At 64.2% G+C, this 56,218-nt stretch carries 42 protein-coding genes; 30 read left to right on the forward strand and 12 right to left on the reverse strand.

What is annotated here, in order from left to right; translation table 11 throughout:
* The first annotated feature begins 212 nt into the window (after positions 1–212).
* The 6 genes from BN2476_RS01740 to BN2476_RS01765 all read left to right on the forward strand — a co-directional run bounded on the left by BN2476_RS01740 (position 213) and on the right by BN2476_RS01765 (position 4,779).
* A complete protein-coding gene (locus BN2476_RS01740) occupies positions 213–518 on the forward strand; it encodes an acylphosphatase (RefSeq protein ID WP_087732446.1) in 306 nt (101 codons plus the stop codon).
* A gap of 132 nt (positions 519–650) precedes the next feature.
* Complete coding sequence (locus tag BN2476_RS01745) at positions 651–1,661, forward strand: hypothetical protein (protein WP_087732447.1); 1,011 nt, start codon at positions 651–653, stop codon at positions 1,659–1,661.
* 33 nt (positions 1,662–1,694) lie between these two features.
* Entirely contained in the window at positions 1,695–1,928 is a 234-nt protein-coding gene (locus BN2476_RS01750) for a hypothetical protein (protein WP_087732448.1), read from the forward strand.
* 201 nt (positions 1,929–2,129) lie between these two features.
* Positions 2,130–2,387, forward strand: a complete 258-nt coding sequence (locus BN2476_RS01755) for a hypothetical protein (RefSeq protein WP_087732449.1) — start codon at positions 2,130–2,132, stop codon at positions 2,385–2,387.
* Positions 2,388–2,559: 172 nt separating this feature from the next.
* On the forward strand, positions 2,560–3,417 hold the full coding sequence (gene ppk2 / locus BN2476_RS01760) for a polyphosphate kinase 2 (protein ID WP_438942851.1): 858 nt from the start codon (positions 2,560–2,562) through the stop codon (positions 3,415–3,417).
* A 15-nt stretch (positions 3,418–3,432) separates the two neighbouring features.
* Complete coding sequence (locus BN2476_RS01765) at positions 3,433–4,779, forward strand: TAXI family TRAP transporter solute-binding subunit (RefSeq protein ID WP_087732451.1); 1,347 nt, start codon at positions 3,433–3,435, stop codon at positions 4,777–4,779.
* Position 4,780: 1 nt separating this feature from the next.
* On the opposite strand, the gene BN2476_RS01770 is transcribed toward BN2476_RS01765, so the two are convergent.
* The 4 genes from BN2476_RS01770 to BN2476_RS01785 all read right to left on the reverse strand — a co-directional run bounded on the left by BN2476_RS01770 (position 4,781) and on the right by BN2476_RS01785 (position 11,108).
* Entirely contained in the window at positions 4,781–5,380 is a 600-nt protein-coding gene (locus tag BN2476_RS01770) for a recombinase family protein (RefSeq protein WP_235850664.1), read from the reverse strand.
* Positions 5,381–5,423: 43 nt separating this feature from the next.
* Positions 5,424–5,993: a response regulator transcription factor gene (locus BN2476_RS01775; RefSeq protein WP_143810881.1), complete on the reverse strand. Its 570-nt coding sequence runs from the start codon at positions 5,991–5,993 to the stop codon at positions 5,424–5,426.
* Positions 5,994–6,093: 100 nt separating this feature from the next.
* Positions 6,094–10,176, reverse strand: a complete 4,083-nt coding sequence (locus BN2476_RS01780) for a CheR family methyltransferase (protein WP_087732454.1) — start codon at positions 10,174–10,176, stop codon at positions 6,094–6,096.
* 254 nt (positions 10,177–10,430) lie between these two features.
* On the reverse strand, positions 10,431–11,108 hold the full coding sequence (locus tag BN2476_RS01785) for a chemotaxis protein CheB (protein WP_087732455.1): 678 nt from the start codon (positions 11,106–11,108) through the stop codon (positions 10,431–10,433).
* A 179-nt stretch (positions 11,109–11,287) separates the two neighbouring features.
* Between BN2476_RS01785 and BN2476_RS01790 the strand changes: the two genes are divergently transcribed.
* On the forward strand, positions 11,288–11,743 hold the full coding sequence (locus BN2476_RS01790; RefSeq protein WP_087732456.1) for a lipoprotein: 456 nt from the start codon (positions 11,288–11,290) through the stop codon (positions 11,741–11,743).
* A gap of 933 nt (positions 11,744–12,676) precedes the next feature.
* On the opposite strand, the gene BN2476_RS01795 is transcribed toward BN2476_RS01790, so the two are convergent.
* The 5 genes from BN2476_RS01795 to BN2476_RS01810 form a co-directional block, all read right to left on the reverse strand.
* Positions 12,677–12,988, reverse strand: coding sequence for a hypothetical protein (locus tag BN2476_RS01795; RefSeq protein WP_087732457.1), 312 nt, complete (start codon positions 12,986–12,988; stop codon positions 12,677–12,679).
* A 540-nt stretch (positions 12,989–13,528) separates the two neighbouring features.
* Entirely contained in the window at positions 13,529–14,725 is a 1,197-nt protein-coding gene (locus BN2476_RS01800) for an amidohydrolase family protein (RefSeq protein WP_087732481.1), read from the reverse strand.
* 5 nt (positions 14,726–14,730) lie between these two features.
* Positions 14,731–14,898 (reverse strand): hypothetical protein, encoded by a 168-nt coding sequence (locus tag BN2476_RS46335; protein ID WP_160111660.1) that lies wholly within the window; start codon positions 14,896–14,898, stop codon positions 14,731–14,733.
* Positions 14,888–16,729, reverse strand: coding sequence for a murein transglycosylase A (gene mltA / locus BN2476_RS01805; RefSeq protein ID WP_087732458.1), 1,842 nt, complete (start codon positions 16,727–16,729; stop codon positions 14,888–14,890). The genes BN2476_RS46335 and mltA overlap by 11 nt, the downstream gene beginning before the upstream one ends.
* A gap of 42 nt (positions 16,730–16,771) precedes the next feature.
* Positions 16,772–18,823, reverse strand: a complete 2,052-nt coding sequence (locus tag BN2476_RS01810; RefSeq protein ID WP_087732459.1) for a serine/threonine-protein kinase — start codon at positions 18,821–18,823, stop codon at positions 16,772–16,774.
* A 477-nt stretch (positions 18,824–19,300) separates the two neighbouring features.
* Between BN2476_RS01810 and BN2476_RS01815 the strand changes: the two genes are divergently transcribed.
* The 3 genes from BN2476_RS01815 to BN2476_RS01825 are packed head-to-tail and all read left to right on the forward strand — an operon-like array spanning position 19,301 to position 28,107.
* Positions 19,301–21,400 (forward strand): CHAT domain-containing protein, encoded by a 2,100-nt coding sequence (locus tag BN2476_RS01815; protein ID WP_235850665.1) that lies wholly within the window; start codon positions 19,301–19,303, stop codon positions 21,398–21,400.
* Between the two features lie 8 nt (positions 21,401–21,408).
* The gene (locus BN2476_RS01820; protein WP_087732460.1) at positions 21,409–23,088 is read left to right on the forward strand and encodes a ShlB/FhaC/HecB family hemolysin secretion/activation protein; all 1,680 of its coding nucleotides are present in this window, start codon (positions 21,409–21,411) and stop codon (positions 23,086–23,088) included.
* Between the two features lie 24 nt (positions 23,089–23,112).
* Positions 23,113–28,107, forward strand: coding sequence for a beta strand repeat-containing protein (locus tag BN2476_RS01825; protein ID WP_235850666.1), 4,995 nt, complete (start codon positions 23,113–23,115; stop codon positions 28,105–28,107).
* A gap of 50 nt (positions 28,108–28,157) precedes the next feature.
* Here the strand turns inward: BN2476_RS01825 and BN2476_RS01830 are convergent, their stop codons facing one another.
* A complete protein-coding gene (locus BN2476_RS01830) occupies positions 28,158–28,958 on the reverse strand; it encodes a PP2C family protein-serine/threonine phosphatase (protein WP_087732462.1) in 801 nt (266 codons plus the stop codon).
* Entirely contained in the window at positions 28,934–29,665 is a 732-nt protein-coding gene (locus BN2476_RS01835) for a hypothetical protein (protein WP_087732463.1), read from the reverse strand. The genes BN2476_RS01830 and BN2476_RS01835 overlap by 25 nt, the downstream gene beginning before the upstream one ends.
* A 737-nt stretch (positions 29,666–30,402) precedes the next feature.
* Between BN2476_RS01835 and tssA the strand changes: the two genes are divergently transcribed.
* The 20 genes from tssA to BN2476_RS01935 all read left to right on the forward strand — a co-directional run bounded on the left by tssA (position 30,403) and on the right by BN2476_RS01935 (position 55,305).
* A complete protein-coding gene (tssA, locus tag BN2476_RS01840; protein ID WP_087732464.1) occupies positions 30,403–31,446 on the forward strand; it encodes a type VI secretion system protein TssA in 1,044 nt (347 codons plus the stop codon).
* Positions 31,447–31,523: 77 nt separating this feature from the next.
* A complete protein-coding gene (gene tssB, locus BN2476_RS01845; RefSeq protein WP_087732465.1) occupies positions 31,524–32,024 on the forward strand; it encodes a type VI secretion system contractile sheath small subunit in 501 nt (166 codons plus the stop codon).
* A gap of 25 nt (positions 32,025–32,049) precedes the next feature.
* The gene (tssC, locus tag BN2476_RS01850; RefSeq protein ID WP_087732466.1) at positions 32,050–33,546 is read left to right on the forward strand and encodes a type VI secretion system contractile sheath large subunit; all 1,497 of its coding nucleotides are present in this window, start codon (positions 32,050–32,052) and stop codon (positions 33,544–33,546) included.
* 46 nt (positions 33,547–33,592) lie between these two features.
* Complete coding sequence (locus BN2476_RS01855) at positions 33,593–34,084, forward strand: Hcp family type VI secretion system effector (RefSeq protein WP_087732467.1); 492 nt, start codon at positions 33,593–33,595, stop codon at positions 34,082–34,084.
* 142 nt (positions 34,085–34,226) lie between these two features.
* On the forward strand, positions 34,227–35,066 hold the full coding sequence (locus BN2476_RS01860; protein WP_087732468.1) for a type VI secretion system accessory protein TagJ: 840 nt from the start codon (positions 34,227–34,229) through the stop codon (positions 35,064–35,066).
* Positions 35,059–35,571: a type VI secretion system baseplate subunit TssE gene (gene tssE, locus BN2476_RS01865; protein WP_087732469.1), complete on the forward strand. Its 513-nt coding sequence runs from the start codon at positions 35,059–35,061 to the stop codon at positions 35,569–35,571. Before BN2476_RS01860 ends, tssE begins: the two co-directional genes overlap by 8 nt.
* Before the next feature lie 4 nt (positions 35,572–35,575).
* Positions 35,576–37,453: a type VI secretion system baseplate subunit TssF gene (gene tssF / locus BN2476_RS01870; RefSeq protein WP_087732470.1), complete on the forward strand. Its 1,878-nt coding sequence runs from the start codon at positions 35,576–35,578 to the stop codon at positions 37,451–37,453.
* Positions 37,438–38,529: a type VI secretion system baseplate subunit TssG gene (gene tssG, locus BN2476_RS01875; RefSeq protein WP_087732471.1), complete on the forward strand. Its 1,092-nt coding sequence runs from the start codon at positions 37,438–37,440 to the stop codon at positions 38,527–38,529. The genes tssF and tssG overlap by 16 nt, the downstream gene beginning before the upstream one ends.
* 4 nt (positions 38,530–38,533) lie before the next feature.
* On the forward strand, positions 38,534–41,260 hold the full coding sequence (gene tssH, locus BN2476_RS01880) for a type VI secretion system ATPase TssH (protein WP_087732472.1): 2,727 nt from the start codon (positions 38,534–38,536) through the stop codon (positions 41,258–41,260).
* A gap of 27 nt (positions 41,261–41,287) precedes the next feature.
* The gene (locus BN2476_RS01885) at positions 41,288–41,677 is read left to right on the forward strand and encodes a DUF4280 domain-containing protein (RefSeq protein ID WP_087732473.1); all 390 of its coding nucleotides are present in this window, start codon (positions 41,288–41,290) and stop codon (positions 41,675–41,677) included.
* Between the two features lies 1 nt (position 41,678).
* Positions 41,679–43,703 (forward strand): type VI secretion system Vgr family protein, encoded by a 2,025-nt coding sequence (locus BN2476_RS01890; RefSeq protein WP_087732474.1) that lies wholly within the window; start codon positions 41,679–41,681, stop codon positions 43,701–43,703.
* A gap of 112 nt (positions 43,704–43,815) precedes the next feature.
* Positions 43,816–45,585: a type VI secretion system-associated FHA domain protein TagH gene (gene tagH / locus BN2476_RS01895; protein ID WP_438942849.1), complete on the forward strand. Its 1,770-nt coding sequence runs from the start codon at positions 43,816–43,818 to the stop codon at positions 45,583–45,585.
* Positions 45,586–45,627: 42 nt separating this feature from the next.
* Positions 45,628–46,962 carry a type VI secretion system baseplate subunit TssK gene (tssK, locus tag BN2476_RS01900; RefSeq protein ID WP_087732475.1) on the forward strand — a complete coding sequence of 445 codons (1,335 nt, stop codon included), beginning with the start codon at positions 45,628–45,630 and terminating at the stop codon, positions 46,960–46,962.
* A gap of 14 nt (positions 46,963–46,976) precedes the next feature.
* A complete protein-coding gene (locus BN2476_RS01905) occupies positions 46,977–48,266 on the forward strand; it encodes a DotU family type VI secretion system protein (RefSeq protein ID WP_087732483.1) in 1,290 nt (429 codons plus the stop codon).
* A 52-nt stretch (positions 48,267–48,318) separates the two neighbouring features.
* Positions 48,319–51,852, forward strand: a complete 3,534-nt coding sequence (gene tssM, locus BN2476_RS01910; protein WP_087732476.1) for a type VI secretion system membrane subunit TssM — start codon at positions 48,319–48,321, stop codon at positions 51,850–51,852.
* Positions 51,849–52,565, forward strand: coding sequence for a type VI secretion system-associated protein TagF (gene tagF / locus BN2476_RS01915; RefSeq protein WP_087732477.1), 717 nt, complete (start codon positions 51,849–51,851; stop codon positions 52,563–52,565). Before tssM ends, tagF begins: the two co-directional genes overlap by 4 nt.
* 68 nt (positions 52,566–52,633) lie before the next feature.
* The gene (locus BN2476_RS01920; protein WP_087732478.1) at positions 52,634–53,230 is read left to right on the forward strand and encodes an OmpA family protein; all 597 of its coding nucleotides are present in this window, start codon (positions 52,634–52,636) and stop codon (positions 53,228–53,230) included.
* A 24-nt stretch (positions 53,231–53,254) separates the two neighbouring features.
* Complete coding sequence (locus tag BN2476_RS01925) at positions 53,255–54,175, forward strand: hypothetical protein (RefSeq protein WP_087732484.1); 921 nt, start codon at positions 53,255–53,257, stop codon at positions 54,173–54,175.
* Between the two features lie 29 nt (positions 54,176–54,204).
* Positions 54,205–54,588 carry a hypothetical protein gene (locus BN2476_RS01930; protein ID WP_087732479.1) on the forward strand — a complete coding sequence of 128 codons (384 nt, stop codon included), beginning with the start codon at positions 54,205–54,207 and terminating at the stop codon, positions 54,586–54,588.
* Positions 54,589–54,687: 99 nt separating this feature from the next.
* A complete protein-coding gene (locus tag BN2476_RS01935; RefSeq protein WP_143810882.1) occupies positions 54,688–55,305 on the forward strand; it encodes a hypothetical protein in 618 nt (205 codons plus the stop codon).
* 424 nt (positions 55,306–55,729) lie between these two features.
* Here the strand turns inward: BN2476_RS01935 and BN2476_RS01940 are convergent, their stop codons facing one another.
* Positions 55,730–56,005 (reverse strand): helix-turn-helix domain-containing protein, encoded by a 276-nt coding sequence (locus BN2476_RS01940; protein WP_438942850.1) that lies wholly within the window; start codon positions 56,003–56,005, stop codon positions 55,730–55,732.
* Positions 56,006–56,218 lie beyond the last annotated feature (213 nt).

A 56,218-nucleotide genomic window follows, 5' to 3' on the forward strand; every position in this document is an offset into this window, starting at 1 on the left:
CGTCCGAGGAAAACCCTGAACTATGAAACGCCAGCCGAGCGATTCCAGCAAACTATTGCATCGACCGGTTGAATCCGCAATGCCTTCCCTGTAACTCCACAGCCACGGGGTTGCCCGGTGCATCCTGGCGGTAGCGCGACGACGTGACATACGATCGACACATCGGTACGAGTGCGATATTTTCGAGGCGGTTTTGTCGGTGGAGCGCGCGGATGGCAGGCGATTTCGATGGCGGGGTGACGACGCTGCTCGTGAGAGTGACGGGCACGGTTCAGGGCGTGGGGTACAGGGCGGCGTGCGTGCAACAGGCGGCCGCGCTCGGTGTCGCGGGCTGGGTGCGCAACCGGATGGACGGTTCGGTCGAGGCACTGCTCCAGGGCGCACCGGAGCAGGTACGCGAGATGTGCGACTGGATGATCGACGGCATGCCCGCCGCGCTCGTCGACAGGATGGAAGTCGAAGAGCTTGCGCCGCCTTTTGCGCGGTTCGATGCGTTCAGGCAGATTCCCGATGCGTAGTCGCTGAAAGCCGCGCGCCCCACCTTTGCGAGCGGCAAATGTATGTCGCACCGTTGACCATGGGCGCCCGCTGCGCATTTCCGTGCGCCTTAGACTATGTTTGATGATGCCTGGCCTTCGGAGAATACGACAATGGGTCTATTGCGCTGGCTGTTCCGTCGCGAGCGAGTCCACGTTCCAGCGGTCGACGCCGCGCGTATCGATGAAGCGGTCGGGCGCATTCTCGCCATTCATCCGCGACTGAAAATGGCGAGCCATTACCGGCGTCGTCTGAAACGGCCCGTCGCAGCAACGCTCCAGTACGTAGACGAGTTGATCGCCTCGCTGCCCGCCACGCTCGAGGCCAATGCCGCTGCGTGGTCCAGCAATCCCTGCCTGCGCGCGTTCTTTGCGACGCCGGACGATATTGCGCGCGCGTTCGGCCGCTCCGAAGCGGTGCGCACCTTTTTCGAGCAGCACCCCGGCGCAGCGGATGTCCACGGAACGCTCGGGATGGCCTTGACCGAGCGCCACGTGCTCGGCGTTGCACTGGAGGGCGACACGCTGCGCCATGACGTCGTGCAAACGACGTTGTCCTTCAGCGATCATCGCGTGAGGATTTGCGGGCGGACGGAATCGGAGTTGCGCGAGGAACTCGTGCGGCGGCTGATCGACCAGATGGCGCTGGAAGGGCTTTCCCGTTTGGCGACCGATCGCGCGGATCGCCTCGCGCGAGGACGCGAACTGATGCAGGAGCGCGTCGCTCTGCTGCATCGGCAGGGCACGGGTATTCGGTCCGTCGTCGGCGGCGACGGTACGACCTCGGAAGAACTCGCGCATGTGCAGGCGCAGATTGCGGAGAACGCGGACAGCCTGGCGGCGCTCAGAGTGCCGACAGATACCATCGAACTCGACCTCAAGGGCGTGTGTGAAGTGTTGAGCAAGCCATCGGAGCATGTCTACATCAAGATCCGGCGCATTCGCATCGACATGATGAACGTGATCCAGAAGGCCAACGTGCAAGGCGCGCGCGAAATCGAATTTCACTTCGCGCGCATTCCCGGTCCCAGGCCGGAGACGCGGGCCTTCGCGCTGGTCCGCTTTAGCCGTTCGGATTTGCCGCCAGGTGGATTGAATATCGACGCGGCGATGCGCGCCTTATAAGATTCAATTCGAAAGCAGGCAGCGGAGAAGACCATGAACAGATTCGATCTGGCTGTACTGGCAGTCGCGGCAGGTGCCACCGTTTCGTTTGCCATTTTGATTACCGCGGCGCCCGTCGCCGTCGCGCAGCCGGCCGCAACGAAGCAGATGCAGGACGCGCAGCGCAAGGCAGAGCAAAAGGCTCGCGAAGCAAGAAAGCAAGCTGAGCAACAGCAAGCAGAACCTCAGAAGCAAGAGAAAGATAATAAGCCGGCTTCCGCGCCTTGAAAAATAGCACGTTGCAATTTTCGAATTGATCACTGTCGTCATTTCGTATTTCGCAGCGTCGATTCATCTTTCTGAACGGACGCAATGCGTTTTCGGGCAGGTATTTGCCACACGCGAGCGCACAATGAATATATTGAGTGTGTCGGGGCGTGCGATGCAGGGGTGAAGTGATCAGCGGACTTCCATGAGGAGAAATGCGCTATGGCTGAACTATGGGTAGGCAACGTCGAAGACAGCACGACGGATGAGGAAATCAAGACCTTTCTTTGCCACTATGGGTTTCCGCCTTTCGATACGATCCAGCGCGTCGAAGGAACGGGCGAACGTCCCGCCGTCGTGCTCGGTTTCAACGATATAGCGTCGCACGTGCTGCAAACGCTGCAGCCGCGCGTGCACAACATGTTCTGGAAAAGCCGCACGCTGGTCGTGCAGGTCGTGCCTGAACGCGACGAAAGCTGAGGCGTTTCGGCCGCACGGCATCGCGTAGGGTCGCGCCTGGGGCAACATCGCGTCTGCCTCGCGGACGGCTGTGCAAACGGCTCCGATGCCGCGGCGCCTTCGTCAACAACCAGTCAGCAACCAGTCAGCAACCATTTTGCGTGGCGGTCACGGGAGATCAACGATGGCTGAGATGATGAATGACAAGACCAGGAATGACAGGAACGGCGCGAATGGCAAGCACGCGGAAAAAGCACAGGAAGCAGTAGCGGCGCACGGGCGCCTGAAGAACAAGCAATATGAAAAAGAACTCGCGTTGCTTCACGTCGAACTGGTGAAGCTTCAGGAATGGGTTGTGCAAACGGGCGCGAAAGTGTGCGTGATCTTCGAAGGGCGCGACAGCGCAGGCAAGGGCGGAACGATCAAGGCGATCACCGAACGCGTCAGTCCGCGCGTTTTCCGGGTCATCGCGCTGCCCGCGCCGACCGACCGCGAGAAGACGCAGATGTATATCCAGCGCTATCTTCCGCATTTGCCTGCTGCCGGCGAGATCGTTCTGTTCGATCGAAGCTGGTACAACCGCGCAGGCGTCGAGCGCGTAATGGGCTTTTGCACGGAAGAGCAGGTGCAGCACTTCTTCAAGGCCGTGCCGCTCATCGAGCATGCGATCATCGGCTCGGGCATCATTCTTCTGAAGTACTGGCTCGAAGTCAGCGAGGACGAACAGACGCGACGGCTCCAGGCGCGTATCACCGACGAGCGGAAGACATGGAAACTCACGCCGATGGATTTGCGCTCATATAGCCGCTGGTATGACTATTCGCGCGCGCGGGACGACATGTTCGCCGCCACCGATACCGAGCAGGCTCCCTGGCACGTCGTGCGCTCGGACGACAAGAAACGCGCGCGGCTGAATCTGATCACGCATCTGCTCAACAGCATTCCGTATAAGACGATGCCACGCGAAAAGGTGAAGCTGCCGAAACGGCAAAAGCCCGAAGGTTATCGGGAATTGAACCGGCCACTTCGATACGTTCCGGAAAAGTACTGAATACCAGTAGGGACGATGCGAAGGGACAACCCAGCGCTCCATCGCAGCCAGAAGACGCCCGTCACGCCACGACGCCGGCGTCTTCTGATCCTCGGCGCGATCGTCGTGCTGACCGCGCTGGGCTGGGTGCTGTTCACGATCATCGAGCCGGCATTTCAGACGCGAATCGTCATCACGACAGGCGCGGACAAAGGCATCTATCGCGGCTTTGCAGACCGGTATGCGCCCGTCCTCAAACGCGACGGCGTCACGCTCGATATACGCAGTTCTTCAGGTTCCGTCGAAAACTATCAGCGGCTGAGAGATCCCAATAGCGAGTACCAGGTGGGCTTCATTCAATCGGGCACCACCACGCCGCAGGAAACGGACGGGTTGCAGACGATCGCAGCAGTTTCGTACGAACCGATCTGGGTGTTCTATCGCGGCGACGCCGTCGTCAACCGCCTCGTGCAACTGCGCGGCAAGCGGATCGGCATCGGCGTGCCCGGCAGCGGGTTGCTGCACGTGTCGCTCGTGCTCCTCGGCTATAGCGGGATCGATCGCGACAATACGCACCTGATCGAAACCGATGCGGAGAAAGCATATCGCTGCCTCGAAGACGGCTGTCTCGATGCCGCATTCTTTATCGGCAGACCGGATGCGCCGATGCAGAAAGCGCTGTTGAACAGCGACCTGAAGCTAATGAGTTTTGCTCAGGCGGACGCACTCGTGCAGAAGTTCCCATCGCTTTCGAAGGTGACGTTTCCGCGCGGCTCGACCAGCATCGTGAATGACCGCCCGCAAAACGATGTCACGCTGCTGGCCGCGACGGCGCTGCTCGTCGCAAAAGACACGTTGCATCCGGCACTCGTCTATCTGCTGCTGGATGCCGCCCGGACCGTTCACTCGGGCGAAGACTACTTCACGCCACTCGGCGCATTTCCGAATCTGAATACCGACGAGTTTCCTCTTTCCGGTGAAAGCGAGCGTTATTTCAAATCGGGGCGTCCCTTTCTTCAGCGCTATCTTCCATTCTGGCTGGCGAGCTTTATCGAAAGACGCCTGCTTATTCTATTGCCGTTCATGGCGGTGCTCATCGGCGTCGTGCAGGCTTTGCCGCGAATGGTCGAGACGCGGATAAAGAACCGCTTTATCGTCTGGTATTGCGAACTGAAATCGCTGGAAGATGAAATATGGAGAACTGCGCGGCCGTCGAATGATCTCGTTGACCAATGGCGCAATGAAATCGAGAACATCGACGCGCAGGCAAGCCAGATACGCGTGCCAACGCGTTATCTACATGACGTCTATGCGCTCAAGCAGGCCATCAGCGTCGTACGTCAACGCATTGCGATGGCGGCGGCGAAGCTGAATGAGCGATAGTTCAGCGCTGCGCAGTCGCCTGAACGGAAGACGCGTCCCGTATTCGCATGATGGTTTGACGCGAGGTGCCGAACTTGCGCGCGACTTCGCTGACGGACAGCCCTTTGTCGAGCGAGCGCATGACGCGTGCCCTGTCGGTGCGCGAGAGCGACGCGGGGCGGCCAGTGTGCCGTCCGCTTTCCTGCGCGGATTGCAAGCTCTTCCTGCTTCGCTGGCTTCGCGTCGCGATCTCCATCTGCACGACGGCGCGCAGCGTTCTGACGGCTTGCGGTTCAGGATTGCCCGTCAGATCCACGCTGCCGAGCTCGACGCATCGCACGGACACCTTTGCGCCGCGGCATCGCGTCAATGTCGCGAGTACATCTCGTGCACTGCATCCGAGCGCGGAGAGCTTCAGTACGACGAGCAAGTCATCGCGAGCGATGCGTCTAAGCAGAACATTCAGTTGTGGGCGATCCGCTGCGGGAAGGTACTGCGGCACGTCGTCGATTGCGACGCGATTGAGCGCGACGGTATAGCCGGCCTTGTCAATCTGGATCAGCTCGCGTTCCGGAGTGTGGCTGTCGCTCGCGCCGTTGATGTAGAAGTACGTTTGTCGCAAGTGTTGTCTCCGGGAAAGCATTGAAGGGCGATGCGTGCCGCTGTCAGGTCTCGAACAGGATGGCCTGAACGATCGTATCGATCGAAGCCGGCTTCACGAGGACGGCGTCGAAGCCGACGTACTCGTCGTGTTCCAGCCCCTCCGGAACCATCGCGATGATGCGGATCGACGGCTCCGTTTTGAGTTCGCAGATCGCCAGCACGGAGGCCTCATCGAGCCTCCTTTCCACGTCGACGAGAATGGCCGTAGCAGGTCCGTGCGAAACCGCATCCGGGAGACGCTCCGTCGGCAGCACGGTTGTCTTGAATCCTCGCAGGCGCAATAGCAGCGCAAGCGACTCGCCGACATGCGCATTGGCGTGAACGATAGCAATGCTCTTGCCCGCGTACTGCGTCGGGTTCTCGACGATTGCGGCGCTACGCAACACCGCTTCGCAGCTCAGCCACAACAGCCGCGCTTCCTTATAGGCCTGCAGCGCAGTTTGCTTCGCCGTTTCGTCCGCGAGCGGATTGGCGGAAAGAGCCCGGACGCGCGCATCCGCTGCCTCCAGTCGCCTGACGGCTTCGTCGAATTGCGCTTTCGCGTTGTTGCCGAGATTGTCGAAACTGTCCATGATTTCCCGCTTCGCTCCCATCGCCCGATGCTTCTCCGAAGCTCGCGGCATTCGCGTCGGTCGTCGAGCATGCATCACGACGGTCGTGCAGATGCACGCTCTATTTGCGCAGACGCGAGAAAACCGTGAGCAGATCTTCCAGCAGCACAGGCTTCTTCATGTGAGCATCGAAGCCGGCATTTTGTGCCTCGCTGACATCGTCCTCCTCGCCAAAGCCGCTGAGCGCAATGCAGAGCACGGATTTCATCGACGGTTCCTGCCGTAGCTTGCCGACGAATTCGAGTCCGCTCATGCCAGGCATGCCGATATCGGACAGCACGACGTCGGGCGCCTGGCCGTCGAGCATCGTCAATGCTTCTTCGCCGCTCGTGGCCGTCCGAACGACGGCGCCCTCGCTTTCCAGAAGCAGCTTGAACGTTTCCACCGTTGCCGCGTCGTCGTCGACCATCAGAATCTGCAAGCCGTGCAACGACTGTAGCGCGCCGCCGCTGTCCGCGTTCACGTGCGCGAGCGATCCGTGCGTCGGAAGCGTGACCGTGAACGTCGCGCCCTTGCCGACGCCGTCCGATTCCGCCTGCACGGCGCCGCCATGCAGGTTCACGAGATCCCTGACGAGCGCGAGGCCGATGCCGAGTCCGGCGCGGCGTGTGGTGGGGTCGCGGCTCTGCTGGAACATGTCGAAGATGTGCGGCAGCAGCGCGGGCTCGATGCCGCTGCCCGTATCGGACACCCGCAGCACCGCCTCCGCATGTTCGTTGACCTTCAGCGACACATTCACTGACCCTCGACTGGTGAACTTCAGCGCATTGCTGATCAGGTTCCAGACGATCTGCTCGATGCGCGTGAGATCCGCATGGATGATGACGGGCGTATCGGTCATCGAGACATTGAGCGCGAGCCCGCGGTGTTTCGCATCGTCCTGCACGGCGTAGCTCACGCGCTGCACGATCTCGCGCATGTCGACGGCCGTGCGCACCACGGACAGCTTGCCCGTGCGCACGCGCGAAATGTCGAGCAGATCGTCGATGATCTGCGCCTGGCCGATCACCGTGCGCCGGATCGTATCGGTAGCTCGCGAGATGTTGAGGCTTTGCCGCGTTTCCGGCGCGCGCGCAATCAGCTCCGCGCTCGCCGAGATCAGGTTGAGGGGATGCTTGAGTTCGTGCGAGACCACCGCAAGAAATTCATCGCGCCGCCGTTGCGCGTCTCGCTCGCTGGCTTCGCGAACCGTCTGGACCTGTGCGCCGCGGCCGGCCGTTTCCGCGTCGACGGACTCGCCGAGATCGCGGGCGATCTTCGCAAAGCCGCTCACGCCGGGTTCGTCCAGACGCGACAGCACGCCGCTCGTAAAGAAACGCGTGCCGTCCTTGCGCAGGTGCCAGCGCTCTTCGTCGGTGCGCCCATGCAGACGCGCTTCCGCAAATTCGCGCTGGGCAACGTGATTGGCGCGGTCTTCGTCGGTCGAAAGCATGTCGGCGGACTGGCCGATCATCTCCGCTTCCGTGTATCCGAAGATCCGTTCCGCGCCCGCGTTCCAGCTGGTGACGATGCCGTCGTCGTCGAACGTGATGATCGCGTAGTCCTTGGTGCCGTCGGCCACGATCCGCATCCGGCGTTCGCCTTCGCGCAGCCGGTCTTCCGCCTCGCGGCGGCCCGTGATGTCGATGAACGACAGCACGGCGCCGTCGATGCGGTCCTCCGTCGTGCGATACGGCACGAAGCGCGCGAGATACCAGCGGCCATCGTTGCTCTTCAGTTCGCGCTCGATGAGGCGCAATGAATCGAATGCTTCGGCGGCATCGTCGGCGAGCTTGTCGTATTCGAGCCGGTGCGTGATGTCGAGCAGCGAGCGGCCGATGTCCGAGGGGATGATGCTGAACACGTCCGTCGCGCGCGGCGTATAGCGCTTGATGCAGATATTGCGGTCGACGAAGATCGTGCCGATGTCGTTCGCCGCGATCAGGTTTTGCAAGTCATCGTTGATCTTGCCGGTTTCCTCGACCTTCGATTTCAGCTCGGCGTTCACAGTCGTCAGCTCTTCGTTGATCGACTGCAGTTCTTCCTTGCTGGTCTCGAGTTCTTCCGTCGCCGAACGCAGCTCTTCGTTGATCGCCTGCAACTCCTCGTTGGAGGCTTTCAGTTCTTCCGTCGATGTTTCCGATTGCTCGATGGTCGACTGAAGCTGTTCTTTCGTGCGCAGCAATTCACGTTCGAGCTGGGTGATGATCGGGTCTTTCTGCGCATCGGCCGACGGAGTCTCCGCGCCAGCCATGCTGTCTTCGACTTCATCGAACAGCACCAGCACGAAGTCCGCATTCGCTTCGGCATCGTGCACGGGGCGTGCCGTCATGTTGACGAAATACGAACGCCCGTCGCGCACGATCCGCACGCGCCGCGCTTCGACGCTTCGATTCGTGTGCAAGGCCTGATAGATCGCGGTGCGCAGTTCGAGCCGCAGTTCGGGACGCACGACGGCGACGATGTTGTGCGACGGCTCGCCGCCCGAGTATTGCAAGAAGCGGCCCGCGCGATCGGACAGATGCACGATCTCCGAATCGCGGCTGACGAGCACGCTAGGCGGCGCATATTGCTCGACGAGCCGCTGATGCAGGTCGCCGAACGAAAAGCGGCGGCGTCCCGGCGGCTGCACCGTGGCGACGACAGGGCGCGTGCTCATCGTGCCGGAGATCGCGACGGGCACGGGCGTGTCGCCGCGCACGGCCATGTTCGCGCGGTAGATGCGGTTGCGCTTGTCGACGACGCTGAACATCGAGGTGACGCTGTCGGCGGACTCGGAGCTTCCGAGAAAGAGCACGCCGCCTGGACGCAGCGCGAAGTGGAACATCCTGAGGATTTCCATTTGCGCTTCGCGATCCAGATAGATGAGCAGATTGCGGCAGCAGATCAGATCGAGCCGCGAGAAAGGCGGATCGCTCAGCACGTTGTGATGCGCGAACAGCATATGCTCGCGCAATTCCTTCTTCACACGATAATGCGCAGCGTCTTTCGAAAGGAACTGGCGCACGCGGGCGGGCGTCACGTCGGCGAGAATCGAGTCGGGATAGAGGCCGGCGCGCGCGAAGGAGATCGCGCGCTCGTCGATGTCGGTCGCGAACACCTGGAACGAGATGCCCTCCGACGACTTCAACGATCGCTCCTGCAGCAGCATCGCGAGCGAATACGCTTCTTCGCCCGTCGCGCAGCCGACCGACCACACGCGGATGCGGTCCTGCTCGCCTCGTCCTTCGAAAAGCTGCGGCAGCACTTCGCGCTCCAGCACGTCGAACGCTTCCTTGTCTCGGAAGAAGTTCGTGACGCTGATCAGCATGTCTTGCAACAGCGCCTGCGTTTCTTCGGGATGCAAATGCAGATGGTCGCGATAGGCCTGCAGATCGACGATGCCGTTGACCTGCAGCCGTCGTTCGATCCGGCGCAATACAGTCGCCCGCTTGTAATGGCGGAAATCGTGCGCGGTGCGCGTGCGCAGGATGATCATGATCTCGCGCAATGCGCGCTCGGCCGTCTCGTTCGAGGGGTCGTCGACGCGCGCTTCGCTTTCGACGACGGGAAGATGAATTTCCCGCGCAGTCGACCACAGATCCATCAGCCGTTGCGGCATCTCCGCGGCCGTCAGCACGAAGTCGACCATGCCCGTGGCAATGGCGCTTCGCGGCATGCTGTCGTACTCCGCTTCCGACGGGTCTTGCGCGAGCGTGATGCCGCCCATTTCCTTGACTCTCGACAGCCCGACGGAACCATCCGAACCCGCGCCGGACAGCACGATGCCGATCGCGCGTTCGCGATGGGCTTCCGCGAGCGTGCGGAAGAACAGATCGATTGCGGCCCTGCGGCCATCCTGCGGCTGATTGGGCGCGACGCGCAGGAAGTCGTCGACCATGGTCAGTTCGAGCGAAGGCGCGATCAGATACACATGGTCGGGCTGAATGGGTGTCGCGCTCGTCACCTCCGCCACGGGCATCCCCGTCGCCTTCTGAAGCAACGACGGCAGGTTGCTTTCGTGATCGGGCGCCAGATGGACGACCACCACGAACGCCATGGAGGTATGCGCCGGCAACGCTTCGAAAAATTCCAGCAGTGCACCCAATCCACCCGCCGACGCGCCGATACCGACGATCGGATAGTTTGCCTGGCTCGGTATGGTCTGTGCCCGTCTCTTAGGCATGGCTGCGCGTCCTGTTCGAAGAATGATAGTGTCGCCCGAGACCCGGTCCGGGCGGGCAATGCGGACCGCTCCCGCATTGCGCCTACGCAAATCACTATTATCCCCTCACAAACATAGACTGCAAAAGTCCTGCCGCTTTCTGCGCCGCCCTTTGCATCTTCCTTTCCCGCCTTTGCGCGCCGTATCGCCGATGTCTGCCGAAACGCCCCAGAAATGCCCCCGAAATGCCCGGTGCGCACCTCATCGCGATGACGTCATCCTCCGCCCCGCGCGCCAGAGGGCGGCGTGTCGGGAACGCGCACGCGCGGTGCGGTCGCGTCGCGTTCGACGGCGTCGCAAGGCGGCGCGGCCTCGTCCGTCGTGCGCGCGTCGCTTCTGCCGTCGATGAGTTCGATCAGCCGGCCCGCCAGGCCGGCCAAGGGCAGGATGTCGTCCGCGAAGGGCGAAGCGTGCAACGGCATGCCTCTCGCGAACGCATCTGCTGGGTCCTGGACAATTGTCGCGCCGCCGCATGTCTGGATTGCCTCGAGGCCGGCCGCGCCGTCGTCCAGCAGGCCAGTCAGGATCACGCCGATCACACGCGGGCCCATCTCGGCGGCAGCGCTGCGAAAGAGGGGATCGATGGCGGGCCGTGCAAAATTTTCCTTCGCACCGTGTACGAGCCGCAACCGGCTGCCTTCGACAATCAGATGCTGATCGGGCGGCGCCACGTAGATTCTGCCGCACGAGTAGGTTTCGCCGTCTTCGGCATGGACGGCGCGCAGCGGTCCGGCCGTGTTCAGAAGCGAGGGCAGGATGCTGCCGTGGGCGCCTACGTGCAGCACGATTGCGATGGCCGCCCGCAAGTCGTGCGGAAGCCCGGACACCACGGCGCGAAGAGCATCGACACCGCCCGATGATGTGCCTATCGCAATGAAGTCCCGGCGGGTCAAGGTCGCTCCCGTATGTCCAATTAATTCTTCGTAGCAATTGCTGTGCCGCGCGGTGCGCGCGGTTGTGCTGGAAGCGTGCCGTTACGGGAGCGCCACATTGGCTGTGCGAATACGGCTGTGCGAATACTTTTGATGCCCGGCTATAATCCCGCTCGAATGTGACCTGAGAAGACTTACACGTGAAAAAGATCACCGCCTTCGCGCTCATTGCGCTTGCACTCGCTGGTTGCTCGTCCCCGGAAAAGCAGGAGAAGCAGGCCCAGGAGTTCATCCATAACGAAACCAGCCTCGCCGATGCCCAGCGCAATGCGGTGGTCGATTGCGTGCCGGCGCAGTGCGACGCGGCCTGGGCAGCGACGAAGCGCTATATCCAGCAGCATTCCGACACGCCCGTGACGCGCGCGGACGCCGTCGCGATCGAAACCGACGTGCCCTACGATTCAGGCAAGGCCGCGTTCTCCGCGACGCGCGTCGCGAAAGGCGATGGCGCGACGCTCACGCTCTTTGCGCAATGCCGTGGAATGTATGGGCCGGAGAAGGCGAAGGGCGGAGACTACGACGAGTGCGCCGACAAGATCCTCAAGACGCAGAACGGCTATGTGGCGTTTCTCAGGACGCACGCGTCGGGTCAGTAAGCCGTTATCGTCTCAGCCTCATCGTCTCGGGCACCGTACCGCTGTAGCTGAACGCGACGCCCGCTTGCTGCGCCGGAGACGCGCGCGACACGTGCTGCGACCTGTGCTGCTCGTTGCGGCGGCGCTGGCGCCGTTCGAGCCGGGGCGCGTCACGTCGAATCGCGCGCCGCATCCGGGAGGCCTTACGCGACGTGCTGCAAGCGGTGTCGGCGCACATCGCGTCAGGTCTTATCCGCAGTGCCGAATGTTGTTAACGTCATATTGTTTTAATAACTTGATGGGACGACGTCCGGACCTCGGAATCGGATGGCGTCGGCAGTGCCGGGATAACCGGGACGTCCGATATGCATCTATTACGTACAGCTTCGCCATATTGGATTTACGCGCGATCGTGTGTAGGCTGATAGCAGCAGATCGGCACCCTCGCTGCTCTGTGGCGGTGGACGGAGAGAGCCCTCCGTGCCCGCCTATGACGGCGGCCAGCGTTGACCAGGCGTTGGCCGCCGATTTTTATGGCCATCGCTCGCGGTGGCGCGCGGGCGGGCAGTTGCACGGCGCCGCAATTCATTACGTTTGTCGTGAAGTCATGTGCGTTGAGCCACGAACAACGGTCCGATTCCAAAAACGATATATACCGTTTCTCCGCCCCGATCGCACAACCCGGCAATACCGTTCATGTGCGGATCGATCCTCGATCAGCACCAGGGACGCGCTCGTCATCCGCAAAAAATACATAGATATCCTGTCTACAGGAAGAGCTTTGCTTTGCGCCTGACGCCGTTTTCCTCGAACTGGGCGCGCTCGATGCTCGCCGCTACGCGAACGCGTTCCGCGTGACTTCGTGCAACGATCGGGACAAGGAGCATGTGCCCATGAATGGCGGCAACGAAGGACCACTCATCGAGCGGCTATCGCTGATCGATCTATCGGCGATCAATCGTCATCCCATTGCCCGTGATGTCCGTGGCCTCTGTGCCATCCATTGCCATGCCACTGGCCATAGCCGTAGACGGGTGGCGCCTGATAGTAGATGACGGGCGGTGGCGCCGACTGATAGGTGCCCTGCGGTCCGTAGGTGCCGGGAGGGCCGTAGTAGGGCTGGTTGATAACCGACGGTGGAGGGGTCGCCACTGGCCCCGGAACACCGAGACCCTGATAGACACCGACGTTCCCCTGAGCAGAAGCCGACACGGGTGTACAGACGGCCACTGCGACTGCAAAAAGCAGAGAGATCGAGTACTTCATGATCAACTTCCATTTGGCGCGCAAGTTCGGCTAAACGCACTGTAAGGCAACGGTTTACAGAATAGTCCCAGCCGTCGCGAGTAAGTAAAAACCGTTGCCTCTCAACTTGTAACGGTCAGTAACTCGGCAGACCCGACTGCGGCGACACGCCGTGCGTGGTTGCGATCAGGGTCCGAAGAACGTGTCGCAGAAATGGCCCGGCACCCGGCATGCGGCGGCCTGAGACGCTGGCGGGACAGCGTTGGGCGACATCGATGTGGAGCAGGCCGCCGTCACGAATAAAGCTGCCGCGTAAATGCCTGCACGCGCGCACGCGTAGATGGTTCTGCCCTCGTTGGCTCGGCGCCGCGCCGCGCGATATGTCATGGGACGGGTTGGCAACGCTTGCATACGCGAAAACATAGCGGATGTGAAGTGTCCGTGTTGCGCAATCGCTTGCTGGAAGCTCTCACATATTTAGTTCGCGCGACGCTTCAAACGTTCAAATGCGGGGTCAGGCCAACATCCAGCCCAACGCCCGCCCCGAGGAACCCGATTTGCTCACAGCACATCGATCAGTTCGCCATCGCGTGCGACGATGCGTCCGTTGGCAACGACGAGCTTGCGCTTCGGCCGGGACACCACGGCATGCGCAACGGTTTCCGCGTCGACCAGCACGAGGTCCGCGCGCGCGCCGGCGCGCAAACCATAGTCGGCGAAGCCGCATCCTCGCGCGGCCGCATCGCTGACGCAGTCGAACGCGATCGCGAGGTCGTCGTCCCGGCGCAAGTCGTAGCGCAGGCCGATCAGCATCGCGCGTTCGAGCATATCGGGCACGCCATACGGCGACCATGTGTCGCGTATTCCATCGTTGCCGCCGAAAATCGTGATGCCTTTATCCCTGCAAGTCATCAGCGGCGGAACAGGGACCGAAGCGGGCGCGCTCGTGAGAATGGCCACGCGCAGATGCGCGATCCGCTCGAGCAGCACGTCGCGTGCGCGCTCCGGCAACGCGCCAAGGCAAAACGCGTGACTCACGACGACCTGTCCCTGCATGCCCATTGCCTCGACGCGATCGAGCAGCAGCTTCAACGTGAATGCGCCGACTTCGCCGGGTTCGTGAAGATGAATATCGATGGGCTTGCGATAGCGTTGCGCCAGGTCGAAAGTCTCGTTCAGCGATGCAACGGGATCGCCGTCGATCAGCGCCGGGTCGAGCGCACCGAGCACATCGGCGCCTTCGGCGAGCGCGCGGCCGAGCAGTTCCGTTGTGCCGGGACGGACCAGCATGCCGGACTGCGGAAACGCGACGATCTGCATGTCCAGCACGTCACGCATTGTCTGCCGCGTGCCGAGCACGCCTTCGAGGTAGCGCAGACCCGCATCGGTATCGACATCGACATGCGTGCGCAATCGCGTCGTCCCGGCCTGCACGAACGCACGCGACAGCGCGAGCGACTGCGCGGCCGCATCGTGGCCTGACGTCTTGCGCCATTCGCGCTCGTTGTCGATGCGGTCGATGAGCCGCGGCCCGACTTCGTTGCGATACCACGGCCGGCCCCAGTTGCTCTTGTCGACGTGCGTATGCCCTTCGACGAAACCCGGCAGCAGCAACGCGCCGCCGCCGTCTTCGACAGGCACGCCGGGTTGCGCGGCGGCTTGCGGTCCGAGCGCCACGATACGGCCATCGGCCACCGATACGGAAACACGCTGGCCGTCGGCCAGTCGGACGTTGGAGAGATGAAGAGAGCGAGTCATGTCTGTCATGCCGATTCGACCGGGTTGGTGATACGAGGACGCGGCGCGCGTTGCGCGGCGTTGATCACCATGAAGACTACCGCATTGGCGAATAGCTTGACGAGGCCGGTATCGATGGACGTGAAAACGAAGGGCGCGTTGGGGACGTCGCTGCCGTCGCGCTCACGGTGCATCGTCGACGCACAGTTCGGGGTCGCTTACGAGGCAATCCGCATTCGATACCGCCGGCGCGCCGCCTCGCGTTTTCAGCGTCGCCTCCTGCGCGGCGATATGCAGCCCTTTCGGCAAAAGCACCCACATGCGAATGCGTTCCTTGGTCCGGCTTGCCTGCGCCTGCGCGTTTTGGCCAAAGCCATAGAAGTAGTCCGCTCTCACCGCGCCCTGGATCGCGCCGCCTGAGTCTTGCGCCATCATCAGCCGGTCGATCGCACCGGGCGTTTGCGGATCGTCCTGCGTCGACACGAACACGGGCGCGCCGAGCGGCGTCGTGCGGGGATCGACGGCGACCGAGCGACCCGCCGACAACGGCACACCCAGCGCGCCAAGCGGTCCGTCGGGCGAATCGGGGATGCGCCGGAAGAAGACATAGCTGGGGTCCGAGATCGCGAACACGCGCTTGACGGACGCGCTTGCAGTGGACGCGGTTGCCGGTCCCGTCGCTGCTGCTTTTGCTGCTCCCGTTGCGGCATGACCCGGCTTCGAAGCAGCAGCACCGATAGCCGGCGTGACAGCGCCACCGCTTTGCGGCGTCGCTGCAGCGAGCTTGAAGCCGCGCAGCAGCGGCGACACGGGTTCGTCGTCGTCCTGCGCGCGTGCCGATGTCGAGGTCACATCACCTGTTGCATCGCCCGGCGTTTGAGCATCAGCGGTGCTGGTTGCGCCCGTCGACGTCTCGTCGACGACGTCGATCTCCACATCCATTCCACGAACGGTGATCCGCTGTCCGCTGCCGCCGCCCGTACGCGCGACAGGCGGCACGAACGGACGGCCGTTCTGCTCGGCATAAGCGAAGCGGCGGACGGTGCCATCGGGCATGCGCACTTTCCCCGCGCCCTGTACCTGCATCGAGTAGAGCATCGCCGGGTCGTCGACGTACGCGAGAATCGGCGCCTTGAGCGCGCCGCGCTCGATCTCGGCGCGCGTGTAGTACGGCACGATGCGCTCGTGATCGAGCCGCAGGCGGATCTTCTTGTCCCGTATGTCGGGCACGCTGTCGCGCAGATCGAGCGCGTAGACACCCTTGATGCCACCCGCCGCGCTATCGGTGACGGGAACGACCGTGCGCCCTTCGATGCGAGCCGCGCTCACGGCCCCGCGTGCGCGCTCCGGCAGGCGCCGTGCGTCGAGATACAGCATGTCGTCGGGCGTGCCATAGAGCGGGTAGAGAAAGGCGCCGCCGTATTGCTGGCTGCCGTTCAAAAGCGGCTCGTAATAGCCGGTCAGCGTGCCTTCGCCGCTCTTGTCCGTATTGCGGATCTGATACGCGTTGAAGTACGTCTCGAAGAAAATCCGGATCGCGGCGACGTTGCGCGCATCCACCGAGCGCGACGCGATGCAGGGTGCCGACCAGCCGGCGCGCGAGCCGAGCACCGCGCAACTGCGTTTGAACGCATCCCACGAATTGCCGAGATTGTCGGTGCTCCAGCCGGGCAGGTCGGCGAACCGGGTCGGCGCATAGTAAGCGTGACGCGTGGAGAAGGCGGTGCTCGTGCTCGCGTTTGCGACTGCCGCAGACGGGTCGGGCGTCGTCGGCATCGTGCCCGAAGCGGCGGGCGCGGCCGGGGCAGCAACGCTTGCGTGCGGCGTAGCATCGGGCTTCATGGAAGGTGCGCCTTCGGCAGGCGAGAGCGACGAAACCTGCACCGACGATTGAGCCGATGACTGAGGCGATGACTGAGCCGAAGATTGCGCCGCAGCGCCGAACGTCATCGACGTGGCCGGCTGGTTGCTGGCGCAACCGGCGCACACTGCCGCCACACCGAGCATCGCATACAGGCTGTGCATGCCGCCTCCTTCCCGCGCGCTCGCGGACGTTCGCGTCGTCCGCTACGTCGACGGGCCGACTACGTCGATCGTGAAAGTTGCTGCGCCGAATGTGTCTGGACAGTCGGTGGCGCTGGCCGCGCAACGCGGCTGACCGGCGAATGGCGAGTAGCTGGCCGTGCGGCGCACGGCTGCCGCGCGCTGCGCCTGCTCGGGGAACTCGGCGAAGACGGATTCGGCGTGCAGGCCGCCTCCGGAGAAGTCTCGCTGCGTCGGCGACACCAGCACGAGGAAGCGATTCGGGCCCGCCGGCGCACCCGCCGTCATCGGCCAACTGGCGCGCGGCAGTGCGATCGCCTGGCCGGCCGCGATCGTGTTGTTCTTGTCGAGTCCGTTCGGAAACAGCATCAGATATTGCCCGGCGGGGTCGACCATGAACACGTACACGTAGCCCGCCCGATTGCTGCTGATCCTGAATTGCAGGCGATCCTTGTTGATCCGTGCAGTGCCGTTGCGTGAAGTCGCCGTGACGCGAATCGACGGATCGGAAAGCGCGGCGATCCGCTCGAGTTCGCCGCCGGGCGTATAAGGCGGGAGCGGGGCTGCCGTGGCCTGGGTCGTGTTTGGCGCTGCATTGCCGCTTGCACTCGCGGTCGCGCTCGATGTCGATGCCGACGCGGGTGAGCCGGACGATGCTTGTGCTTGCGTCGGCACTCCGGGCGCAACATGACTGCTGCTTGCCGCATGAGCGATGTCGGTACGGCCTGCCGAACCGGCAGCACTGGCACCGGCAGAAGGCGTGGTCGATGGTGCGGGACGCATCGCGTACCAGCCGCCGAGCGCGGCGAGCCCGGCGACGGCAACTGCGCCAACGGCTATCGCCGCAGAACGGCTGCGCTTCGCATGCGGTTGCGTGTTGGCTGCTTGACGTGCCGAAGCAAGCGAACTGGCGACTCCCGAGTCCGCTCGCATGTTCCCCTCCGAACGAGCCGCAGAAGCCGCGCTTGTCTCGCGCGATTCGACAGCGCCGAACGAAGCAGCCGCAGCGACGCGCGGCACAGCCGACGCAGGCGCATCGTCGCGCGAGTCGTGCTCGCCGCCCAGTGCCAGGCCCAACCCGGTCGCGAATGTCTGCACGCTTTGCGGCCGCTCTTCGGGCCGTACCGCGAGCGCGTTGTCGATCGTCTGCACGAATGCGGGTGAATAGCGGTCCGCGGCAAGCGTCGCGAGCGGCACGTAGCTGTCGCTCATCATGCGGCCCACGGAAGGCGGTGGTGTCTTGCCCACGATCGCGAAGTAGACGACGGCGGCGAGCGCGTAGATGTCCGTCCACGGACCCTGCTTAAGCGTTGGGACTTCCGCATACTGTTCGACGGGGGCATAGCCGGGCTTCAGGATCACCGTCAGCGCCTGCGTCATGTCGCCGATCACGCGTCTTGCCGCGCCGAAGTCGAGCAGCAGCGGCCGGCCGCTGCCCTTGAGCAGCAGGATATTGTCGGGCGCGATGTCGCGGTGGTAGCACTGCGCCGCGTGCATCACGCCTAGCGCGCTGAGAAGCGGTGTCAGCAGCGCGCGCAGCCATGCTTCGTCGGGCGGCGAACTCATCGCCCGAAGCGTGTCGCGCAACGTCTGGCCTTCGTAATACGGCATCACCATGTAAGCGGTGCCGTTCGCTTCCCAGAAGCGGTAAACCTTGACGAGCGAATGATGATCGAACTGCGCGAGCAGACGCGCTTCGTTGACGAAGCTCTTCAGGCCCGCACGAAACGTCTCTTCGTGACGTTCCGAGCGCACCGTGACTTCGGCATTGTTGCCGCGCGACGCGAGTGCCGCGGGCATGTACTCCTTGAGCGCGACGTTGCGGCCCAGCTGAGTATCGTAAGCGAGGTAGACGATGCCGAAGCCGCCTTCGCCGATCAAGCCCTTGATCTCGAACTCGGCGACGCGCGTGCCGATCGCCAGTGCGTGATGCGAGTCGATGCTCGCGGCCGATGACGTCGCAGGACGGCTGTCGGACGCGGGCGCTTGCGACACGATTACCGTCTTGTCGTCGGGACTTGTCATCGGGTCGGGATGCTCATGTGAGTCCAGCCGCGCGGCGCTGCGAACACGCATGCGCCATCCTCACGCACACGCGCGTGTACTTACAAGACGAATCACGCGATCGATTTTGAAGGCGGCGCGCGAGGCCTTTCCGTCGAGGCCGCCTGTATCGCGAGATGCCACTCCCGTTCGCGCGCCCGTCGCTTTCGAGCGCCGCTTCGTGCACGCCGGCCGCTTTCAAAATAGCGAGCCCTGATTCGTCTAGTTCTGTGTAGTTCGAGGTCTCCGCGCGGCGCTCACGTCGGTTGCCTGCGCTCTCAGTCACAACGGCTCTCCAGTCAGTCGCGTCCCAGGTCCGTCCCGTAGGAAGGCGATGTGAACGAACTCAGAAGAATCCGTCGATCCTGGAGAGCGTGCAACGCATCGCGAACGGTGCCGGGCGCGGCTCCGCGCACAGGTTGGTCCGATGCGAAGCATCACATCGCGCGCTCTCGTTCCGTAGGGTTGAGCGGGTGCCTCGCTGCGCTTACCGTCTGCGTGACGCTCGTCGTGAGCGCTCCTGCATGCGGCGCCGACACCGCCGCATCTTCCAGTTCCGCTGCACCGGGCCTCGCGCCCGAATCATCCGGCTTTCGCCAGGCCGCCGAGCGCGAACGCGACGCCGAAACACTGCAGACGCTGACGGCCGAGGGACGCTTGCTGCTGTCGCGCGATCACGTCACGCTGCCTGCCTACGACTATTGCAGCATGGCGGTGTCGGCGGCCGAGCGCGGCGACTTCCGCGACAGTGTCGAGGCGGCCGCCCGCGCGCTGGTGATGGCGCAGCGCGCCGACAACGCCGATCTGGCCGCGCTCTCGAAGCGCGACCTCGCCATCGCGTACAGCTACGCAGGCGATCTCGCCGACGCCGAAAAATACGCACAGGAAGCCCTCGCATCGACGCCCAAGGCGCCCGAGCAGGTGTTCGCGCCCGCGAACAAAGTGCTCGGCGATGTCGCGCTGCGTCGCGGCCATCCGCAGGATGCGCTCGCCGCGTACAACCGCGCACTGGAAACGGCGTCGCCGCGCTATCGGCCGCTGGTGCTGCTGTCGATCACGAATGCGCAGATCGCCGCGGGCGATACGGCGGACGCGCGCAAGACATTCGATTCCGCGAGTCCTCCGCCGACGGCCGAACTCGCGCCCGCGTACCGCCGTATCGAAGGCAATCTGCTGCTGGCCGAAGGCAAGCCGGAAGATGCGCGCAACGCGTTCAACGCGCTCCTGAAGGAGAGCAGTTCGGGCGATGCGAACTACGACCGGCTGTGGGCGCACGAGGGCATCGGCCGCGCCGATCTCGTGCTCGGCGACAAGGGCAGGGCGCGCGAGGCATATCTGCTCGCCGTCGACGATTCGGAAAAGATCCGCGCGCGTTTTCGCAGCGACGAGTTCAAGACGGGCCTCTTCGGCGACACGCAGTCGGTGTTCGAAAAGGCGATCGCGCTGACTGTCGAGGTCGGCGATTATGCGTCGGCATGGAGCCTTTCCGAGCGCAGTCGCGCACGTGCGTTGCTGGATGTCGTGCGCAACCGCGTCGATGCCGGTGTCGACGACCGTCAACTGAACGGCGACGTGCCCGGTCTCGATGTGGTGCGCAATTCGCTGAAGCCGAACGAGGCGATCGTCGAGTATCACAGCCTCGAAAAGTCGATCGTCGTCTGGGTGATTCGCAATGAAGGGCTCAAGGGTTATACGCTGTCGATTGCGCGCGCCGACATGGATGCCGCCGTCACCGACATCCGGAACGCGATCGTGCGCCGCCGGCCGGCCGCGATCACGTACGGCGACAAGCTCTATGCGCTGCTGATCGCGCCACTCGGGCTGCGCGAGAACGAACGGCTGATCATCGTTCCGCACGGCCCGCTTCACTATCTGCCGTTTCAGGCGCTGCACGGCCCCGATGGCTTTCTGATCCAGCGCCATCCGATCGCGCTCGAACCGTCGGCCAGCGTCGCGGTGCAACTCGAAGCACGCGAGCGGCAAGTCGCGAGCAATCTCGTCGCGTTCGGCAATCCGACGATCGCACCCGCGTATGCGCTGCCCGGCGCCGAGGCCGAAGTGCGCGGCATCGCGCCGCTCTTCGCGCGCAACGAAGTGTTCCTGCAAGCGAGCGCGACGCGCGTGAGCTTTCGCGACAACGCGCCCGCTGGCCGCGTTCTGCATGTGGCCACGCACGCCGAGGCGGACACGATCGACCCGCTGCATTCGCGCATCCTGCTCGCGCCCGCGACGCAGCCCGCCGACGGCCCCGACTCGCTGCTCGCTAAGGACATCTACAACCTGAAGCTCGACAACGTATCGCTGGTCACGCTGTCCGCGTGCGAGACGGGACTGGGCCGGATCGCGCGCGGCGACGAAATTCTCGGCTTCACGCGCGCGTTCTTCTATGCGGGCGCGGGCAGCCTGATCGTGTCGATGTGGCCCGTGGCCGACGAATCGAGCGCGCTGACGATGCGCACGTTCTACTCGCAACTCGCTGACGGCCACGAGGCGATCGACGCGATGCGCACCGCGCAACTCACGGTCATGCAGAACCCGCGCTTTGCGCATCCGTTCTTCTGGGCACCGTTCGACCTGATGGGAGGTTGGCGCCTGAGCATCGCGCGCTAAGAACAATAATGAAGACACCACTTCGACTGATCGCGGCGGCATTGGCCTGCGGCGGAACATTCGCGTGGGGCCAGACGCTGCCGAACGCGGGCAGCATTCTCCAGCAGACCGCGCCGCGCGAGACGCGCCCAGCGCCGCCCGGCGGCGGCGAGGCGCTGCCTGCCGTGCCGCCGCCGACGACGCCTCCCGTCGCGGCGCCCGGTCCGACGTTCACGCTCAAGGGCATCACGTTCAAGGGCAACGATACGATCCCCTCCGACGAGTTGCTTGCGCCCGTGCGCGACCAGATCGGCAGGCAGATCGGCTTCGCTGATCTCGAAGCGATCGCGGCCAAGGTCACGCAGGTATATCGGGCGCGCGGCTACCTGCTGGCTCAGGTGGTGATTCCGCAGCAGGACGTGAGCGCGGGGACGGTCGAGTTCACCGTGCTCGAAGGGCGCGTGGGCCATGTGCGGCTCGATATCGCGGCGGGCACGCCGATCCGCGAAAGCCTGATACGCGAGCGCGTCGCGCAGATCCCCGTCGGCCAGCCGTTGCAGCAGCACGATATCGAACGCACGATGCTGCTGCTGTCCGACTTGCCGGGCATCCAGGTGACGTCGGCGATCGAGACGGGCGAGGAGCCGGGCACGGTCGATCTGAGCATCAGCGTCGCGCCCGCCAAACGCTGGACCTTTGCTGTCGACGTCGACAACTACGGCGCGCCGGAAAGCGGCACGTGGCGCCTGGGCGCGCTGGCGCGGCTCAACTCGCCCTTCATGATCGGCGACAACCTGGACTTGCGGCTGCTCGGCAGCGAACGGCTCGACACCGTCTATGGCCGCATCGGCTACGAGGCGCCTGTCAATGCGTATGGCACGCGCGTCGGCGTCGCCGTGTCGCGGCTCAACTACGCGCTCGGCAAGGAGTTCGCGTCGCTCGACGCGCAGGGCGAGGCGACCGTCGTCGACCTGACGCTCACGCATCCGCTCGTGCGCACGCGCAGCCAGAACCTGCTCGCGCGCGTCAATCTCGAGTATCGCGATCTGATCGACAACGTGGGCGTCGTCGATTCGCACAATCCGCGTTCGCTGATCGAAGGCAGTGTCGGCCTGAGCTACGAAAGCCGCGATACGTTTTTTGGCGGAGGCTTCAACAGCGCTGACGTGGAACTGCTGATCGGCAGCGTTCACTTCAGGAACGCGCAGGCCGAGGAAATCGATGCGTCGCCGTTTGGCCGCAACACGCAAGGCAACGAAATGCGCGCCACGTTCTTTGCGAACCGGCTGAATGCGGTGACGGAGCGCGTCAGCATGTTCGCCGGGATTTCCGGCCAGTGGGCAGCCACGACGCTCGACAACTCGTCGCGCTTTCTGCTCGGCGGGCCGCACGCGGTGCGCGCCTATTCGCCTTCCGAGGCGCTCGTCGACGAAGGATTCGTCGCGACCGTCGAAGGGCGTTACTCGATCACGTCGAAAGCGACGGTGTTCGGCTTCTTCGATTTCGGCACCGGCTGGTACAACGCGAACACGCGGCCGAACCAGGGGGCGAACGTGATCACGAGAAGCGGCGTCGGCCTTGGTGCATTCTGGTCGGCGCCGGGCGGCATCGCGGTGCAGGGCACGATCGCGTGGCGCACGACGGGCTCCGATACGACGGGCAACGACAAGGTGCCGCGCTTTTATGTGCAGTTGACGAAGACGTTCTAGTGGACCATCGGCCTGAGGTGTGCGATGAACAAGCCCTCCAATGTGCGACCGGGTATGCGATCGGGTGTGCGGCCGGGTGTGGGACCGTTACGCGCCGGCACGATCGCCAGCGCGGTGACTGCGCTGTTCGCTGCGTCGTGCGGGCCGACGGCGCTAGCGAATCCGACTGGCGCGCAGGTGGTGTCGGGAACGGTGAGCGTCGCGGTGCCCAGTGCCGGGCAAATGAACATCACGCAATCGTCGCCCAAGGCGATCGTCAACTGGAACACGTTTTCGATCGGCGCGAGCGAGGGCGTGAAGATCGTCCAGCCGTCGGCGAGCGCGGCCTTGCTCAACCGCGTGATGGGCAACGACCCGAGCGTGATCGCGGGACGCCTGCAGGCAAACGGCAAGGTGTTCCTCGTCAATCCCGCCGGCGTGATCTTTGCGCCCGGCTCGTCGGTGAACGTCGGTTCGCTGGTCGCGTCGACCCTCAATATCTCGAACGCCGATTTCCTTGCGGGCAACTACCGCTTTGTCGGCGCATCGGCGGCGCCCGTCAGCAACGCCGGCACGCTCACGGCCGAATCGGGCGGCACGATCGCGCTGCTCGGCGGGACCGTCAGCAATACGGGTACGGTGAGCGCGCGTCTCGGCACGGTTGCGCTCGGCGCGGGCAGCGACATCACCGTGGACTTCGCCGGCGACGGCTTGACCACGCTGAAGATCAACGAAGGTGCGGCGCGCGCGCTGATAGGCAACACCGGGACACTCGCGGCCGACGGCGGCACCGTGATCATGAGCGCGCAGACAGCCGATGCGCTTGCCGGCACCGTGATCAACCAGCAGGGGATCGTGCGCGCGCAGAGCCTTGCCGAGCGCAATGGACACATCGTGCTCGACGGCGGCACGAACGGCGTCGTGATGGCGGGCGGGACGCTCGATGCAACGGGCGGCGCGGGCCTGACGGGCGGCCGCGTGGACATCACAGGTTATGACGTCGCGCTGCCCGATGGTGCGAGTGTCGATGCGAGCGGCGCGGTGGGCGGCGGCACGGTGCGCTTTGGCGGAGGCGCGGCAGGCGGCGATGCCGACATTCGCAACGCGAACGCAATCTGGATGTCGCCGACTGCGAGCATTCACGCCGATGCATCGCTGAACGGTAACGGAGGCCATGTCGTCGCGTACAGCGCGATGGCGAGCCGCATTTACGGCACGCTGTCGGCGAAGGGCGGCCCACAGGGCGGCGACGGCGGACTGATCGAGACCTCGGGCCATTATCTCGACACGGCCGGTGTGAGGATCGATGCGTCGGCAGTCAGAGGGAAGGCCGGGACCTGGCTGCTCGATCCGTTCGATGTCTTCATCCAGCCGGACCCGATCGGATTTGCGCCAGGCAGCACGACGACGTTCGCGGCAGCGAGTGACAACAGCGTCGTGTTCCGTTCCGACATCGAAACGCCGCTTGGCAACGGCACGTCGGTCACGATCACGACGGGAACGGGCGGCGCGCAGGCGGGCAATATTTCCATCCAGACGCCGATCACGAAAACCTTGCTATCGCCGGCGGGCAACAACGCGACGACGCTCACGTTCAGCGCGGCCGGCTCGATCACGGATATCGGACAGAACATCTCATCGCAGGCGGGCCCGCTCAATCTCGTGTTCGACGCGAATGTGGGCGGCACGACGCCCGCCAATTCGGTGACCCTCACCAACGTTGCAATCGATACCAACGGCGGATCGCTGACGATCGGCGACACGGGGCAGAGCGCGGTGAGCATCAACACCTCGACGGTGCATACGGAAGCGGGCGCGATCAATATCAACGGCGCCGCGGCGGAAATCGACGGCGTCACGATCGGCTATTCGCTGCTTGCCACGACGAGCGGCAACGTGACGCTCGCCGGTTCGGGCACGTTCGGCAATGGCATCAACATGCAGCAGAGCGCGATCGAGACCGCGAGCGGCGCGATTTCGCTCAGCGGCAGCGGAAGCGCGGGCCAGTTCGGCGGCACCGCGTTCGGCGTGACCATCTCGGCCGGACCCTACGCGCAGCTCAATCCGGACGAATCGACGACGCTGATCCCGAACATCGACGTGACGGGCAGCGGCACGGTCACGATCAACGGTGTCATCACGAGCAGCACGAGCGGCTCCGGCGTGAACCTCAACAACGCGCAGCTGACGGCGGCGACGGGCAATGTCGCGTTGACGGGTTCTGCAAACATCACCAATCAGGGCGCGGGCGTGACGTTGCAGAACGCGGCGATCAACACGACGGGTGGAGGCGTATCGATCACGGGTTCGGTGTCCGCCGATCAGGGCGTCGCGCTCGGGTATGCGACGACGGGCCTCCCTTCGGGCGTCGCGCTCGGCTATGCGCTCGTCAGCACAGGTGACGGCAGTATCGGCGTGACGGGCTCGTCGAGCATGCGCGGCTTGTCGAGGTTGGCCGGTGCAGGCGTCGACATCGAGCAAAGCGCGCTGCGCACGACGGGGCAAGGCTCGATCTCCGTGACGGGCGCTGCGACCAGCGCGGTCGACGGACCGGCGACGGGCGTGATCGTCAACGGCAATTTCACGAACCAGTCGCCGCCGGGCACGACGCCGGCTTTTTCAGCGACGGGCGCCGGCGCGATCTCCGTCAACGGCAGCGCACAAGCGACGGCTGGCACCGGCATCAGCGTGCACAACGCGATGTTCGCGGCCGCGTCGGGCGCGATCGGCGTGGCGGGCGCGGCGACAGTGAGCAGCTCGGCTCAGGGCGTTCACCTGGAGAATACGCGGATCAGCGACGGCGCAGGCAACGTGACCATCAGCGGCACTGCGAATGTCCTGCTTGACGGCACCGGCGTCGTGCTTGTCAATACATCGGCGAGCACTACGAGCGGCAGCGTCTCGGTGAACGGCACCGTCACGGGGGCCACGACATTCGGCATGGGCGTCAGCGCATTCGAGGGATTCCTGGTCACCAACCCCGACACCACCGTTACGCAATTGCCGCTGATCATCACGGGCAGCGGCAACATCGTCGTGGCGGGCAGCACCCCCGCGACGACGTCGGGCAGCATCGCGTTCGACCTGAACAACGGATCGATCTCGTCGACGAGCGGCTCGATCTCGCTGTCGGGCAGAACCACGGGCACGCCCGCGACGAACCTCGCGTCGACGGGCGTGGTGCTCGAAAGCCAGACTGAATCGATTGTGCCGACGCCTTCGACCATCACGACGGGCAGCGGCCAGTTGAGCATCGACGGCAGTGGCTCCGGCGCGAACGCGCAAGGCGTGCTGATCGCCGACGGCACGCAGATCGTGTCGAACAACGGCGGCGCAATCGATATCCGCGGCGTCGTGACCAGCCCGACCACCAGCGCGAACGGCGGCAACGTTCAATTCGACTACGGCACGCTGATCCTGAACGGCAGCGTGATTTCGACGAAGCCCGGCAGCACGATTTCGCTCGCCGGCTCGACCAACACGTCGGATGCGGGTCTCGCGTTCGGTGCGGTGCCCATGCCGCAATTGATGAGTTCGTTCGCGGTCTCGAGCTTCTTCCACGCGGCGGGCCCCGTGTCGATCAACGGCGCCCCGGGCAGCTCGGTCGTGCTGCGCGCCGCGAACGACAACACGTCGCAAAGCATCTTGAGCCGCAGCGCGAGCATCACGGGCGGCGGGGGCGTGCTTTCCATATTGCCGGCCAGCGTCGATCCTTCGACGTTCGCGCTCACGCCGCAGGACGCGACGCCGATCACGCTGTTCGGTACGAGCGGCGGCATGAGCATCGACGCGCAGACGTTCGGGAGCTTCACGAACTTCCAGACGCTCACGCTCGGCTCGGACACGCAGACTGGCCTCATCACCGTGAACGGCGTGTGCGGCTCGGCGAGCAGCTCGTGCCAGCTCGTCAAGCCCGGGCTGAACATGAACCTCGCGTTGTCGAATCCGGGCGCAGGCAGTCAGGGTATTCAACTGACGTTCGGGCTGTCGCTTGGCGCGGGGCATACGTTGTCGCTGGTGTCGGCGGGCGCCGTGACCGACCCGGGTGGCATCCAGGCGGCGAACCTGCTGCTGTCCGGGCCCGGCTCGTTTACGCTGACCGATCCGCAAAACGACGTCGGCGTGCTCGCGCTCGTCAATGCGGGCAACGTGAACTTTGTCGATTCACACGGCTTCGCGATCGGGCCGGTCATAAGCCAGTCATACAACGCGACCTCGGGCACGTTGACCGCGATCGACGGCACGAACTCGACGCTGACGGGCAATCTGATCGCGCAGGCCGCGACGGGCAATGTCGCGCTCAATACCAGTCTGACCTCGGGCGGCACCGTCGACCTCGTGATGGAGAACGGCGTATTCACGGCGGGCAGCACGGGCGCGCTGAGCGCCTCGAATGGCTGGCGGATCTGGGCGGCCACATGGAATCAGGAAGTACGCGCAAACGTGCAGCCCAATACCGCGCAGCCCAACTTCTACGGATGCATCTTCGGCGCCGGATGTAGCTGGGGCGGCACGGTGCCGACGACGGGCAATCATTACGTGTATGTCGCAAGGCCCACTGTGATCGTCACCGCGAACGGCACGACGCGCTTCGCCGGCGCACCCAACCCTGCGTTCACGTTTACGGCCAGCGGACTCATCAACGGCGATACGGCAGCAGGCGCGCTGACAGGTTCACTCACCACGACGGCGAACCAGAATTCGCAGCCAGGCCAATATCCGATCGATCCGAACTTCCTGTCGAGCGTCGGGTATGTCGTGAACGAAGTGCCCGGCACGCTGACCGTGATCACCATGCCGAATCTCGTTGCGCAAGCCGGCTTGCAGTCGTTCTTCAGCAACCAGGCGCAAACCTTCGTCTACGAAAACAACCTGCAAGGGACGAATATCTGCATCGGTTCGAACCAGCCGCTCTTTACGACGGCGGCACCCGGCGACAATCAGGACATACTCGCCGTCGAATGGAAGCGCGTGCGCTCGCAGCCCAATCTGAACAGTTGCATGTTGCTGAACAGTCCGCATGGGTGTGGCGATTTCTAGCAACGTTCGGCGGCTGGCGTAGAGATCGACGGCAGGCGCGATGCGCACTGTCATGAAGGCGCGCGGCTCGTCTGCAATATGGTGGCCTGCGTGTCTTCCGCGTCGACGATCCATACTGCCATTGCGCTCAGGTTATCGCGGTTCGCATCCGCCGATGCGCGCACTTGCGCGGCGAGTGCGTCGAGCCAGGCGTCCGGTGTCGCGGCGTTGTGCAGCGCTTCGCACATGCCGGTTTCGTCGACGTACTCCCACAGCCCATCGCTGCACAGCAGGAACGCGTCGCGATCGAGCAGGTTGAAGGTGCCGGTGGAACCCGTTATGTGCAGATCTCCGCGCGTGCCGAGCGCCGCGAGCAGCACGTTGCGGCGCGGATGATGGCGCGCCTGATCGGGGGACAGCAGGCGCGCGTCGACCATTTCCTGAACCATGCTGTGATCGCGCGTCTGCACACGGACATTGCCGCTACGGAAGCAATAGAGACGCGAATCGCCGCAATGCGCCCACGCCGCCGTGCGCTGCTCGCAGTCGATCGCGAGCACCACGGCCGTCGAGCGCATGTCTTTGAGCGCGGCGCCGCCACGCGTCTGTTCTTCGACGATGTTGTCGTTCGCGTGAGCGAGCGCGCTCACGAGACGCTGGCCCGTCGGCGGCAACTCGCCAACGGTCAGATAACGCAGATCCGCAAGTACGGAATCGACGACGATCGCCGATGCCGTATCGCCGCCGCCATGTCCGCCCGCGCCATCCGCAAGCACGCAGTAGTAAAGGCGCTCGCTCGACCAGTCGCCTAGCGAGTCTTCGTTGCGTTGCCGGCCGCCGCGGTCCGTCAGGCTTGCTGTGACAAGTCGCACAGAAAGCCTCGCTCAGGAGCGGGCTCGGCCGCTGGCGCGTGCGACTGCTCGGCGAGGATGCCCAGCACGAGCAGGATCGCGATCCTGTTATCCGCGACGATGTCGATGCCGAGCGTCTTCGCGATCCACTGACCGATGCTCGTCGCGGCGAAATCGGTGGGCAGCGAGCCTTTCTTCAGCGTGACGCCGAGCTTGCGGGCGCGATAGTGATACGACGCGATCCTGTAGCGCGTGGCAATCTCCGCCAGTCCGCCTTTTTCGTTCGAGAGCCAGCCGAGGCTGCCTGCAAGCAGCAACTGGTCGACTTTGTCGAGCCCGGCAATGAAGCGCGCTGCCGATTCCCGCACAATGCGCTCGTCAAGTCCGTGTTGCAGCAACACGGAGCCGACTGGGTCGCCTTGCACGGCTGCCTGTTGCTCGATCTCGGCCAGCACGTCTTCGTTGTCGAACACGACGTTGCGCTGATGACCGGCATTGCGCAGGCAATCGATCAGATAACGGCGAAAATATGCGCACACTGCATGACCGTTTGACGGCGCGCTATGTAGTGGGAACGCTTCCGGATGCGCATGCGCGGCTTCGAGACGAAAAACCTTGAAATAAATGAACTGCGAGATCAACTCTTCCTTGTCTTCGCCTAGCGCCTGTAATTCGAATGGGTAATACGTCTGAAGTGCGCGGCGAACGATTAAATACATCGAAGCCATTTCGTCATGGTTCAGACATGTACGGCGCCGCCACAAGTCCGGCAACGCCGCATCGCAAGCACGGTCGACCGCACGTGCGCATTCTATGTGTGTCACACGTCACCCCGCATGATGAGCACAGCGTCACGCTGTGCGGATTCAGTACCCGAAAAGCGTCCGTTCGTTTGAAGCTGGGAAACTGACATACGGCTATCGGTCCGTGGCCGTTCAGCGTCGACTAATAGAGGAAACAGGTATTCACCGCAATAGTGCGAAAAGTACTGCCTTAGGTATTGCACACGCCCGGCCAAAACCAATATGAGGGTTTACCTTATTGCGTCCAATCGTGCTTTTTTTCAATTTCGTGAGACTCGAACGTTTACTAGATGGTAATGCCGCCGAGTGACGCGCAAGTTGCGATCGATGCAAAACCAAGACCGTATGCGCATCTTGCGTTTTTTTAAGGCGTTTAGAAACGCCATTTTTAATTGAATTTTTGAATCGGCTTTACAAAAGCGAGAGCATCGAACCTGTCCTTTAATTTTAAGGATTGCGTGCTATGCTCGTATCGGTCTGTCGCAGCAGTGACCGCGTTGCATCGTGGCTGTATAAACGCGTCCATACATAAGTAATCCGAATTGATTAAATTGACTATTCGATCCGGGGGAAGTCCAGTTTCGACGGTTAACGTGGCGTGAGTCGTCGCGAAGAGCGAGCACGCTAAAACTATTCGTCTCTGACTGCAGCGAATACAAGAAATGGCCACGCTCGATGCCGGGGTACTGCTTGCCGAAATCTCACCAGAAAGCCCTTGTGGGGATGATGTCGAATACGACCCGCTGTTCCTCGAACTCGAACAGGCTGTCCACGGCAAGCCGGATGTCCAGTACGGCGCAACCGTAGTCGCTGCCACGCCGCCGGACTGGAAGACAGCTCAGTCGCTTTCTCTCGAACTGTTCGGCAAGAGCCGCGACTTGCGTGTGGCCGCGCATCTTGCGCGCGCGCTGCTGCATCGTCAGGGCTTCGAGGGTCTTGCCGAAGGGCTTGCACTGATCGAAGCGCTGCTCGAACAGCACTGGAATCATGTCCATCCGCAACTCGATCCCGACGACGACAACGACCCGACCGCGCGCATCAATGCACTGACCGTCCTCGTCGATCAATCCGGCATGCTGCTGGACGTGCGCGATACGCCGCTTGTCGCTTCGCGCTCGCATGGCATGGTCAGACTGCGGGACATCGAATATGCGAACGGCGACGCGCCCGCGCCCGAGGGCGTCGAACCGTTGTCCCTCGCATCGATCGACGCGGCGATCGCCGACGTGCGCGACGATGCCGTGCGCGTCGTCGCTGCGTTGCAGGGCGCGCGCACCAGCAACACGCGTATCGAAACGCTGTTGACGGAGCGCGTCGGCACGGCCCAGGCGATCGACCTGTCGCCGTTGTCGCGTCTGTTGCAACAGGCGGCGGGATTTCTTGGCGAGCGTGTCGGCGAAGCCGTGCCGCAAGTTGCGAACGACGCAGCGGCGGGCGACGGCGAGACAGACGTGCCCGCAGGCACGGCCGCGCGAGCGGGCACGAGCGCGCCGCCGACGGGCGACGTGAACAGCCGGCAGGACGTGATCCGCCTGCTCGACAAGATCTGCGCTTACTACCAGAAGCACGAGCCGTCGAGCCCGGTGCCGTTGTTGTTGAACCGCGCGCGGCGTCTCGTGGACAAGAACTTCATGGAAATACTCGAGGACCTGGCGCCCGAAGGTCTTGGCCAGGCCCGGCAGGTTGGCGGTATCGAGAACGAATAGTCGTGGGGAGTTGATCGCATCGCAACTGATACGCTGCCCCATCTTTCGACGGTGCGGCGTCAACCAGGGGAACTGTCGTGGCCAAGGAAAGCAGCCAGAAATTCATTGCACGCAATCGCGCGCCGCGCGTGCAGATCGAATATGACGTCGAGGTGTATGGCTCGGAGAAGAAGGTGCATCTGCCGTTCGTGATGGGCGTGATGGCCGACTTGTCCGGGCAGCCTGCCGATCCGCTTGCACCCGTCGCGGACCGCAAGTTTCTGGAAATCGACGTCGACAACTTCGATGAGCGCCTCAAGTCGATGAAGCCGCGCGTCGCGGTGCAGGTGCCGAACATGCTGACAGGCGAAGGCAATCTCGCCGTCGACATGACATTCGAGAGCATGGACGATTTTTCTCCCGCCGCCGTCGCGCGCAAGATCGATGCGCTGTCGAAGCTGCTCGAGGCGCGCGGCCAGTTGCAGAACCTGCTGACTTATATGGACGGCAAGACCGGCGCCGAGGAATTGATCGCGAAAGTACTGAACGATCCGGCCTTGCTGCAATCGCTCGCATCCGCGCCGAAGCCACAGGAATAAGCGCGACCAACAGTGGAGTCTGACCATGGCCGAACCGACCCCCCAGGAGCAGGCGCAGCAGGCAGAAGGCACGCTCGAAATGAGCGACTTCGCTAATCTGCTGCAAAAGGAATTCAAGCCGAAAAGCGAGAAAGCGAAAGAAGCCGTCGAGACGGCCGTGCGCACGCTCGCCGAACAGGCGCTGCGCGATACCGCTGTCATTTCGAACGATGTTCTCGCGACCATCGAGGGCTTGATCGCGCAGATCGACAAGAAGCTGACCGATCAGATCAACCTGGTCATTCACTCGGAAGAGTTCCAGAAAGTGGAGAGCGCATGGCGCGGTCTGCACTATCTCGTGAACAACACCGAGACCGACGAGTCGTTGAAGATTCGCGTGATGAATATTTCGAAGGGCGAGTTGTACAAAACGCTCAAGAAATACAAAGGTACGGCATGGGACCAGAGCCCGTTCTTCAAGAAGCTCTATGAAGAAGAATACGGCCAGTTCGGCGGTGAGCCTTATGGCGCGCTCGTCGCTGACTATTACTTCGACAACAGCGGTCCCGATGTCGACCTGCTGACCCAGATCGCGAAGATCTCCGCCGCCGCGCACGCGCCGTTCATCGCGGGCGCGGACCCGGCCGTCATGCTGATGGATTCGTGGCAGGAGCTGGCCAATCCGCGCGACCTGACGAAGATCTTCCAGACCCCCGAGCATGCCGCGTGGCGCTCGTTGCGCGAGTCGGAAGATTCGCGCTACATCGGTCTCGCGATGCCGCGCTTTCTTGCACGCGCGCCCTATGGCGCGAAGACCAACCCCGTCGACGAATTCGACTTCGAAGAAGACACGGCCGGCGCAGACAGCGGCAAATACGCATGGGCCAACGCGGCCTACGCGATGGCGACCAACATCAACCGCTCGTTCAAGATGTACGGCTGGTGCTCGCGGATTCGCGGCATCGAGTCGGGCGGCGCGGTCGAGGGCTTGCCGGTGCATTCGTTCCCGACCGACGACGGCGGCGTCGACATGAAATGCCCGACGGAAATCGCCATCAGCGACCGGCGCGAAGCAGAACTGGCGAAGAACGGCTTCATGCCGCTCGTGCACAAGAAGAACTCGGACTTTGCCGCGTTCATCGGCGCGCAATCGTTGCACAAGCCCGCCGAGTACGAAGATGCCGATGCCACGGCGAATGCGAATCTCGCCGCGCGTCTGCCGTATCTGTTCGCGTGCAGCCGCTTTGCGCACTACCTGAAGTGCATCGTGCGCGACAAGATCGGCAGCTTCAAGGAGAAGGACGACATGCAGCGCTGGCTGCAAAACTGGATTCTTCAGTACGTCGACGGCGATCCTGCTCATTCCAGCGAAGAGTCGAAAGCACGCCGGCCGCTTGCCGCCGCCGAAGTCGTGATTGAAGAAGTCGAAGGCAACCCCGGTTATTACACGTCGAAGTTTTTCCTGCGTCCGCATTACCAGTTGGAAGGCCTGACCGTGTCATTGCGGCTGGTCTCGAAGCTTCCGTCCGCCAAGGCGGCATGACGGAATTCCGTTGTTACCGACGAAACGTTTTTGAGTGGAGAAGAACATGGCCGTCGATATGTTCATGAAGCTGGGCGACATCAAGGGCGAGTCCCAGGACAAGACCCATAAGGAAGAAATCGAATTGCTCGCGTGGAGCTGGGGGCTGAGTCAGAGCGGCACGATGCACATGGGAACGGGCGGAGGCGCCGGCAAGGTGAACGTGCAGGACCTCTCGTTCACCAAATACGTCGACAAAGCGTCACCGGCGATCATGGCGGCCTGCTGCAAGGGCTCGCACATCGAATCGGCGGTGCTGACCGTACGCAAGGCGGGCGGCGACAACCCGCTGGAGTACTACAAGGTGACGCTGACCGCGTTGCTGATCAGTTCGTACTCGACGGGCGGCTCGGGTGGCGAAGACCGTTTCACCGAAAACGTGACGCTGAACTTCGAGAAGTTCCATGTCGAATATCAGCCTCAAAACGCGAAGGGAGCGAAGGAGGGCGGCGTCGTCGAGGTGAAGTGGGACATTCCGAAGAACGACGCGACCAACTAGACGGGGGCGGCGTGCCGTGCCGCAATCGAACAGCGCTGTGGCACGGCAACGCGATGGCGTGGGCAATGGCATGCGGGTCTCGCGCGGTTGCACGCAATTGCACGTAGTTGGATTTTGACCCGGCCTGACGGAGCGAACTGACATGACCGCAGAGGAAAGCTTGCGTGGAGGCGATCTGGACGAGAGCCTGCGCCAATTGCAGATGCAGGTTCGCAACGATCCGTCGAAGGCGTCTCTTCGCGTGTTCCTGTTCCAGTTGCTCGCGGTGCTGGGCTCGTGGGACCGCGCGCTGACGCAACTGAATGTCGTCGGCGATCTCGACGCGGCCGCGCTGCCGATGGTGCAGACCTACCGCGAAGCGTTGCAATGCGAAGCGCTGCGCGAGGAAGTCTTCAACGGCACGCGCGCGCCGCTGATTTTCGGCGAGCCGACGGGCTGGCTCGCGTTGCTCGTCGAAGCGCTGCGGCTCGATGCGGCGGGCGATGGCGCAGCCGCCACGGCCGCGCGCGAACAGGCGCTCGCCGACGCGCCCACCACCTCGGGCAGCATCAACGGCGAGCCGTTCGAGTGGATCGCCGATGCCGACGGCCGGCTCGGACCCACGCTCGAAACGGTGCTCAACGGCCGCTACTACTGGGTGCCGTTCTTCCGGATCAGGCGCATCGAGATCGAAGCGCCCGTCGATCTGCGCGACCGTGTCTGGACACCCGCGATCTTCACATGGGCCAACGAAGGCCAGGCGGCCGGGCTGATTCCGACTCGCTATGCGGGCACGCTGGCGCACAAGAGCCACGCGCTATGGCTCGCGCGTCTGACCGAATGGGTCGGCGGCGAGGCGACGGAGGCGCGCCCCGTCGGACAGCGGATGCTGACGACGGATGTGAACGACTATGCGCTGCTCGATATCCGCACGATCGAACTGGCGGTCGACTCGCCGCCTGGCAACGAGGGCGGCGCAGGCGCCGCACCGGATCATGGCTGAATCGAGCACGCGCGACCGGCTGCAACCCTCGCTGCTCGACCGGCTGACCGACTACGAGCCGGAGGTGAAGCAGGAGGCTCGCGAGCGCCGCGTGCTGTCGATGCGCGCGCTGCGTCAAAGCGTGCAGCGCGATCTGGCGTGGCTCCTGAACGCCAACGGACTCGCTTCCGTGCAGGACCTGTCGGGTTATCCGTATGTGAGCACGTCGGTATTGAACTTCGGCTTTCCGGATATCGCGGGCAAGACGGCTTCGGGCATCGATGCAGCGAAACTCGAAAAGCACGTGCGCGACGCGATCTGGGCATTCGAGCCGCGCATCATCCGTGACACGGTGCGCGTGACGGCCGTTCAGGCCGAAGAAACCACGGGTCGCCACAATACCGTGTCGTTTCTGATCGAAGGCGACTTGTGGGCGCAGCCGTATCCGGAGCGGCTCTACTTCAGGACCGAGCTCGATCTTGAAGCCGGCGAAATCAGAGTGATCGACCAGAGCGGGGCACGTTGAATTCATGAACCCCGAACTGATCAAGTACTACAGTGAAGAGCTCCAGCACTTGCGGGAGATGGGCGGGGAGTTCGCGAAGGAGTATCCGAAGGTCGCCGCGCGCCTCGGGCTGGAAAGCCTCGAATGCGCGGACCCGTATGTCGAGCGCCTGCTCGAAGGGTTCAGCTTTCTCGCCGCGCGCGTGCAGATGAAGATCGATGCCGAGTTTCCGCGCTTCACGCAGCATCTCGCGGGACTGGTCTATCCGCACTATCTCGCGCCGACGCCATCGATGGCCGTCGTGCAGATCCGGCCCGATCTGAGCAACCCCGGCCTCGCGGAAGGCGTGAAGGTCGCGCGCGGCAGCGCGTTTCGCAGCGTGCTCGACAAGAATGGCTCGACGCGTTGCGAATATCGCAGCGCTCACGACCTCACGCTGTGGCCGCTCGAAATCGCCGATGCCAGGTTCTTCACGCATTCGGGCTCGCTCGGCGGCGCGGACATCGCGCTGCCGCCCGGCGTGAAAGCGGGCCTGCGACTGCGGCTGCGCGCGACGGGTGGCCTCAAGATCAACCAGTTGAAGCTCGACAGGCTGGCCCTGTATCTGCGCGGCGCCGACGCCTTGCCGACCCGCACCTATGAGCGCCTGCTCGGCTCCGCTGCTGGTGTCGTCGTGATGCCCGTCTCGCGGCCCGCAACGTGGCATGCGCAATTGCCCGCGACGGCCATCGCGCCCGTCGGCTTTGCGCAAGACGAAGCGTTGCTGCCCATCAGCAAGCAGTCGTTCCAGGGCTATCGGCTGCTACAGGAGTATTTCGCGTTCGCGCAGCGCTTCATGTTCGTCGCGATCGATGGCTTGCAGCCGGCGCTGCGCCGTTGCGGCGACAGCGAAGTGGAAGTGATCGTGTTGCTCAAGCGCGGCGACCCGCTGCTCGAGCAGTCGCTCGACGCGTCCAACTTCGCGCTCTTCTGCACCCCCGCGATCAATCTGTTTCCGCGCCGTACGGACCGCATCGCGCTGTCCGGCGAGCAGTTCGAATATCACGTGGTCGCCGATCGCACGCGGCCGATGGACTTCGAGATCTACTCGATCGAGGAAGTCACCGGCTATGGCGCGGGTGCCGCCGCCGAGCAGAAGTTCGACGCGTTCTATCACGCGCGCGACCTCGGCGCGGGCCACGGCGCGAACGCGTACTACCAGGTGCGGCGGGAGAAGCGGCTGCGCTCGTCGCGTCAGGCCGAACGCGGACCGCGCACGAGCTATCTGGGCAGCGAGACGTTCATCGCGCTCGTCGATGCGGCGAATGCGCCGTTTCGCGGCGATCTGCGCCAGCTCGGATTGCAGGTGCTCTGCACGAATCGCGACTTGCCGCTCACGCTGTCGATCGGCAGCGGCCCGAGCGACTTCACGCTCGATGTCGAAGCGCCCGTCGAGAGCGTGCGCTGCGTAAGCGGCCCGAGCCGCCCGCTGCCGTCGTATGCGCATGGCGCCGTCGCATGGCGGCTGCTGAGCCATCTGTCGCTGAACTATGCGTCGCTCGTCGATAGCGACGCGAAAGAGGGCGCACGCGCGTTGCGTGACCTGCTGAGTCTCTATTGCCCCGTCGGCGACCCGGCGACACAGCGGATGATCGAAGGCGTGCATTCCGTCGAATCGCATTCCGTGACGCGACGCCTGCCGTTTGCCGGACCGATCGTGTTCGGCCGGGGCCTCGCGATCACGCTGACGCTCGACGATGCCGCCTTCGAAGGCGCGGGTGCGTTTCTGCTCGGCGCCGTGCTGTCGCACTACTTTGCGCAATACGTGTCGATCAATTCGTTCGCCGAGACGGTGGTGAGAACGTTGTCGCGCGGCGAGATCATGCGCTGGCCAGCGAGGGGCGGACAATGCCTGACGCTCTGACTCTGTTGCGCGAACTCGAAACACACGCATGGCGCTTCGATTTCTTCCAGGCCGTGCGGCTCATCGAGAACGCGCATCGCGACAAGCCGCGCATCGGCGAATCGCTGCGCCCGCGCGACGATGCCGTGCGTTTTTCGCAGGAGCCGGAGCTGATCTTTCATCCGGCGACGCTCGCCGCGATGATCCCGTCGCGTGACGGACACGCGGCGCGGCTCGCGGTGAATTTCATGGGCCTGCTGGGGCCGAACGGGCCGATGCCCGTGCATCTGACCGAATATGTGCGCGACCGCGCGCGCAACGCGAACGACCCGACGTTCGCGCGCTTTCTCGACGTGTTTCATCACCGGATGGTGTCGCTGTTCTATCGGGCGTGGGCCAACGCGCAGCCGACCGTGAGTCTCGACCGGCCGGAGCGCGACCGCTTTTCGGTGTATGTGGGCAGCACGTTCGGTCTCGGCGAAGCGGCGCTGCGCGAGCGCGACGCAGTGCCCGATTTCGCGAAGCTGCACTTCGCCGGACTGCTCGCTGCACCGACGCGTCCCGCAGCGGGCCTGCAACTGATTCTTGAGCGCTTCTTCCAATTGCCCGTGCGTATCGAGCAATGGGTCGGCCACTGGATGCCATTGCCGCGCGACACGCTCTCGCGGCTGGGCGCGCGCGACGGATCGTCCGCGCTCGGCGTATCGACGCTGCTTGGTGCACGCGTGTGGGACTGCCAGCACAAGTTCCGTATCATCATCGGCCCGCTGACGCTCGCCGATTACGAGCGCTTCCTGCCAGGCGGCGACAGCTTGCGCCGCCTGACCGACTGGGTGCGCAACTACGTGCGCGACGGTCTCGACTGGGACCTGAACCTGTGGCTCAAGCAGGAAGACGTGCCGCGTCTCGCGCTAGGCCGACGCGCGCGGCTCGGCTATACGAGCTGGGTGCTCAGCGGCCCCGCCGCGCAGGATCAGCGTCAGCTCAGGCTGCATCCCGCTTTGCATTCCTCTTCGTTGTCCGGACGGCCCGGCGAACCCGGGCGCGGCGACGCACACGCTCGCCAGCCGGAACCCCAACACTCATCCAAGGACTAGCAAAATGGCCGAAATCAAACGTGCAGCGTTGTTCGGCAAGCTGAACAAGCTGGCCTATCGCGCGATCGAAAGTGCGAATGTGTTCTGCAAGTTGCGCGGCAATCCGTATATCGAACTCGTGCACTGGTTCCACCAGATCCTGCAATTGCAGGACTCGGATCTGCATCGCATCGTCAAGCACTTCGGCGTCGAGCCCTCGGCGCTGGCGCGCGATCTGACGGATGCGCTCGACCGGCTGCCGCGTGGCGCGGGCTCCGTCGTCGACATCGGATCGCAGGTCGAGGAGGCCGTCGAGCGCGGCTGGGTGTTCGGCTCGCTGATGTTCGGCGAATCGCAGGTGCGCACGGGCCATCTGGTCGTCGGCCTCTTGAAGACGCCGTCGCTGCGCAACGCGCTATACGGCATCTCGCGCCAGTTCGAGCGGGTCAAGCTCGAAACGCTCGTCGACGAGTTTGACAGCCTGCTCGGCGGTTCGCCCGAAGCGGGCATGAGCGCGAGCGACGGCTTCCAGGCAGCGGGCGCGCCTCATACGGGCGATAGTGGCGGCGCCGTGCCGCCCGCCGCGATGGGCAAGCAGGAGGCGCTCAATCGCTTCACGACCGATCTGACCGAGCAGGCGCGCAGCGGCAAGCTCGACCCGATCGTCGGCCGCGACGAAGAGATCCGCCAGGTCGTCGATATCCTGATGCGCCGCCGCCAGAACAATCCGATTCTCACGGGCGAAGCGGGTGTCGGCAAGACGGCCGTGGTCGAGGGCTTCGCGCAGCGCATCGTCGCGGGCGACGTGCCGCCGACGCTGCGCGACGTGCAGTTGCGCACGCTCGACGTCGGCCTGTTGCAGGCGGGCGCGAGCATGAAAGGCGAGTTCGAGAACCGGCTGCGCCAGGTGATCGAGGAAGTGCAGGCATCCGAGAAGCCGATCATTCTCTTTATCGACGAAGCGCACACGCTGGTCGGCGCGGGCGGCGCGGCAGGCACGGGCGACGCCGCGAATCTGCTCAAGCCGGCGCTCGCGCGCGGCACGCTGCGCACCGTCGCGGCGACGACGTGGGCCGAGTACAAGAAGCACATCGAAAAAGACCCGGCCCTCACGCGGCGCTTCCAGGTCGTGCAGGTGCCCGAGCCCGACGAGACGAAGGCCATTCTGATGATGCGCGGCATCACGTCGACGATGGAAAAGCATCACAAGGTGCAGGTACTCGACGAGGCGCTGGAGGCGGCCGTGCGGCTGTCGCATCGCTACATTCCCGCGCGCCAGTTGCCGGACAAGGCCGTGAGTCTGCTGGACACGGCTTGCGCGCGCGTTGCAGTGAGCCAGCACGCGACGCCGCCCTCCGTCGACGATTCGAGAAAGCGCATTGCCGCGCTCGAAACGGAACTCGCGATCATCGGGCGCGAGACGGCTGTCGGTATCGAAACGGGCGAAAGGCTTGCCGCGGCGACCGAACGACTTACGACGGAGCGCGCGCGTCTCGAAGAACTCGAAGCGCGCTGGCAGGGCGAGAAAGAACTGGTCGAGCGCATCCTCGCGTTGCGCGCGCAACTGCGCAACGAGACAGGCAAGGTCGAAGGCGCGGCCAGCGCCGGACCCGCTGCGTCCGTCGAACCCGCTGCATCCATCGATCCCGCCGCGCACGAAGCGCGTGCTGCGCGCCTTGCCGAACTGCGCGAACTGCAAGCAAAGCTCGCGCAGCATCAGGGCGAAGACCCGCTGATCCTGCCGACCGTGGACCAGCAGGCGGTCGCGTCCGTGGTGCAGGACTGGACGGGGATTCCCGTGGGCCGGATGGTTCGCAACGAGATCGAGAACGTACTGAAGCTCGCGGAAAACCTGAACAAGCGGATCATCGGCCAGGGACATGCGACCGAGATGATCGCGCGGCGCATCCAGACGTCGCGCGCCGGACTCGACAACCCGAACAAGCCGATCGGCGTGTTCATGCTCGCGGGCACGTCCGGCGTCGGCAAGACGGAAACGGCGCTGGCGCTCGCCGAAGTGCTGTACGGCGGCGAGCAGAACGTCATCACGATCAACATGAGCGAGTACCAGGAAGCGCATACCGTGTCGTCGCTCAAGGGCGCGCCGCCGGGTTATGTCGGCTATGGCGAAGGCGGCGTGCTGACGGAGGCGGTGCGGCGTCGTCCGTATAGCGTCGTGCTGCTCGACGAAGTCGAGAAAGCGCATCCCGACGTGCACGAGATTTTCTTCCAGGTGTTCGACAAGGGCTGGATGGAAGACGGCGAAGGGCGCGTGATCGACTTCAAGAACACGCTGATCCTGCTCACGACGAATGCGGGCACCGATCTGATCGCGAACCTGTGCAAGGACCCCGAGCTGATGCCCGAGCCTGAGGGCATTGCGAAAGCGCTGCGCGAACCGTTGCTGAAGGTCTTTCCGCCGGCGCTGCTAGGACGCCTCGTCGTGATTCCGTACTACCCGCTGTCCGACGAGATGCTCGGCGCGATCATCCGCTTGCAACTGGGGCGGATCGAAAAGCGCGTACGCGCGACGCACAAGATTCCGTTTGCGTATGACGACGATGTCGTGAAGCTGATCGCGAGCCGCTGCACTGAACTGGAAAGCGGCGGCCGCATGATCGACGCGATCCTGACGAACACGCTGTTGCCTCACATCAGCAACGAGTTCCTCACGCGGATGATGAACGGCACCACGGTATCGAAGGTGCAGATCGGCGCGCGCGACGGCGAGTTCGTCTACACGTTCGATTGAGCGCTCGCACTCAGACGGAGTTTGCATATGCCGCAGCAAGTCAGCATGGGAGCAACGTTGCAGTGCTCGTTCGGCGCAGCGCCTTCGACGCTCGTCGTCTTGCCCGTGAACCGCGTGATGGGCGAAGGGCCGCCCGCCGCGAACATCATGGACCATGTGCCGATGGTCAACATCATGCCGTTCGGCATGTGCAACTCGCCCGCGAATCCGACCGTCGCCGCGGCGACGGCTGCCGCGATGGGCGTGCTCACGCCGATGCCGTGCGTGCCCGCAACGGCGACGCCGTGGGTCACGGGCGCGCCGACCGTGCTGCTGGGCAACCAGCCGTCGCTCGACAACGTTTCGAAGTGCATGTGCAACTGGGGCGGCGTCGTCACCATCGTCAACCCGGCCACTGTCAACACGATGATTCCGTGACATGACTACGCAAGATCCGCTCCGCCACATCACCGTCAGTTGCGCGCCTGCCGGCAGCGACCTGCTGTTCCTGCGCCTGACAGGACACGAGGCGCTCGGGCGGATCAGCGAGTTTCATCTGGATCTGCTCAGCACCAGCAACGATCTGAAGCCGGGCGATCTGCTCGGCCAGGATATCTCGATTGCCGTGTCGCTGCCGTCCGACGGCGAGCGGCAGATCAACGGCATCGTCACCGCGTTTCGCATCGTCGCGCCCGGCGATCGCACCCGCAACCGGATGGCGCGCTATGAGGCCGTCGTGCGGCCGCGTCTGTGGCTCCTCACGCGCGCGTCGCACAGCCGCTTCTTCCACGAGATGACCGTGCCCGACATCATCGCGAAGGTGCTGCAGGATTACGACATCGATATGAGCAACAAATGCTCGGCGACCTATCCGTCGCTGGAGCATTGCGCGCAGTATCGCGAGACGGATTTCGCGTTCGTCAGCCGGCTGATGGAGCACGAGGGCATCTATTACTACTTCGAGCACGAGAGCGGCAAGCACACGCTCGTGATGACGGATTCGGCGGACGTGCATGCGTCGATCGATCACTACGCGACGATTGCCTACGACGGCTGGTACGAACCGGGCCACGAGAAGGAGTGCGTCTATCAGTGGTCGTCGGGTGCCGAATTGCAGACGGGCAAGTACGAAGTGAACGAATACGACTTCGAGAAGCCGTCGTCGAGCAACCAGCAAGGGCTGCTGTCGCGCGCGACGCGGCCGAAGGTCTACGATCCGCCCGTGTACACGATGCAGGAGCATCTGAGCGGCCACATCCAGTCCGGCGACGGCGACCGTTACGCGAAGGTCGGCGTCGAGATTCGCCAGGCCCGCAACGACAGCATCAGCGGACGTTCGAGCGCGCGCGGCGTGTGGCCGGGCGGCCTGTTCAAGCTGCAAGGTCACGCGTGCGATGCGCAGAACCACGACTATCTGGTGGTCGGCGCGGAGTACGAAATCAATTCCGACACGTACGTATCCACCTATAACGACGACCGCAACGACAATCGCCGCGACAACCGCGACGACAAGCGCGCGCTGCCGTTCTTCGATTGCAGCTTTACCGCGCTGCGCAAGGAAAACCAGTTCCGCGCCGAACGTATCACGCCGCGCCCTGTCGTGGCAGGCCCGCAGACCGCGATGGTGGTCGGGCCCGACGGCGACGAGATTCTCACCGACAAGTATGGCCGCATCAAGGTGCAGTTTCACTGGGAGCAGTTCGCGCCGCCCGCCGATGCGGCCGCAAGAATGAAGCGCTGCTGGGTGCGCGTATCGCACGACTGGGCAGGCAAGCGCTGGGGCACGTTCTTCATTCCGCGCATCGGCCAGGAAGTGCTCGTCGATTTCATCGAGGGCGATCCCGACCGGCCGCTCGTCACCGGCTGCGTGTACAACGCGAACACGATGCCGCCGTACGATCTGCCGGCGAACGCCGCGCTTTCCACGCTGAAGAGCAATTCGACCAAAGGCGGCGGCGGGTTCAACGAAATGCGCTTCGACGATACGAAGGGCAGCGAGCAACTGTTCTTCCACGCCGAAAAAGACCATGAAACGTGGATCAAGAACGACATGCTGACGAACGTCGGCAACGATCGGCATCTGAAGGTGACGGGCAACGAATTCATCGCGGTGACGGGCGCGCGGCACGACAGCGTGACGGGCGATCGCAACGCAAAAGTGCAGGGCAACGACTCGCTGAACGTCAGCCAGAAGTTGCAGGAAAAAGTCGGAATGGACTATGCGATCGACGCGGGCATGAACATCCATATCAAGGCGGGCATGAATGTCGTGATCGAAGCGGGCGCGAGCATCACGCTCAAGGCAGGGGGCGCGTTTGTCGTGGTGGGGCCGGCGAGCGTCGCGGTATCGGGCACGCCGATCCTGTTGAATTCGGGCGGCTCGGCGGGGTCGGGCAGCGGCTCGTCGCCCACCGCGCCCACAGATCCGAAGGACGCTGATGATGGCACGAAGAAGCTCAAGTGATGATGGGGTGCGTGGTCGATTTGCATGGGATCAGAGTAAGGCGGTCTGCATGACTGAAGCACTGACTCCAGCCGACAGCTAAAGCGCCGACTCCGATCGACAAGCCAAGGGGATGATAGAAGTGAGCAATCCGGTTCTTTCGTTGCGCGTCGCGCGCTTCAATGACGAGCCTGTCGCCGAGCCGATCGCAGTCGAGTTCGGCACGGCGGGTGGCACCATTGGACGCGCAACCGACTGCACGCTGGTCCTGCCCGATCAGCAGCGCGCGATTTCGCGCGTGCACGCGCGCATCGAGTTTCGTGACGGCGAGTATCTGTTATGCGATCTCGGCAGCAATCCGAGCGTGCTGAATCAGCGCGCGCTCGGCGGCACGCGCGAGGCCCGGCTCGCGAGCGGCGACCGGCTGATGATCGGCACGTATCTGCTCGAAGTGTCGATCGGCGAACGCGTTGCGGGCGCGCGCAGCATGACAGGGGCGGGGCTGCCCGATCCGCTGGCGGCCGTGAAGGTGCTCGGAGAACCGTCGCCCGCCGACGCGCAAGGCGATCCGTTCGGCCTCGGCGCGCTCGATCCGCTCGGGCAGCCCGCCTTCGGCGAGCGCAAGCCGCTCGCATCGGGGCCGCGCTATGCGGGCTCTGAAAGCGATCATGTCGCGCCGGAGTTTCAGGCGTTTTCCGCGCCTGTGGCGTCCGTGCCTCTCGTGCCGCCTGGCGTGTCGGGCTCGTCCGCGGCGCCGGCTGTGTCGCCGGGAGGCATTCCCGCCGATTACGATCCGCTCGCGGATGCGCTCGCGCAATGGGAGTCGTCGCCGCGTCCTGGCGGCGCGCCTGCCGTGGCCGCGCCCGCACCACCTGTGTTTGCGCCGCCACCCACGCCCGCGTTTGTGCACGCTGCGGCGCATCCGGCTCAGACTGCAACGCCTGCCGTGCCTGCACCGTTAGCGCAACAGGGACCGACAGGCTTGCCAGCCAGTCTGCTCGACGATGCCGCCGCGAGTGGCCCAGCGACGCCATTCGACGATCTTCTCGCGCAGCCCGCCCAGCGAGAGCCTCTCGAAGATCCCACCGAGGTCGCGCCCGTTCCTGCGCCTGTCGCGCGTGAGCCCGTGCCGACAGCCGTGTTCGAACAACAAGCGCCAACGCCTGCGTCATCGCCAGCATCCGTATCTGCCGCAACCACTGCCGCGATGACGCCACCCACGCCAGCACCCGTGCCCGCACCATCGAATGAACAAGAAGCGCCGCGCGCCGCGCAAGCATCGGGCGACGCATACGCCGCGCTGCTCGAAGGACTCGGCCTCGATCCTTCGCGCGCGCCCAATCTTCCGCCCGCTGATCTTGCGCGTCTCGTTGGCGCGATGTTGCGCGACGCGCTGCGCGGCACGATGGCCGTGCTGCGCGCGCGCTCGATGACGCGTCGCGAGGCGCGTCTCGACGTCACGCTGATCGTCGCGCGAGACAACAACCCGCTGAAGTTTTTCCCCGATGTCGACAGCGCGCTCGCGCAGATGCTGACGGGCCGCGGCGCCGGTTATCTGTCGCCGGCGCAGGCGCTGGAGCGCGCGTTCGACGACATCGAGTCGCACGAACTGGCCGTGATCGTCGGCATGCGCGCGGCGCTCGCGGAAGTGCTCGGGCGCTTCGATCCCGCCACGATCGAAGCGCAGTTGAAGGAGGGCGGCGTGATCGACAAGGTGCTGTCCAACCGCAAGTCAAAGCTGTGGGACCTGTTCGTCGAACGACATGAGAGCGTCGCGCGCGAGGCGCAGGACGACTTCCAGCGCCTGTTCGGCAACGCGTTCAACGACGCGTACGAAGCGCAGATCGATGCGCTGCGCGCCGCGCGCAAGAACGGCAAGACAGACCCGTCAGACAAGCGCTGATCATTTTCGCCACGAGAACGCCACTAGCTAGCGACAACAAACATGTCCTGGAACAGCAAAGTCATCTGGTCGGAGGGGATGTTCCTGCAGCCGCAGCATCTGCAGCAGCACGACCGCTATTTGCAGACGCAACTGGAAACGCGGGCTGCGGGACTGCGTCCGTATAGCTGGGGGCTGACGGCGCTCGAGATCGACGAGCAGCTGCTGAAGCTCGGCAAGGTCGCGCTGCTGTCGTGCGCGGGCGTGATGCCCGACGGCACGCCGTTCAACCTGCCCGCCGACGACGACCTGCCCGAACCGCTCGATATTCCGGAAGGCACGCGCAATACGCTGATCGCACTCGCGCTGCCCGTGCGCAGGCCGGGCATCGCGGAAACGGGCAACGACGGGAGCGAAGAAAATTTCGCGCGGCATCGCGTGTCCGAACTCGAAATCGGCGACAGCAACGATCCGAATGCCGCGCCGGCGCTGATGCAGATCGGCAAGCTGCGCGTACGGCTCGCGCTCGAACCCGATGTGGCGAATGCGTATGCGGTGCTGGGCGTCGCGCGCGTCGTCGAGCGCTTGCCGGATAACCGCGTCGTGCTCGAAGGCGACTACAGTCCGCCGTGTCTCGACTATCGCGTGGCGCGCCGGCTCGCCGCATTCGTCGACGATCTCGTCGGCCTGCTGCATCAGCGCGGCGAAGCGCTGGCCGCGCGTCTTGCGCAACCGGGCGTGACGGGCGTCGCGGAAGTGGCGGATTTCCTGCTGCTGCAACTGATCAACCGGCACGAGCCGCTCGCTGCTCATCTGTCGACGATGACGGGGCTGCATCCGGAGACGCTGTACGCGATCGCGTTGCAGCTTGCGGGCGAGCTCGCCACGTTCAGCCAGCCGACGAAGCGCCCGCCCGCGTATCCCGTGTACCGGCATGACCGGCTCAAGGAAACGTTCGCGCCCGTCATCGACGATCTGCGCGCGTCGCTCAGCATGGTGATGGACCCGCACGCGGTGCCGATTCCGCTCGAAGAGCGCAAGTTCGGCCTGCGTGTCGCGCTCGTGCCGGACAAGAACCTGTTCGCTTCGGCGATGTTCGTGCTGGCCGTGCGCGCGCAGATGCCCGCGGAAAACATCCTGACGGGCTTTGCGCCGCAAGTGAAGATCGGACCGATCGAGCGCATTCGCGATCTCGTGAACTTGCAGTTGCCCGGCATCGGGCTGCGCGCGTTGCCCGTCGCGCCACGCCAGTTGCCGTTTCATGCGGGGTTCACGTACTTCGAGCTCGATCGCGGCAATGATTTGTGGAAGCAGTTCGCGACGTCCGCCGGCATGGCGTTGCACGTCGCGGGCGAATTCCCGGGGCTGGCGATGGAGTTTTGGGCCATCCGCCGCTGAAGAGGACTGACATCGTGACTCCAGATGAACCGCGCGGCCCGCTCGACGATCCCGGCGCGACGATCCTGATCCCGACGCCGGGCGGCGCGCGCGCCGCATTCGTGGCGGCCGCCGCGAGCGCGGCGCCCATCGCGCCGAACGCGGGCGGCCTCAATCCGCTGCTGCGCGCGGCGAATCCGCTACTCGAACTGGCCGTGCCGCTGCGCCAGCTGCCGACGCATCCGAACGTCGAGGAGTTGCGTACTCAACTGATCCAGATGATGCGCACGTTCGAAACCCAAGGGCGCGCGAGCGGCATCGACGACGAGAAGCTCGGCGCGTCGCGCTATTGCCTGTGCACGTTCCTCGACGAGTCGATTGCGAGCACGCCGTGGGGCGCGGGCATGTGGGCGAGCCGCAGCCTGCTCGTGACGTTTCACAACGAAGCGTCGGGCGGCGAGCGCTTCTTCCTGATCCTGCAGCGGCTCGCGCAGAACCCGGCCGCGAATGTCGACGTGCTCGAACTGATCTACGTGATTCTCGGGCTCGGCTTCGAAGGCCGTTATAGATTGATCGACGGCGGTCGCACGCAACTCGACACGATCCGCGAACGGCTCGAAACGATGATCCGCTCGCAACGCGGCGCCGCCGAACGCGATCTGTCCGTGCACTGGCTGCCCATCAAGGCGGAGCGCAAGCCGCTGTTGCAACTGGTGCCGCTGTGGGTCGCGGCGGCCGTCGCGTGCGTGCTGCTCGTCGGCGTGCATCTGGTGCTGAGCCTGCGTCTGAACGACGAGTCGGACCGCGTGTTCGCCGCGTTGCATGGCGTGCGCGTCGCGCCACCGCCGCTCGCCGCCGCGAAAGCCGCGCCGCCGCCCGCGCTTGCGCCGAAGCTGTCGCAGTTCCTCGCGCCCGAGATCGCGCAAGGGCTCGTCCGCGTCGCCGAAAAGCCGGACAGGACGATCGTCGAGATCAACGGCGACGGGCTCTTCGCGTCGGGCAGCGCCGAACTCACGTCGAGCTATCTGCCGTTGATCCAGCGTATCGGCGATGCGCTGAAGGATGTGCCGGGCAACGTCGTCGTCGCGGGACACACGGACAACCAGCGTCTGCTGTCGGCACGCTTTCCGTCGAACTGGCACCTGTCGCAAGCGCGCGCCGACGTCGTGAAAGACATGCTGGCCGCGCGCGCGGGGTCGCCTGGCCGGTTCACCGCCGAAGGCCGCGGCGACACCGAGCCGATCGCGCCCAACGACACGCCCGCAAACCGCGCGAAGAACCGCCGTGTCGACATCACCATTCTTGCGCCCGGGGCGGCATCGTGACTTCGTTCGCCATCTGCACGCAACGCACGCAACACTGCGAGGGTCATCGCCCATGAAACTCTTTGGCTGGCTGAGGCGCCCGATCGTGCTGACGTTCCTCGGCGTGCTGGCGCTTGCGCTGATCGTGTGGATCGAAGGCCCGTTGCTGGCGTTCGCGGGCAAGGCGCCGCTCGAAACGGCGACGAGCCGCTGGATCGTGATCGTCGTGCTGTTCGTGCTGTGGGCGCTCTATTGGGGCGTGCGCTGGCTGATCGTGCGGCTCGCGAACGTGCGCTTTACGCGCGTGGTCGCCGAAGAGACGCCGCAGCCCGGCAAGAAGGAATCGGAGGCGGATGTCGCCGCGCTCAAGCAGCGCTTCGAAGACGCGATGGGAATCCTGCGCAAGGCGCGCATCAAGGGACGTTTCGGCAGCCAGTATGTGTATCAGTTGCCCTGGTACATGTTCGTCGGCGCGCCCGGCACCGGCAAGACGACGGCGCTGCTGCACTCGGGCCTCAAGTTTCCGCTCGCGGATCGGCTCGGCAAGCAGGCGGTCGGCGGCGTCGGCGGCACGCGCAATTGCGACTGGTGGTTCACCGACGATGCCGTGCTGCTCGACACGGCCGGCCGCTACACGACCCAGGACAGTTTCGCCGAAGCCGATCAGGCCGCATGGGGCGGCTTCCTGCAACTGCTGCGCAAGTACCGGCCGCGCCGGCCGCTCAACGGCGTGATTGTCGCGCTGTCGGTGCAGGATCTGCTGCAACTGTCCGACACCCAGCGCGCGGTGCAGGCAGGCGCCGTGCGCGAACGTCTGAAGGAACTGTACGCGCGGCTCGGCATGCGGTTCCCTGTGTATGTGGTCGTGACGAAGTGCGATCTGCTGGCGGGCTTCGCCGAGTTCTTCGACGACCTCGGTCGCGACGAGCGCGAACAGGTGTGGGGCATGACGTTCCCCTACGCCGCGCAAGGCGCGCCGGACGAAGCGCTGGCGTCGTTCCCCGGCGAGTTCGCCGGGCTGGAGAAGCAGTTGCAGGCGCGTGTGCTCAGACGCATGCAGCAGGAGACCGACACGCGACGGCGCGCGCTCGTGTACGGCTTTCCGCAGCAGTTCGCGGGTCTTGAGAATGTGCTGACGTCGTTCTTGCAGGAGACGTTCAGCGCGTCGCGCTTCGACGAGGCGGCGCTGTTGCGCGGCGTCTATTTCACGAGCGGCACGCAAGAGGGACGGCCCATCGATCGCGTGATGAGCGCCGTCGCGGCCGCGCTCGGCTTGCAGCGCCAGGTCGTGCTGCCCGACCCTGCGAGCGGGCGCGCGTATTTCATCACGCGGCTGTTGCGCGACGTGATTTTTCAGGAAGCGGGGCTCGCGGGCACGAACCCGAAACTGGAGCGTCGTCGAACGTGGTTGCAGCGCATCGCGCTTGCGCTGATCGGCGTCGCGGTGGTGATCGCGCTGGTGCTGTTCTTCATCAGCTATCAGCGCAATCGAGCGTATATCGCCGATGTTCAGCAGCATGTGACCGCATTGCAAAAGCTCGCGCAGAACACACGGCCCGGCGACGATCCGCTCACGCTGCTGCCGTTGCTCAATGCCGCGCGCGATTTGCCGGGCGGCTACGCGGATCGCGACAGGAGCGTGCCGTGGCTCTCGCGGCTCGGCCTGTATCAGGGCGACAAGCTGGGCCTCGAAGCGCAGGCGAGCTACCGGCGGCTCCTGAAGCAGACGCTGCTGCCCCTCGTCGTGCGCAGAATGGAAGAAGAACTGCGGCGCGGCGATGCGAACAATCCCGACTTTCAGTACGAGGTGCTGCGCGCGTATCTGATGCTCGGCGATGCCTCGCACTTCGACGCGGATTCCGTCCGCCTGTGGGCCGACATCGACTGGCGGCGCGGACCGCTGCGCGATGCCGGCGACGATCGGCGCAACGATATCGACGGTCATCTCGCCGCGCTGTTCCAGCCTGCGCAGTTCGATGCATCGCTGCCGCTCGACAAGAACCTGATCGCGCAGGCGCGCACGAACCTCGCGAAGATGCCGCTCGCGCAGCGCATGTTCAATCGCGTCGCGCGCGATCTGGAGCAGGCGAAGCTGCCGGAATTCAGCGTCGCGGCAGCGGGGGGGCGCAATGCCGCGCTCGTGCTCGTCAGAAAGAGCGGCGCGCCGCTCACGCGCGGCGTGCCGGGCGCCTATACGCGGGCCGGCTATCAGAAGTTCGGCCAGCTACGTGACGCGGCCGTGGTCGATGTCGCGCGGGACGACTGGGTGCTCGGCCGCGAAGAATCCGTGCTGACGCCGAACGGCATCGACGATCTGAAGTCCGAAATGACGCGGCTCTATTACGACGAGTACATCCGGCAGTGGGACGCACTGCTCGCGGATGTCGACGTGGTGCCGTTCGATGGCGTCGAGAAGGGCGCGCGCGTCGCGAACCTGCTCGCCGCGCCCGATTCGCCGTTGCGTGCGCTGATGCTCGCGGCCGCTCAGGAGACGACGCTCGGCACGGTCAAGACGGGCGGGTCGCTGGCCGGGCAGGGCGTCGCCGCGCTCGGCAACAAGCTCGATGCGGTGAAGAAGCGGCTCGAAAGCGCGCTCGGCAATCAGCCGGACGAAGCGCCGCCGCCGACCGCGCAGGTCAATCCCGTCGATGCGCACTTCCAGGCGCTGCATGAACTCGCGGGCAAGCCGGGCGCGGCAGGGCCCGTGCCGCTCGATACGCAGCTCGCGGCGCTGAAGGACGCGGCGACGTATCTCGAAGCCGCCGATTCCGCGCGCAAGCAGGGACTGCCTGCGCCGCCCGGCGACGCGCTGAACAAGCTGAAGCTTGCCGCGCAGGGCGCGCCTGCGCCGCTCGCGAACGTCGCCGACGACATCGCGAACGGCGGCTCGATGCTGATGATCGGCGGCGAGCGTGCGCGCCTGAATGCGCTGTGGCAGGCCAATGTCGCGCAGCTTTGCCGACAGGCGCTCGACGGCCGCTACCCGCTGGTGCGCGGCTCCACTCGCGATGCGGCGTCCGACGACTTCGGGCGGTTGCTTGGGCCCGGTGGCCTCATCGACGATTTTTTCCAGAAGAACCTGGCGACGCTCGTCGACATGTCGGCGCCACAGTGGCGCTGGCGCAACGGCGCCGATTCGCTCGGCATTCCGCAGGACGTGCTCGCGCAGTTTCAGCGGGCCGCACAGATCAGGGATGCGTTTTTCCGCGCGGGCGGGCGCGACGTCTCCGTGCGCTTCTCGCTCAAGGTGCTCGATATCGATCCCGCGATCGACCACGCCACCATCGACATCGACGGGCAGCAGCTGATTGCCGCCCACGTCGATCAGTCGATGGTGTTCCAGTGGCCGAGCGGCAAGGGCACGGGACAGGCGCATGTCGATTTCGAGCCGTCAGGAGACGCGTCGGCGCCGCGTGCGGATGGGCCGTGGGCGCTGCTGCATCTGGTCGACGACGCGCGCTTGCAGCCGACCGCGCAGGCGGACCGCTTCAAGATGACCTTCGACTCGGATGGACGCACGCTCGTGCTTCAGCTCGACGCAAGCAGCGTGACCAACCCGTTCCGTCGAGGGATATTCGAGCAGTTTCGCTGTCCCGACCGGCTATGAGCGAGTTCGCCGCAGAAGGGCCGGGTTTTTTCGGCAAGGTGCGCACGCATGGCGATTTCGTCACGCGGCGTCTGCCTGCGGCGTTCGTCACGCCGTGGGACGCGTGCCTGCAGCAGGGCATGCTGTTCGCCCAGCGGTGGTTCGGTGCGCAGTGGCTGCCTGTGTATCTGAATGCGCCTGTCTGGTGCTTTGCGCTCGGCGCGGGCATCTGCGGCGAGTCGGCATGGGCGGGCGTCGTGATGCCGGGCGTCGACAGGGTGGGGCGTTATTTTCCGTTCACGATCGCCGCGCCGGTCGCGTGCGGCGATGCGGCCGAGTGGCTCAGTGGCGCGCAGTCCTGGTATGACGAGGCGACGCGGCGCGCATTGTCGACGCTTGCCGACGATTTCGTGCTCGAGCGCTTCGACGCGGAACTCGATGCGTGGGGCGCGCTCACGGTCGCATCGACTGCAACTGACGCGCCCGCATGGCGGCTGTGTCCGATGGAACAGGCGCAAGCGGACGACATGCAGCCAGTCGCCACGCAAGGCGGCTTTTCCGCGTTGCTGGCTGTCGGCATCGAGACGGGATCGAGCGCGTGGTGGACGCAAGGGTCGAGCGCGGTGCCGGCGTCGCTGCTGTGCGGACGAGGACTGCCCGATGGCGAGCGCTTCGTCGGCCTGCTCGATGAAGCGCGCAGCGGCTGGCAGTCGGTTGTGAGACTGCGCGAGTGACAGCGGGTGAAAGCGGGCGAAAGCTTGCGCACGTGTGAACAGGTCAAGCGTTGATCGGAGGTCGCGGTATGTCTGGCTCAATCATTTCGTTTGTGGACGGGCGCACGGCACGCAGGGCGGTGACGATGGCGCTGTGTGCGATTGCATGCGCGCATGTCGCCCATGCCGCGGACCCGGTTGTCAAGGAGCAGGACATCGACGAACAGTCGGTGACCAGGGCGCTCGCTCCCGAGGACAACGGCGACAACATCGTCACGCGCGGCTTCGTGCTGTCGAACAAGCAGCCCGGTGCGGCGGCGAAGCCTGCCGGTCCCGCGAAGCATCCGTCGCTACAGATGCTGATCACGTTCACGACCAACTCGTCGACACTCACCGATAGCGCGCGGGCCGCGCTCGACAAGGTCGCTCATGCGTTGCAGTCGGAACAGTTGGCGGCCTATCGGTTTCGCGTCGAAGGGCATGCCGATCCGCGCGGCTCGGCGGATGCGAACATGAAGCTGTCGGAGGATCGCGCGGCTGCCGTCGTCGATTATCTGACGCACAAGGATGGCATCGCGCCGGAGCGTTTGTCGTCGGTCGGCAAGGGATCGACCGAGCCGCTGAACCGGCGCAATCCGATCGCGCCGGAAAACCGCCGCGTCACGATCGTCACCGTGACGGACTAGCGGCGAGTGCGGGCGCTGGCGTCCATGAAGTCTTTTCTCACACGTGGCATCGGGCTCACGGCGGCATGCGCGTTGTCGTTGTCGGCGATGGGATGGCTCGCCGGCGACGCCTGCGCGCAAGCCGGCGCCGCGGAACTCGAAGCGCAGAGCGAACACGTCGAGATCAGACGCGTTCCGCTTGCGAGGCTCGAAGCATCGCTGCCGGGCGACGCGCGGCTCGTCCTCTTTGCGATCATCGACCGGCCAGGTCTTTATGTGATGCACGCGCCGGGTCTCGCCGGACAGGGCGCGATGTTTTCGCGGGTCGTCGCGCTGTTCGAACGCCGCGACATGCCGCGCGATCACATCGTCACGATGACGGAGATCGCCACTCACGCGCGACGCTTCCGCACCAATGCAGCGGACCTGACGGCGGGCAACAACTTCAGCTCGACCGAGCTCGCGCATTTCTTCGATCTGGCTCGCGGTCAGCATCTGACGCTGACGCCCGGCGAGCGCGCGTTGCAGCGCATCGCCGTGCAGATGGGCCTGATCGGCGAACGCAACGGTAACTGGCAGGCGCGCAGCGCACGCGATTTTCTGATCACGATTCCGGGGCTCGGAACGGGGCCGGGCGGCGAGATCATCGATGCGCCCGTAAGGGCCGCCATCCTCAGCCACGAACTGGGTCATTGGCAGTATTTCTCGGACGACGCATACGCGCAGGCGTGCCGTTCGTTCTGGTGGCGCGAGCTCAGCTACGAGCAGCGCGCGGAACTGACGCGTCAGCTGGAAGCGTTGGGCTATGACGCGAGCGACCGGATCGTCGTTGATGAAGCGCAGGCTTATCTGCTGCATACGCCTGCGCCTTATATGCCGCTCGCCGACGTGCCCGGCCCGAACGGATTCGATGTCGCGGCGATACGCGGCAGGCTGAAGCAGAAAGTGGCCCAAGCCACGCGTTGACGCGAGCCGATGCGATCGAGAGGTGCGATATGTCGACGCTCATGGAAATCGAACTGCAACGCAAAGGCGAGCACGCATTGACGCTTGTCGCGAATCGACTCAAGGCGCTCGGCGACCGCATGCGCGGAGCGACGATTCAGATCGCCTGGGTCGAGATCGGCGAAACGCGGCTGTTCATTGCGGGCATCAATTCGTCGGCGGGCTTCAATGACAGGCAACGGGACGAAATGAAGCGACTCGGCATTCTCGAAGTGCCATGTCATCTGAAGGGCGTCAGGCGCGAAGAAGGAGGCGCCCCTCAAGCGGAAGAAAACATGGCCGCTTTTATCCATGATCGCGGCGGCAGGGGACTGCGATGGAGCCGGGCGGTGGTAGGGGGCGTATTCGATACGAGGCGCGGTTCTCAATCGTAGGTTTGCGCGGCGTGTCGGGCGATGGTCGAGCGTGTGGGTGGGGTCATAGAACCGGCGTTCTGATTCGAACAGGCAGTTGCGCAGTTGGCGCGGCAGACGATGTCAGCAGTAGCGGGCACGGTTACTTTACTTTTAAGGGGCAAAATCATGGCATTGGCAGATAACATTCGGCTGGGCGAAAGCGCGGTCAGAGAGGTGAAGAGCCTGGGCGTTCTGGCTTGCAACAAGCTCGCGGATCGACTGAAAGCTGCGGGCGGCGTAGAGAACGTGGTCGGCCACGGCTACGACGATACTGCGGGACAGGGTGTCGACAGAACGCGAAACGCCGGTGTATGCGCGATGACAATCGGGAATATGCGCGGCACCGCGGAGCACGTGAGAAATACGAAATACGGTAACTGCTGGGAGCAGGCCATCATCGCCTTCGTTCATCTCTACGACAAAGGCCTGCGTCCGCTCGACCTGATGGCGTTCACAACGGCCGGTTATGACCATGTGTGGGTCGGCATCGGCCTGCATCCGGGATGGCAGGCCAACAACCTGCGCTCATGGGGCCCCGACGCCGTCTGGTGCGATCCGTGGCAAGGCGACGGTGTCGTGTTCGCGGTCTCAGATCTGGTCAAGGGCGCCGTGCGCAATCTGAACGCCATCTACAAGTGCAATACCTGCGAGCTGGTTGAAGCGGGTATGCCGAAGTCGGAGATACGGGTCGATTGATGGTGGGTCACGCAGCCGGGGGGCGGGCCCGCGATGCTGGATCACGAGCCGCTGGACCTGACGCATCGTGAGTCCGGCCGCCTGGCTGCATGCCCCCGGCTTCAGACTCAGCTCGACGATCGGCCGGATGACGTTCAGTCTGTCCAAGGTGATTCAAGCGGAATCCTCGGCGAATGAGGGCCTGCCTGATGAAACCGATCCGAACCATAGGGCTGGATCGCGGACTGACCAGCGTAACGCTAGTGAGCGCGTGGGCCGACCTCAACGACCTGAACATAAGCCACTGGCTCGGCCAGCACCTACCCGCGGCGCCACCGCAACGCTCTGGCCGACCTTGACCAGTCGAACCGCTACCAGCTTGAATTCGAGTGCGTAGCATGCCCCGCTTCGACTTGCTCGTCTTCCTGACTCTCCTTGCGTGAGTTTAATGCTCAGCAAGGGATTCGTCTTTCGGGGCAAGCTCAGGGCGCAAGGTTTGCGAGGGGAACTCCCCAAAAAGATTGCGATAGTCGGTCGCAAACCTTCCCAAATGAACGAACCCCCATCGAGCCGCAGCATCCCCGACCGTCGTTTGGTCGGCAAGGGTCGAGCGCAATAGATGGCGTACCTGGCCAAGGCGTATGCGGCGCAAATAGGACGAAGGCGACTGTCCCGTGATATTCAGAAAACCTGTCTGCAGTGTGCTGCGGCAAACACGCAACTCAGTACACAGCGATTCGCCTGTTTGACACCGGCGTCCTCAATTTTACATAAGACAAATTATCAACATTCTGGCTGTAGGTCCCAAATAGATGGAATGGTCGCCTCCCGCCTTAACCCGAAGTTCCTCCCTTTCTTGTAGTCATCACGCGGTCGCAAGTCCGCGTGATTGCTGGGCACTGGCGCCATTAGGGCGTTTTTATTGGCTCAATAA

Source organism: Paraburkholderia piptadeniae, assembly GCF_900007165.1.
Lineage (GTDB): Bacteria > Pseudomonadota > Gammaproteobacteria > Burkholderiales > Burkholderiaceae > Paraburkholderia > Paraburkholderia piptadeniae.

Coding starts and splice junctions, on each gene's coding strand:
- BN2476_RS01740 (WP_087732446.1), top strand. CDS start 213: ATGGCAGGCGATTTCGATGGCGGGGTGACGACGCTGCTCGTGAGAGTG.
- BN2476_RS01745 (WP_087732447.1), top strand. CDS start 651: ATGGGTCTATTGCGCTGGCTGTTCCGTCGCGAGCGAGTCCACGTTCCA.
- BN2476_RS01750 (WP_087732448.1), top strand. CDS start 1,695: ATGAACAGATTCGATCTGGCTGTACTGGCAGTCGCGGCAGGTGCCACC.
- BN2476_RS01755 (WP_087732449.1), top strand. CDS start 2,130: ATGGCTGAACTATGGGTAGGCAACGTCGAAGACAGCACGACGGATGAG.
- ppk2 (WP_438942851.1), top strand. CDS start 2,560: ATGATGAATGACAAGACCAGGAATGACAGGAACGGCGCGAATGGCAAG.
- BN2476_RS01765 (WP_087732451.1), top strand. CDS start 3,433: ATGCGAAGGGACAACCCAGCGCTCCATCGCAGCCAGAAGACGCCCGTC.
- BN2476_RS01775 (WP_143810881.1), bottom strand. CDS start 5,993: ATGGACAGTTTCGACAATCTCGGCAACAACGCGAAAGCGCAATTCGAC.
- BN2476_RS01780 (WP_087732454.1), bottom strand. CDS start 10,176: ATGCCTAAGAGACGGGCACAGACCATACCGAGCCAGGCAAACTATCCG.
- BN2476_RS01795 (WP_087732457.1), bottom strand. CDS start 12,988: ATGAAGTACTCGATCTCTCTGCTTTTTGCAGTCGCAGTGGCCGTCTGT.
- BN2476_RS01800 (WP_087732481.1), bottom strand. CDS start 14,725: ATGACTCGCTCTCTTCATCTCTCCAACGTCCGACTGGCCGACGGCCAG.
- BN2476_RS46335 (WP_160111660.1), bottom strand. CDS start 14,898: ATGCACCGTGAGCGCGACGGCAGCGACGTCCCCAACGCGCCCTTCGTT.
- mltA (WP_087732458.1), bottom strand. CDS start 16,729: ATGCACAGCCTGTATGCGATGCTCGGTGTGGCGGCAGTGTGCGCCGGT.
- BN2476_RS01810 (WP_087732459.1), bottom strand. CDS start 18,823: ATGCGTGTTCGCAGCGCCGCGCGGCTGGACTCACATGAGCATCCCGAC.
- BN2476_RS01820 (WP_087732460.1), top strand. CDS start 21,409: ATGAAGACACCACTTCGACTGATCGCGGCGGCATTGGCCTGCGGCGGA.
- BN2476_RS01825 (WP_235850666.1), top strand. CDS start 23,113: ATGAACAAGCCCTCCAATGTGCGACCGGGTATGCGATCGGGTGTGCGG.
- BN2476_RS01835 (WP_087732463.1), bottom strand. CDS start 29,665: ATGGCTTCGATGTATTTAATCGTTCGCCGCGCACTTCAGACGTATTAC.
- tssA (WP_087732464.1), top strand. CDS start 30,403: ATGGCCACGCTCGATGCCGGGGTACTGCTTGCCGAAATCTCACCAGAA.
- tssC (WP_087732466.1), top strand. CDS start 32,050: ATGGCCGAACCGACCCCCCAGGAGCAGGCGCAGCAGGCAGAAGGCACG.
- BN2476_RS01855 (WP_087732467.1), top strand. CDS start 33,593: ATGGCCGTCGATATGTTCATGAAGCTGGGCGACATCAAGGGCGAGTCC.
- BN2476_RS01860 (WP_087732468.1), top strand. CDS start 34,227: ATGACCGCAGAGGAAAGCTTGCGTGGAGGCGATCTGGACGAGAGCCTG.
- tssE (WP_087732469.1), top strand. CDS start 35,059: ATGGCTGAATCGAGCACGCGCGACCGGCTGCAACCCTCGCTGCTCGAC.
- tssF (WP_087732470.1), top strand. CDS start 35,576: ATGAACCCCGAACTGATCAAGTACTACAGTGAAGAGCTCCAGCACTTG.
- tssG (WP_087732471.1), top strand. CDS start 37,438: ATGCCTGACGCTCTGACTCTGTTGCGCGAACTCGAAACACACGCATGG.
- tssH (WP_087732472.1), top strand. CDS start 38,534: ATGGCCGAAATCAAACGTGCAGCGTTGTTCGGCAAGCTGAACAAGCTG.
- BN2476_RS01885 (WP_087732473.1), top strand. CDS start 41,288: ATGCCGCAGCAAGTCAGCATGGGAGCAACGTTGCAGTGCTCGTTCGGC.
- BN2476_RS01890 (WP_087732474.1), top strand. CDS start 41,679: ATGACTACGCAAGATCCGCTCCGCCACATCACCGTCAGTTGCGCGCCT.
- tagH (WP_438942849.1), top strand. CDS start 43,816: ATGATAGAAGTGAGCAATCCGGTTCTTTCGTTGCGCGTCGCGCGCTTC.
- tssK (WP_087732475.1), top strand. CDS start 45,628: ATGTCCTGGAACAGCAAAGTCATCTGGTCGGAGGGGATGTTCCTGCAG.
- tssM (WP_087732476.1), top strand. CDS start 48,319: ATGAAACTCTTTGGCTGGCTGAGGCGCCCGATCGTGCTGACGTTCCTC.
- tagF (WP_087732477.1), top strand. CDS start 51,849: ATGAGCGAGTTCGCCGCAGAAGGGCCGGGTTTTTTCGGCAAGGTGCGC.
- BN2476_RS01920 (WP_087732478.1), top strand. CDS start 52,634: ATGTCTGGCTCAATCATTTCGTTTGTGGACGGGCGCACGGCACGCAGG.
- BN2476_RS01925 (WP_087732484.1), top strand. CDS start 53,255: ATGAAGTCTTTTCTCACACGTGGCATCGGGCTCACGGCGGCATGCGCG.
- BN2476_RS01930 (WP_087732479.1), top strand. CDS start 54,205: ATGTCGACGCTCATGGAAATCGAACTGCAACGCAAAGGCGAGCACGCA.
- BN2476_RS01935 (WP_143810882.1), top strand. CDS start 54,688: ATGTCAGCAGTAGCGGGCACGGTTACTTTACTTTTAAGGGGCAAAATC.